Below are 55,891 nucleotides of genomic sequence, written 5' to 3'. Positions count from 1 at the left end.
TCCTGGCTCATGTACGGAGCGAGGTCCACCAGTACGCCGCCGTTGTAGTAGCGCAGGAAATCGCCGGGGGAGATGAGGAAGATGTCCGGTCCGGCCCCGGAGGCGAAGGCAGTCACCAACCGGGTGTTGGTCGGATCCGTGTAGCCGGGGATGTAGACCGGTTCGACGGGTCGGCCGCCGGCGTCCTCCCAGGTCTTCAGCACGTTCAGGAACCAGTCGTTCTGGGCGACGAGGTTCGGATCCTGTTGATCGATGGGCGCGTAGAACTGCCAGAACTGCATCGGGTCGGACGCGCCTGCACCGCCGGCGGAGCCGCAGCCGCCGATGGTCAGCGCGCCGCCGGCGCCCGCGGCCGTCGCGGCCCCGCCGCGCAGCAGGTTCCGCCGGCTGAGGAGAGGTTCTCTGCTCGCAGGGTGGGTTCTCATGGTCGCCTTCCGTGGCGTGGGGAGGTCTGCACGTGGCCTTCCTCGGAACACGTCGTCGTGGCGCAGCCGCGGTGCGGTGGCGAAGCTGCGGAGGTCTCGACTCGGCCGTCTGGAGGAGGGAGCATGGGCGTCCGCTCCGGCGTCTATGCCCGGCCGTCGTCAGTAATCGATTTATCGCTACGGTAGAGGCAGGGGCGATCGGCGTCAACCACGGCTCGTGGACCACTGTCGGGCTCCACCCCCCCGCACCCGGGCCCGGGTGGATTGACGGTGCGCGCCGCCTCTCGTATCGTGCCAGTAATCGTTTCCCACCCGCCGTCCTCTGCTCCGGTTCCTCCCTGCGATATGGCGGGGTGGGGCCCCGACGACGAATCACCGTTGATCCGACTCCCAGGGAGTACCCGCGTGACCCACCTTCCCAGCCCCGTCGCCCGCCTGCGTCCCGTGCAGACCCGCTCCATCAGTCCCGAGAACTTCGACGGCTCCCCGGGCGGCGGAGGCCGCGCCACCGACGGCACCGGCGCGGAGGCCGCGCGCGATCTCGGGCAGGGCTGGAAGGTCTCGCCGAGCGTCGACGTGAAGGCGGGGGAGACCTTCACCCTCGCCGACATCGACTCCGCCGGCGTCATCACCCACATCTGGATCACCACCCACACCGACCACTGGCGCCACCTGGTGGTGCGCGCCTACTGGGACGGCAGCGACGAGCCCGCGGTCGAAGTCCCCTACGGCGACTTCTTCTGCAACGGCTGGGGCGTGTTCTCGCAGGTCGACTCGCAGATGGTCGCCGCCAATCCGCACGGCGGCTTCAACTCGTACTGGCCGATGCCCTTCTGCGAGGGCGCGCGCCTGACCCTCGAGAACACGGCCGACGCCGACGCCCGCGTCTACTACCAGGTGACCTACGAGCTGGGCGGTGACCACAGCGAGGACGCCTACTTCCACGCCCAATGGCGGCGCTCCAACCCCCTCGATGAGGCCACCGAGCACGTGCTGCTCGAGGACGTCGAGGGTCACGGACAGTACGTGGGCACCTACATCGCCTGGGGCGTGAACTCCAACGGCTGGTGGGGCGAGGGCGAGATCAAGTTCTACATGGACGACGACCTCGCCAGCGGCCGGGACGGTGGCTTCCCGACGATCGCCGGCACCGGCACCGAGGACTACTTCGGCGGCGCCTGGAACTTCGACATCCCCGGCCAGGGGTACACCGCCTTCTCCACCCCGTACCTGGGCATGCCGCAGGTGATCCGGCCCGACGGTCTCTACATCGCCCAGCAGCGCTTCGGCATGTACCGCTGGCACATCGCCGACCCGATCCACTTCTCCACCGGCCTGCCGCGCGTGGACATCCAGGCGCTGGGGTGGAAGTCCGCCGGGCGCTACCTGCCGCTGCGCGACGACATCGCCTCCACCGCCGTGTTCTACCTCGACCGGCCCGCCACGGCCCGCCCGTCGGCCCCGACGTTCGAGGACATGGAGATCCACCTGGGATCCGGCGCCGCTCCCCACAGCCCCGCCGGTCCCGCCCGCACCGACCACAACTCGGGAGAGCGCTCATGACCACCACCACCGCCGCCCAGCGCAACTACGACCTCCCGGCGCCCCGCGAGGTCGCCCCCGCCCCGGAGAACACCGTCTACCTCATCCCCAGCGGTGACTCGCGCGAGAGCGCGAACCTCCCCGCCTGGCCGTTCCAGCAGGAGCTCGAGCGTCTCGTCTCCGACGCCGTCGGCGCCGCCGGAGGGCAGGTGCGGCGCGGCTTCGAACCGGACCCGGAGGCGGGCCACGGCTTCATCCGCTCCCAGCGCATGGGCATCGAGGTGTTCAAGCACATCCCGCCCGAGGCGCCGCTGATCGTGGCCACCGCCAACTGGCAGTACAGCCACCACGTCCTCGCCGGGCTGCGCAGCCACCGCGGCCCGATCCTGACGGTGGCGAACTTCGCGCCCGAGTGGCCGGGCCTGGTGGGCCTGCTGAACCTCAACGGCGGCCTGACCAAGATGGGCCGCGAGTACTCCACCCTCTGGACGGTCGACGGCACCGACGACTGGTTCCGCGAGGGCGTGGCCACCTGGCTCTCCACCGGCCGCCTCGAGCACGACGAGCGCCACGTGCGTCCGCTGCCGCCCCTGCCCGCCAATGCCGAGGTCGAGCTGGGCCGGGCCCTGGCCGATCAGCTCCGCGCCGACAAGGCCATCATCGGCATATTCGACGAGGGCTGCATGGGCATGTACAACGCGATCATCGACGACGAGATGCTCAACCCGCTGGGCATCTACAAGGAGCGGCTCTCGCAGTCCGCCCTGTGGGCCGAGATGCAGACGGTCACCGACGAGGAGGCCGACGCCGTCGGCGCCTGGCTGCAGGAGGCCGGGATGACGTTCCGACTCGGCACCGACGAGGCCACCGAGCTCACCGAGAACCAGCTGCGCGGGCAGTACAAGATGTACATCGCGGCGCTGCGGATCAGCGACGACTTCGGCCTGGACGCCGTGGGCATCCAGTACCAGCAGGGACTCAAGGACGTCACCCCGGCCTCGGACCTCGTCGAAGGTCTGCTCAACAACGTCCAGCGCCCCCCGGTGACCAGCCGTGACGGCTCCCGCGTGCTGTGGGAGGGCCAGGCCCTGCCGAACTTCAACGAGGTCGACGAGGGCGTGGCCGTCGATGCGCTGGTCACTAATCGCCTGTGGACCGCGATGGGCATGGACCCCGCCACCACGCTGCACGACGTCCGCTGGGGCGAGGAGTACGACGGGCAGTACGTGTGGGTCTACGAGATCTCCGGCTCCGTCCCGCCCAGTCACTTCCCTCGCGGCTACGCCGACGCGGAAGGCTGCCGGCAGGGCCCGGCGTTCTTCCCTGCCGGCGGCTCGACCATCAACGGCGTCTCCAAGCCCGGCGAGATCGTCTGGTCCCGCGTCTACATCCAGGACGGCGGCCTGCACGTCGACCTCGGCCGCGGCAGCGTCGTCGAGCTGCCCGAGGAGGAGGTGCGCCGCCGCAAGGAGCTCACCAACCCCGAGTGGCCGATCGCGAACGTGGTGCTGCACGGCGTGAGCCGTGACCAGTTCATGGGCCGGCACAAGGCCAACCATGCCCAGCTCGTCTACGCTGATGACCAGGGCGCGGCCGACCGCGCCTTGACCGCGAAGGCAGCTTTCTTCGAGCGTCTCGGGGTCATCGTGCACCTGTGCGGCGATGCCGAGATCGTCCAGGACTGAGCGACGTCCGGGACCGAGCGACGGGCACGGGCTCTCCCGTCGCCGCCCGAAGAGGGCATGAACCGACCGGACCACCGGAACGACCCAGGAGAAGCACATGGTGACGCCACGGCCGACGATCATGGACGTGGCGCGCGCAGCGGGGGTGTCCTCGGCGACGGTCTCGCGGGTGATGAACGGTGCCTCCACGGTCGACAAGGAGCTCACCCGGAGAGTGCGGGCGGCGGTCCGCTCGACCGGGTACGTGCCCAACGCCATGGGCCGGTCCCTGCGCCGCGGCGGCACCTCGCAGATCGCCGTGGTCGCGCCGGATGCGGAGAACCCCTACTTCACCCAGATCATCAGTGAGGTGGAGCGGATCGCCCGCGGCCGGAACCACTCGGTGACGGTCGCCCACACCGAGGACGACCTCGAGGTCGAGCGCGAATGCTTCGCCCAGCTGGTGGGTCGGCACGTCTCCGGGGTGCTGCTGGTCCCGGTCCACAGCACCCTGACCGATCTGACGCCGCTGGCCGATGCCGGCATCCCGGTGGTGCTCGTGGATCGCTGGATCGAGGGGGCGAACACGGACCTGGTCGCCACCGACAACCTCGACGCCGGCCGCCAGGCCGCCCGCCATCTGCACGAGCGCGGTTTCCGCCGCCCGGCCGTGATCGCAGGGCCGACGGACCTGCGCACCACCGAGGACCGCGTGGCCGGGTACCTCACGGCATGGCGCGAGGCCGGCGTCGACGTGGACGACTCCGCCGTGCTGCGCGGTGACCTCCACGTTGAATCCGGCACCGCGATGATGGAGCAGATCCTCGAGGGCGCCGCGGCGGACTGCGTCTACGTCACCAACAACCGCATGTCCGCCGGGGCCTTCGAGGCGGTGCGCGGCAAGAGCGAGGTGCCGGCGCTGCTGGCCACCGACGACGATCTGTGGACTCGCCTGGTCACCCCGTCGATCTCCGTCGTCCACCAGCCGGTGCGCGCCACCAGCCGGGCCGCGGCTCGCATGCTCGGACAGCGCATGGCCAACCCCGACGAGGACCCCTCCACCACGCTGCTGCGCTCACGGATCATCGAGCGCGAGTCCACGCAGCCGCGCAGTTGAGTCCCCGCGCTGTGAGCTGAGACATAGGATCCTCCCATGACTGCACCCACGCGCCGCATCGGATCCCTGACCGTCTCCGCCCTCGGACTGGGCGCCATGCCCGTCTCCTTCGGCCGCTCCGAGCCCGTCCCGCACGAGCAGGCGATCGCGACCATCCACGCCGCCCTCGACGCCGGGATCACCCTCATCGACACCGCGGACATCTACGCCCCCAGCTGGGACACGATGGGCCACAACGAGAAGCTGGTCGCCGAGGCCCTGGGCTCCTGGAGCGGGGACAGCTCCGCGATCACCCTTGCCACCAAGGGCGGCATCACCCGCAGCGAGGGCGAGGTCAGCGGCCGCGACGGTTCCGCCGCCTACCTCCGCTCCGCGCTGGAGAAGTCGCTGAACGCTCTGGGCACCGACAGCGTCGACCTCTACTACTGGCACCGGCCCGACCGCAGCATCCGCTACGCCGAGGGCGTCGAGGCCCTGGCCGCCCTGCGCGAGGAGGGCCTGATCCGCGAGATCGGTATCTCCAACGCCAACGTCGAGGAGATCGACGTGGCCCGCGAGGTGCTCGGCGACGGCGGTCTCGCCGCCGTGCAGAACCAGTTCTCGCCCACGTTCTTCCATACCAGCGCCGGCGAGCTGCGCCACTGCGGTGAGCACGGGATCGCCTTCGTCCCGTGGTCGCCGCTGGGCGGCACCGGCGGCGGCGCCCGCGCCGTGGGGGAGCGGTTCCCGCAGATCCAGCGCATCGCCGAGGCCCACGCCGTCAGCCCGCAGCAGGTCGTCCTCGCCTGGGAGCTCTCCCTCGGCGAGCACGTGGTCCCGATCCCTGGCGCGGGCCGCCCGGAGTCCATCGTCGATTCCGCGCGCGCCATGACGCTCGAGCTCACCGACACCGATCTCGCCGAGCTCGGCGAGATCATCGCCTGACCCCGGGCAGCGTCCGTCTGATCCCCAGGGATGCTTGCCTGATCCCGGGGGATGTCCGTCTGATCCCGGCGAGATCATCGCCTGGTCCCGGGGATTGTCCGTGTGATCCTGGCGCCGACACCGCCGTAGTGGTCGCTATGCGTACGCCATAACGACAACGACGGCGGTGTCGACCCGTGGCGGGCAGCAGCAACGGAACCTTCGGGCCCTGGCGGGGCGATGCGCGCCTCAATCGGGTTGCCGGCTGTCCACGCCGGGCGTAGCGTGTCCGCGTCCATGACGGGAGAGGAGCACAGCATGCCCACGACGCATGCAGGAAGCGGGGCGGCCCACGCGGCCTGCTCGGTGTGACCTCGGCGTGCCCGCACGCCACCACGACGCTCACCTGAACACTCTCCCGCGCGCAGGGACACCCGTCCGAGTACGGGGCGGTCCCGCGCGCCCGTCGTGAGGACACACCCATGAACCCCCTGACCGAGTCCCAGATCCGCAGCTCCTTCGTCAACGCCAGCAAGGGCGACGCCAAGCGGGCGAGCCTGCCCGACCTCGCCCAGGTCCGGTGGGACCAGCTGGACTACCTCGGCTGGCAGGACGCCAAGCGTCCCCGTCTGCACTACGTCGCCCTCGAGGTCGACGGCTTCGTGGCCTGCCTGTTGCTGCGCGGCAACGACACCTCTCCCACCCGCAAGATGCTGTGCGCGTGGTGCGAGGACGTCATCGACGGCCTCCACGCCGCGTCCTTCGTGGCCCCGCTCGCCGGGGACTCCGGCCGGCGCGGCAACTCCATCGGCACCGCGATCTGCGCGGACTTCCGCTGCTCGAAGAACGTGCGACGGGCGCCGACCCCGGTCGAGATCCGCACCGAGGACCCGGCACTGCTGGAGTACTACCGCGAGCAGAAGATCGCGGGGCTGCAGGAGCGCTCGGCAGCGTTCGTGCGCTCCGTGCGCACCCGCTGACCGGCGTCAGCCGCAGCGCACGCCGCGGAGCCATTGCCAGGGCCGGCACCGACGTGCCCCCATGCCGAGCATCCTCGTTGTGGGGCCGCTCCACGTCGAGCATCCTCGTTGTGAGGCCGCTCCACGTCGAGCACCCCCGCAGTGAGGCCGCTTTGAGGTGCCCTTAACGGCCACTCAGAGGGGGTGCTCCGGCGGGCGTGGGGAGACCGACCGGAACGTGCTGGACAACTGGCTCGGGCAGGACCGGGCTCGTGGCTCGGCGAGCGCTGGCGGGCGCTGATCGGCAGGCCCGGTCAGCCGCAGCGCACGACGGCATCGGCCCGGTCCCGCGTGGCGGCGACCAGGCGGGCATTGGCCTCGTCCGGCCCCAGCGCCCAGTCGCGGGCCCGGGCGGGGCTCTTGCCGAACCGTTCGTGGCGGGCGATCAGGCGCTCGTGACGTACCTCGTCGGGCGTCTCCACGAACCAGCGGGCATCGAGCATCGTGCGCACATGGGCGAAGGCATCGTCGGCCAGGAGGTAGTTGCCCTCGGTGATCACCAGCGGCACGTGGCCGGCAACCTCGATCGCTCCGGCCAGGGGCTGCTCGAGGTCGCGTTCGAACATCGGCGCCCACACCGGCGGATCCTGCCGACGCGCGGTGCGCAGCCGCTGCAGCAGCGCCACGTAGCCGGCGGCGTCGAAGGTGTCCGGGGCGCCCTTGCGCTCCAGCCTGCCCAGTCGCTCGAGCGCGACGTCCGCCAGATGGAAGCCGTCCATGGGGACGACGATGCAGGACCCGGCGGGCAGCTGCTCGATCAGCACATCCGTGAGCGTGGACTTCCCGGCGCCGGGTGCCCCGGCGATGCCGAGCAGACGGCGCGTCCCGGACCGCATCGCCTCATCGAGCAGGGTCAGCGCGCGGGCCGTCGCCTCCTCCATCGACAGCACGGGCGGCCCTCCGCCGCCTTCTGCTGGTCTGGCGCGGGTAGTTGGCTCGCTGCGGACGGCGGGCTTGCCACGGTCAGCGGACCTGCCGCGGTCAGCGGGCGTGCTCATGCAACATCACCTCCACGACCTCTCCGCGCAGGGGCAGGTGGATGAGGATGCGCTGGGGCCGGGTGCCGGCTGCGGTGAGGGCGCGGGAGTAGGTGGACATCTGGCCGAGGTACTGCTCGCGCACGTGGGTGACGGGGTCCGTGCCGGGGTAGCTCTTGTGGTCGACGAGGACGACGTCACCGTCGGGAAGTCGCAGCAGGGTGTCGATCCAGCCCTCCATCACCTGCGCGTCCTCGTTCCACCAGGTGATGGGCTGCTCGGTGAGCTGCACGGCGCCGGGGAACTCGGCAGCGAGGAACGAAGCCCAGGAGGCACCGGCCTCGAGCAGCACCGATGGGCCGACGGTGCGGGTCACGGACCAGCGCTCCAGCAGCCGCTCGGCGGCCGCCTCGCGCTGCTCGGCAGAGAGCGCCGCGAGCGGCAGTGCCAGGTACGCGTGGACCGCCTCGCCGACCCGTTCCCACTGCGGGCCGCCGCCGGAGACCAGAGCGGGGCCGATGGACCGGGGTGGGGCCACCTCGCCGAGGGTGTCGGCCGAGTCTGTGGCCGAGGCCTGGAAGCGCGCGGCGGAGTGCACGACACCTGCTGCGGCGGTCTGCTCGGGCCGCAGGGGCACATCGGTCGCGGCCAGCGGGTCCTCCCCGGGCGGCAGTTTCGTGGGCACGGTATCCATGAGCTCGTCGATGTCGACCCGGGTCACACGAGCGGGCAGCGGGTCCGCCGTGCCGAGGACCGTGATGGCGTCGTCGGACCAGCGCACCAGCTGCGCCGGCTCGCCGACGGTGGCTGTCCCGGCTACCCCAGCTTCCCCAGTTGCGCCGGTTGCGTCTGCGCCGGAGCCTCCTGCTGCGCCGCCGGAGGCGGCAGCAGAGGGTGAGGCTGCCGCCGCGGCCTGCGGCGGCACGAGCCCGTCCAGCACCGTCGCCGGACCGGGGACGGCCAGCACCGCGGTACGGGCGGCGCGGGTGAGGGCGACGTAGTGCAGGCGGCCCGCCTCCTCGGCCTCCGCCCTCGCGCGGCGGGTGGCGAACTCGGAGGCCGCCAGATTCTCGGCGATCTCCTGCGGAGCGGGGACCTCGGGCCAGAAGCGCAAGGTGCGGCCGGCCAGCGGGGAGGTCACGTCGATGTCGCCCGGGGTCGAGACCAGCACGCCGTGGGCGTGGTCGCGCTCCTTCTCGGAAGCGGCCAGGTAGGTGACGACGTGGTCCCATTCCAGGCCCTTCGCGCCGTGGATGGTGCCCACCCAGACCGCGTCGGGCAGCCCGGAGAGATCGGGGCCCTCCTCCCAGGCGTCCAGATCTGCCCGCAGGCCCGTCAGGGTCACCGGAGAGCCCTCGGCGCGGCGCCGGGCCGTGGTCTCCTCGGCCAGCGACCGCAGGGCATCCAGGGTGCGGCGGCGCGAGCCCTGCTCGCTCCAGCTCTTGAGTCGCTGGGGCAGGTCGAGGGCGTCGATCAGGGCGCTGATCATCTCGGCGGGAGTGAAGCCGATGCAGGCCCGCCGCACCTCGCGCAGACCGGCGAGGGAGTCGTCGTTCCACCAGGTGGCGAAGACCGCCCGGCGCGCCTCCGCGTCGGGAGCGGCCATCAGGTCGCGGAACCAGCTGTCATGGGCAGCGTGATCCTCGAGCAGGGTGACCAGCTCGGTCAGGGCGAGCGTGTCGCTGCCGTCGAGCGTGACGGCCAGGGCCGCGCGCACCAGCTGCGCCTCGCGGGTGGCCAGCAGGGGATGGGCGGCACCGGCGGTGGGCACACCGCGTCTCTGCAGGGCGGCGACGACGGCACTGCGCTGAGCGTTGCTGCGCACCAGGACAGCTGTGCTGGCGGGGGTGAAGGTGCCGTCCTCGATCCGGCGGCGGATCTGTTCGGCGATCATCGCGGCATGCTTGTCGGCCCCGAGCACACCTCGACGCTGCTTCCTGGCCTCCCACACCTCGAGGGCGCCGTCGCCGGCGCTGGCCGCGCGGGCCGGCGGGATCGACAGGGTGATGCGCGAGGTGTCCCCGCCGTCGGGTGCGAACACGGGGGTGAACACGGCGTTGGTCAGCCGCACCAGCAGCTCCTGGGAACGCCAGGAGTGGGACAGGTTCTCGACCGTGCCCTGCCCGAACACGGTGCCACCGCCCTCGAGCGCGGCGATGATGTCGCCCATCAGACGCGGGTCGGCGTCGCGGAACCCGTAGATGGCCTGCTTGGGATCACCCACCCAGATCTTCTCCTCGATCAGCTGGGAGAGCTCGAGGAACAGGGCGAGCTGGATGGGGGAGGTGTCCTGGAACTCGTCGACCGCGAGCAGGCGGAACCTCGAGGCGACGGAGGCGCGCACGCGCGGGGACTCCTGGAGCAGGCGCAGGGCGCGCACCTCCTGGTCGATGAAGTCGATCAGGCCCAGCTCGCGCTTGTAGTCCTCGTAGGCCTCCAGGGACTCCGCCGCGGTCTCCAGGATCAGCGTGATCAGATCCCGGAGGTCCTGCTGCCAGGCAGGGTTCTGGGCGAAGGTCTCCGAGATCTCGATCGACAGCGGCATCAGCGCCTGGTTCGCCGGCGCGCGGAAGGCTCCGCGGGACTTCCCCTTCGCATCGGTCTCGGCGCCGCGGGCGAGCTTCAGCCAGCTCGACCACGGGGCCCGGCCCTGATCGGCGAGCCGGCGCTGCAGCGTCCGCAGCGCCTCGAGGTCGCTGCGGGCCCCGGGGACGCTGCGCGCTGCGATGGGCCCGCCGCGCACGGGCTCGCCGTCGGGGCCGACGGAGGCGGTCAGGTCCGCCTCGAGGTCCTCCAGGCACTGCCCCAGCCGGTGCAGCCAGCGAGAGCGCAGGTCCTCGCCGGGCTCCGGCAGCCCGGCCGAGGCCCGGAACTCCTCCCACGAGGCCGGGGCGGCGGCGCGCAGCTCCTCGGCGCCGAGGAGGTTGGTGCGGGCGGCGTCGGCGACGTCCTTCACCCGGCCGCGCCAGGCCTGCTTGCGCACCCCGAACCCGGTGTCGTTCTCGTCGCCGTCGTGCTCGGTGCGCGCGAGCATCGCCGCCCAGCGGGCCCCGGCCACGGCGGCCGTGCGGGCGATGGCGGCGGAGAACGCGGCCTTCTGCGTGGTCTGGTCCAGGACCTCGACGTCCGGGGAGATCCCGGCGTCCAGCGCGTACTCCGTCACGAGGCGGCCGGCCACCGAGTTCACCGTGCCCAGCAGGGCGCTGTCGATGCCGCGCGCCGCCTCGATCTGGCCCCGGTCCAGCAGGGTGGAGCGCACGCGCTGGGCGAGCTCGTCGGCCGCCTTGACGGTGAAGGTGGTCGCGATGATCTGGGAGGGATCCAGGCCCGCGGCGATCCGCTGGGCGAGCTCGCGGGTCAGCGTGTACGTCTTGCCGGAGCCGGCGGAGGCATTGATCAGGGTGAAGCTCATGAGTCGTCGCCTCTCAGCCCGCACAGCAGGGCGAAATCGCAGAAGTCGCAGCGGGCGTCGACCACGATCCCACCGTCGGCGCGGGCCGCCTCCCGGGCCTTCTCGTAGGTCTTCTTGGCGGTCGTGCGCGCGGTGGCGAGATCCTGGCCGGCATCGAGCAGGATCTGTCCGGAGGCGGCGTCGACCTCGCCATCGCGGATCGCGTCCAGCGCCTCGGTGATGCCGGTCGTCGTCGTGGACCAGGCGGCGTCGATGTCGAGCGTCGGCCGGCCGTGGGGATCCAGCGCCGGGTTGGCGGAGACGAACTCGCCCTGCTTGAGCAGGTAGTAGCCGACCTCGGCGTCCTGGCGGTGCAGCGACCAGGCGTAGGAGGCCAGCTGCAGCGCTTCGCCGGTCTCGAACAGGTCGGGGTACTTGGTGGCGGCGGCCGTCCACTTCAGGTCGATCACCGTGGGCCGGCCCGCGGAGTCCTCGGCGACCACGTCGCGGAAGCCCGTGAACGGGACGTCCACGTCACCGCTGCGCAGATGCAGGGTGAGGGTCTCCTCGAATCTCGACTCGACCGACGTGATGGTCAGCCCCGCCTCGACCAGCCGGGCGAAGAACTCCTGCAGGGAGGTGACGGCGTTCTCGCGGGTGGTGGTCAGCTCGACCTCGCGGCCGGGCAGCAGCAGCTCCGAGGCGAGCTGGGGGACCTTGGCGTCGAATGCGGCGCCGATCTCCTCGCCGGTGGGCGGGCCCATCCGGCCCGCGGCTCGGGCGGTGTCCACGAGATCCTCGACCACCGCGTGCACCAGGGTGCCGATCATCTGGTTGCCGGTGGGCACGCTGGAGACCGAGGCGGGGCGGATCCCCAGCCCGGAGCGGTAGGTCCATTTCTGCCGGCAGCCCAGCAGGTTCTCCGCCTGGGAGTACGACAGGGAGCGCGGCAGCAGGTGCGGCGCGGGGCCGGCGTGCTTGGTCAGCGTCCCGGGCAGCTGCGGGGGCCGGGTCCGGGCGGGCATGCTGAGCTCGCGGCGCGCCCCGGCGAGTTCCCAGACCCCGTGGCCGATGGCATCGGCGGGCGCGTGGGTGTGGCGGGACAGCACCGCGGCGACATCCTCGCCGACCCCGGCCCGCTCCGCCGCGAGGTGGGCGAGGAGGGAGGCCGGGGCGGTGGCCTTCTGCGCGCGGGTACGGGTGCGCACGACGATGAGGCGGTCGGCGCCGGAGAGCCCGCGCAGGCCGGCCTCGGTCTCCAGGGCGGCCACGTGGGCCGGGTCCAGGATGCGCGCCCCCAGCTCCACCAGCGCGCCTACCTCGGCGTCGTCCCAGGTCACGCCGGTGGCGGCATCGTGGCGGTCGGCTCCCCACCACAGCACGTCCCCGCCGCGCGGGAGCAGCTGGGAGGGCCGGGTGCAGGTGCGCCACGCGGCGGTGGCCTCCGGCCGGGCGAAGGGGGAGGCGGCGCGGCCGCCGGCGGCCTCGAGGATCTGGGCGAGTTCCCGGCGGCCCAGGACGTGGCCGGCGGGGAGCGTGTCTAGCACGTCGTGGAAGACCGCGAGATGCGCCGAGGCACGCAGCAGTCCGGCATCGCCCTGGCCGAGGCTGCGCAGCCGCGTCTGAAGCCACGCAGTCGCCTCGCGCAGCCGGGCCGGGGTCAGCGTCTCGGGCTGCAGGGGCGAGGTGACCAGGTCGGAGAGCGACTGCGCGGTGGCCAGGGCGGTCTCGGCCCGGGGCCGCTCCTCGGGGCCGGCCCCCTGGACGTCGGCGGCGAGCTGCTGGAGCACGGCGTTCCAGGCGGGGCCGCCGGTGCCGGGCTCCTGGGCGATCGCGTCCAGGAAGCCGCGTCGCACGGGCCGCGGGACGAGGCCGACGGGGTCGCGATCGTCCTCGGGCGCATCGAGCACCCGCAGATCGAGGAAGGCCGCGAGCTGCTGCACGTCCACGGGGGCGATGGCGATCGAGAGGTAGAGGGGGAGGATCTGCAGCGCGGTGCGATCGGCCGACGGCTCGGCGACCCCGAGGGCCGCCTGGCCGCGACGATGCAGCTCCTGGTCCAGGAGGACGGTGTCCGCGGTGGCGAGGACCTGCAGCGACGGGGCGCTGCCGACGGGAGCGGGCTCGGCCGCGCGGCCGGCGAGGTACCGGGCGGCGGTCTCGGCGGCCGCCCACTCGTCCTCCGCCTCGACGATGACCAGCTCCGGCCGGCCCGCGTCGCCGGCACCGGAACCGGGGGCCGGCCGCACCAGGGCGACGCCCGCGGCTTCCAGCAGCATCAGCAGGCGTCCCCACAGCCCGGGCAGCCGCTGCGGATCCTCGTGGCAGCGGATGATCTCGATGCCCAGCGGCCACGGCGACCCGCTCGCCACCACGGACTCGAGCAGGTCGACGAGCTCGCGCAGATCGTCGGACGCACCGGGGGAGAGGGCGAGAGCGGGGCCCCCGCTCGCGGACCCGTCGGCCCCGCGGATCTGCTCCTCGATGCTGCGCAGGGCATCGATGCGCGCAGGCAGTTCAGAATGGCCCCGGAGCTCGGCCCCGGCCACCACGGCGGCGTCCCGCCAGGTCAGCAGGGTCGCCGAGGTCGCCCACGGGTCCGCGGCGAAGGAGGCGCGCGGCCAGGGGTGATCGGCGGCGGCGATCGCCCGGGAGTACTGCGCGATGCGCACCGCCGGGTGGACGTCCGGGCGGGTCAGCGCGAGCCGCGTCTGCAGCAGATGGACCAGTGAGCGCGGCCCCATCCGCACCGTCCCCGTCGCCGCCGAGCCGTCCGCCCAGGCGGCGTTGTCCAGGGACCAGCCGAACTCGATCTGCATCTGGGCTTCCTGCTCCTCGGCTCCTCGCACGCCCGGGCCGGCGCGTGCGGTTCCACAGTAGAGGAGCGGGCCGACGGTTCAGCGCGCGACCCGGCCGGGGCCGATCAGCGGTCGGTGCTCACCGGTTGAACGGGTCGTCCGCGCGGATGCCCCAGCTGAAGCCGCGGTCGTACAGCATCGACCCGGAGGGATCCGGGGCGAGCACGAGGTCCACGCCGTCGCCGGTGACGTGCAGCGTCCCGTCGGCCCGCTCCTCGACAGCCAGGGTGAGGGTCCGGGGCTCGGTGTCCGCATAGTCGGCCACCGACTGGCCGGCCTCCCGCAGCGGCCGCAGCTCGAGCTCGACGGCGGAGTCCCCGGTGCGCCGGTACTGACCGGTCAAAAGGTCGCCGCTGGCCAGTCGCAGCTGGGCCTGGGCGGCGTCCCCGTACAGCGTCGAGCCGAAGGCCACCCGGCTCCAGCGGTCGTCATCGGCGAGCTGGGCGGCGGGCTCGGCGGTGTCCTCCTGGACGCTCCACACCCCGGCCGGCGCGGACTCGTCGGTGGTGCGCTCGGGATACATCTGGCTCACCCCGTACCCGATCAGCGCCACCAGACCGAGAGCGGCGATCGGTCCCAAGACGTCGGTGACCCGGGCCAGGGGACGCCACGGGACCAGGGTCGGCAGGGGGCCGCGCGGGATCTCCCCACGCCCGACGAAAGCCCGGGTCAGCCGCGGCATCCAGGGGATCAGCACGATCAGCGCCATGATCAGCAGTGCCAGCGAGATCTGCTTGACCGGCACGTCGTAGCCGAGGTTCAGCACGAACACCAGGGCCATCGAACCGGCGGCGATGACGGCACCCAGCGGCACGGAGCGGCGCCACAGCAGGGCGATGGCGGCGCCGAACTCGGCGAGCCCGGCCAGGACCTGGAACAGCGGGGAGAAGGCGACCATCCGCCACAGCATCCCCATCGGGCTCATCTCGCCCTGGGCGATGAGGGCGCCGCCCGCGTCCGCGACGCCGAACTGGCCCAGGACCAGCTTCGCGAAGCCGTAGTACAGCATCGCGGCGGCCAGCAGGAAGCGCACGCCGCCGTGCGCCCACCAGCCCAGCATGATGACGGCGAGCCGGCCGATGCGCTTCTCGGCCGAGTAGTCGCCGCCGTCGGCCGGGGAGGAGTCGAGGGGAGGGGTCGTGGTCTCAGCAGCGGGAGCGGTCATGCCTGCATCTCATCGCCCCCAGGCGCGCGAGTCATCTGCCGACGGGTGCGGCGCGGACCGTCGGCAGTCGGCATCCGGCACCGGCCGGCCTCGACTTTCGACGGAGGGCCCGGACGCAGCACGGCCCGCGCAACACGGCCCGGACACAGCAGGGCCCGGGACGCATGCAGCGTCCCGGGCCCGGCCGGCGAGTGGGTCAGCCCTGGTTCGCGGACCCCGGGTGCGCCCACGGCGGCTGGTCGCCACCGGGGTAGCCGGAGTCCTGCGCCTGCTCGGCCGCGCGGCGAGCCTGGTTCTGGGCCTCGCGGGCGCGGCGCTCGGCCTCGCTGCGAGCACGTTCGGCGCGGGCCTGCTCCTGCTCGCGCAGCTGATCGGCCGAGATCCGCTCGCGGTTCGCGGCGTCGGCGACATCGGCGTCCTGATCGGCCTGCGCCGCGGCCTGGGACTGCAGCATCGCGGTGCGGATCTCCTCGCCCATGTTGCCCACCGCGCCCGGGTTCGAGGGCAGGTAGAGCACGTTGGAACGGCCGTTGCGGGCCACGTCCTGCATGGTGTCGAAGTACTGGGTCATCAGCAGCAGCTGCTCGGCCGAGTTCTCGATGCCCACCTTGCGCAGCATCTCGTACTGCTCGGCGATACCGAGGGCGATCGCCTTGCGCTGGCCGGCCACGCCCTCACCCTGGAGGCGCTTGGACTCGGCCTCGGCCTGGGCCTGGGTGACGCGCTTGATCTTGTCGGCCTCGGCCAGGGACTGCGCGGCGACCCGGTCGCGCTGGGCGGCGTTGATGGAGTTCATCGAATCGCGCACCCGCTGGTCCGGGGAGATGTCCTGGACCAGGGTGTTGATGATGTTGAAGCCGAACTCCTGCATGCGGGCCGACAGGGTCTGTTCGACGCTGTAGGCGATGTCGTCCTTCGACTCGAACGCGGCGTCCAGCTCGAGGCTGGACAGGGCCGAGCGCACGGTGTCGAACACGTAGGAGCGGATCTGCGCCTCGGGGTTGGACAGCTTGTAGTACGCGTCGACGACCTGTTCTTCCTTGATCACGTACTGCACCGCCACCGGGACGGTGACGAACACGTTGTCCTTGGTCTTGGACTCGATGTTGACCTCGAGCTGCTGGACGCGCAGCGAGATCGGCTTGGTGATGTTGTCGATGAAGGGCGCCTTGAAGTTCAGACCGGCGTGCGCGACTCGGCGGAACTTCCCGAAGCGCTCGACGATGACCGCTTCACGGGAGTGCACCGTGAACATCAACGAGGTGCGCAGGCCGCCGAACAGCAGCGCCGCGATGATGGCCAGGGCGATGATGACGCCGACGGCCAGGACGAGGAAGATGATGACGCCTTCCATGGGTTCCCCTTTCACGAGGGATGGTGTTGTGGCCCAGGTTACCAACCTGGGCGTTCGCACCGTGCCTCAGCGCAGGCCGAGCTCCATCTCGATCCGCCGGGCGATGCGCACCGGCGGCACCGGCGGGGCGTAGCGGCGCAGCACGCTGCCGTCGGGGGCGACGAGGAACTTCGTGAAGTTCCAGGCGATCCGGCCGCCCATCACGCCCGCCTTCTGCTGGCGGATCCACTGCCACAGCGGGTGCGCGTCGGGGCCGTTGACGTCGACCTTGGAGAACAGCGGGAAGCTGACGTCGTAGGTGGAGGTGCAGAACTCCCGGGTCTCCGCATCGGTGCCGGGGTCCTGGTGGAACTGGTCCGAGGGGAAGCCGAGGACCGTGAAGCCGTGCTCGCCGAAGCGGTCGTGGAGGCACTGCAGGCCCTGCAGCTGCGGGGTGAAGGCGCACTCGGTGGCGGTGTTGACCACCAGCACCAGCTGCCCGCGGTACTCGCTCATCTCACGGCATTCGCCGTCGATGGTCCGCGCCCGGAAGTCGTGGAACGTCGACGCGTCGAGGGTGCCCATCGGATCATCGTAGGCGGGCGGGGCTCAGGACAGGAACGCGTCGACCTCGTCCCGGGTGGGGGCGCTCTGCGGTCCCCTCCGGGTCACGGCGATCGCGGCGGCGGCGTTCGCGCGGGTGGCGGCGGACTCCCAGTCGGCGCCGCAGGCACGCTCGGCCAGCAGCACCCCGGTGTGGGTGTCGCCGGCGCCGTTGGTGTCGACGGGGGTGCGGGGGAAGGCGGGGATCTCGGTGCCCCGGCCGTGGTGGAAGACGATGCAGCCGCGCGCGCCGTCCCGCACCACCACGACGCACTGCGAGCCGATGCGCCGCCGCAGCGCCTCCGGGGTGTCCTCCAGGGCGTCGAGCCCGGTCAGCGCCCGGGCCTCCTCGGCGTTGGACGTCCACACAGTGGTGCGCGCGAGCACGCGCTCTTGCACCTCGCGCGGGAACGTCGAAAACGGCGCGCCGGGATCCAGCACCACCTCCACGCCCGCGGGCACGGTCTCCAGGAACTCCAGCAGCGGTTCCCGAGTGGGCTCGAACAGGCTGTACCCCGACAGGCACAGCAGGTCGCCCGGCCTTGGCGCGAGCGTCCCCAGCGACTGCGCGGTGATCTCCCGCTCCGCGCCGTAGACGGTCACGAAGGTGCGTTCGGCCGACGGTTCCAGCAGCACCAGGCAGTGGCCGGTGTCCTGGCTCCGGCGCGGCTCGTCGGACAGCGCCACCGCGTCGGCCGCCAGTGCCCGGCGGATCAGGTCGCCATGGGGGCCGACGCCGTGCGCGCCGCCGTGGACCGCCTCGGCACCGGTGCGAGCGGCGGCGACCAGCGTGGTCACCGCGCCCCCGGCGTAGTGGTGCTCGCTGCGGGCGTTGGCGTTGCCGCCGCGCGGGGGCAGCTCGTCCACCTCGACGACGACGTCGACGAGCGCCTGGGCGGTGTGCAGGACGCGGGCCATGGGGTGAGTGTAGGCGGCGCAGTGTCCGCGGCGTGGCCCGTGTGGACGGACGGCGCCGGAAGCTGGACGATACGACCATGGACGCCTCACCTGCCCGCTCCCGCCGCCGGGCGCCGCTGCTCATCGCCCTCGCCGTCGCCGTGATCGCAGCCCTCGTGCTCGCCGTCATCCTGTGGCGCGACCGCTTCGGCAGCGGCGAGGACGAGGCGCGCGCCCTGGCCGCGGCGCTGCCCGCGGGCGACTTCGCCGACGTCCCGCTGACCGGCGATGACCCGGCCGCCGCCGCGGAGGAGCACGAGCGCATCCTCGGGCCGCTGCTGGAGGCCACCGACGCCCCGCCGCAGGTCGAGCTCACCGATCCCGGCACCGCCGAGGACGGGACCCGCACCGCCACCCTGGAGTGGACCTGGACACTCCCGCACGAGGCCGGGACCTGGAGCTACACCACCGAGGCCACCCTCGAGCGCACCGGCGAGGGCTGGGCCGCGGACCTCAGCCCGGAGACGTATGCCCCGGGCCTGACCGCCACCGAGCACCTGGAGGCGAAGACCCTCCAGCCGACCATGGGCACCGTCACCGACCGCGAGGGCACCGACCTCTACGGTCCCCGCGACGTCCGCGTGCTCGGCCTGGACAAGACGCTCCTGGACGGCGCGGACCCGGAGGCCACCGCGCGGGACCTCGCCGGACTGCTCGGCATCAACGCCGACAACTACGCCCAGAAGGTCGCCGACTACGGGGACGACGCCTTCGTGCCCGCACTGACCATCCGCGCCGAGGACGAGGGGAACTACCCCCTCGGCGAGGCGGAGGACATCACCGGCTATCGCGCCCTCGAGCAGAGCCAGCCGCTGGCGGCCGAGCGCGACTACGCCCCGGGCGTGCTCGGTTCCCTGCGGGAGGCCACCAAGGAGGACATCGACGGCTCCGACGGGGAGATCGAGGCCGGCGACTACGTGGCCACCGGCGGCGTCGTCTCCGCTCGCCACGACGAACTGGTCGGCACACCCGGCGTGGACGTCGTCGCCGTCGACTCCGAGACGGGCAGCGAGCGCTCCCTGCACACGGTCGAACCGACCGACGGCACCGACGTGGCCACCACGCTGGACGATGACCTGCAGCGCCTGGCCACCGACGCCATCGCCGACGAGGACGCCCCCAGCGCGGTGATCGCGATGCAGCCCTCGACCGGGGACGTCCTCGCCTCCGCGCTGGGCCCGACGGGCCAGGAATACCCGATCGGCCTGGTGGGCCAGTACGCGCCCGGATCGACGTTCAAGACGGTCACCGCCCTGTCGCTGCTGCGCGCCGGGCTCACCCCGGACTCCACCGTCGAGTGCCCCGAGACGGCCACCGTGGAGGGCCGCAGCTTCAAGAACGCCGACTCGCTCTCGCCGGACCTGTTCGGGTCGATGCCGCTGCGCCAGGCGATCGCCCACTCCTGCAACACGGCGATGCTGCTGCAGTACGACACCGTCGACCAGAGCTCGCTGGCCGACGCCGCGACCACCCTCGGCATCGGCCAGGAGGCCCCCGACGGCCTGGAGGCGTTCATGGGCTCGATCGACCCGGAGGACACCGGCACCGAGCACGCCGCCGCGATGATGGGCCAGGGCCGCGTGCTGACCTCGCCGCTGGCGATGGCGACCGTGCTGGCCAGCGTACAGAACGGCAGTACCGTCAGCCCCCGCATCCTCGCCGACGACGACTCCGCCCCGGCCGAGGTGCCGACTCCGCTGACCGAGGACGAGACGTCCCAGATGCAGGAACTGCTGCGCGGCGTCGTCACCGACGGCAGCCTCGACGACTTCGCGGACATGCCCGGCGACCCGGTCATCGGCAAGACGGGCACGGCCGAGTACACCGACGAGAACGGTGATCTGGCGCTGCACTCGTGGGTCATCGTCGCCCAGGGCGACCTGGTCGTCGCCGCCTTCGTCGAGGACGGCAGCTACGGCTCGGTCACCGCCGGCCCGATCGCCCGCGAAGTGCTCGAGGGCGCCCAGGCGAGCTGATCGCGACCTCAGCACCCCGAGACCAGGGCGTCGGCGTCCCCGGAGCCCGAGACTTCGTGACCCCGAGACCTAGCCTCAGTACTCGGTGCGGTCCTCGAGTGCTTGCCACGCTTCGAACGGCTCGAGCGCCTGCGCGGGACGGCTCTGCTCCGTCGGCAGCAGGGCGCGGTGGCCGGGCGATTCGAAGAACTCGTAGAACGCGGCGTCATCGAAGCCCGCGCGAGCGGCGTCGGCCCGATCGGCGGCGAACACGACCCGGTCCACGCGGGCCCACAGCGCCGAGGCCAGGCACATCGGGCACGGCTCGCAGCTCGCGTAGAGCACCGCGCCGGTCAGCTCGAACGTGCCGAGCTCCTGGCAGGCGGCCCGGATCGCCATCACCTCGGCGTGCGCGGTGGGATCGAGCGTCGCGGTCACCCGGTTCGTGCCGTCGACGAGGCGGCCGTCGGCGGTGCGGACCACCGCTCCGAAGGGGCCGCCTCCGGAAGCGACGTTCGCGCTCGCCAGGTCGACGGCGCGGGCGAGCAGTTCCTCGTCGTACGGCGTGAGGGTGCTGGGAGGGTTCATGTGGCCAGTATCCCCTCAGATGCGCGATCCCCTCAGATGGCCACCGCGACCTCGACCGCCTGGCGGATGGCGCGCTCCGCGTCGAGCTCGACGGCGAGGTCGGCCCCGCCGATCACGTGGACCCGCGGCGTGCGACCCCGCCGGGCCTCGCGGACCTCGCCGGCCAACTCGTCCACGCTGATCTGCCCCGCGCAGACCACCACGGTGTCCACCTCCAGGACCTGCTCCTCGCCGTCCTCCACGAGGTGCAGCCCGTCGGCATCGATCCGCCGGTAGGAGACGCCGCGATGCTGGATCACCCCGGCCCGGCGCAGCTCGGCGCGGTGGACCCAGCCGGTCGTCCGCCCCAGGCTCGCCCCGATCCGGGTCTGCTTGCGCTGGAGCAGGTGGATCTCGCGGGCCAGCCGCCCGTCGGCCGGATCACCGTCTCCGTCGCGCCGGCGCGGCACCACCCCTCCGCGCTGCTGATCGGGATCGACGATGCCCCAATGCGCTTTCCATGCCGCAGCATCCAGCGTCGGCGACGGGCGCGGGGAGGAGAGGAACTCCGCGACGTCCACGCCGATACCGCCGGCACCGATGATCGCGACCCGCTCGCCGGCCTCGGCGCGGCCCTCGAGCAGATCGGCGTAGCTGACCACGTCCGGCCCGCCCTCGGAGCTGCCCGGGGCGAAGCCGGGCAGGTCCACCACGCGCGGCTCGACCCCGGTGGCGACGACGACATCGTGGAAGCCCGTCAGGTCCCGGGCCGACGGCCGGGTCCCGAGCCGGATCCCCACGCCGGCCGCGGCCAGCCGCATCCGCCAGGACTGCAGGGCCTGGGCGTAGTCCTCCTTGCCGGGGATGCGGGCGGCCAGTCGCAGCTGCCCGCCGATCTCCTCGGTGGCCTCGAACAGGGTGACCACATGGCCGCGCTGGGCGGCGGTCACGGCCGCCTCGAGCCCGGCGGGCCCGGCGCCGACGACGGCCACCTTGCGGGCGCGGCGCTGGATCACCGGAGTCAGCTCCAGCTCGGTCTCGTGGCCGGCGCGCGGGTTGACCAGGCAGCTGGCCCGCTTGCCCTCGAACACCTTGTCCAGGCAGGCCTGGTTGCAGGAGATGCAGGCGACCACCTGCGAGGCGCGGCCGTCGGCCAGCTTCGCCGGCAGCTGCGGATCGGCGAGCAGCGGCCGCGCCATGGAGATCAGGTCCGCCCGGCCCTCGGCCAGCACGCGCTCGGCGACCGCCGGGTCGTGGATCCGGTTCGAGGCGATCACGGGCGCGTCGACCGCCTCGCGCAGCATCCCGGTCTGCTCGGCGAAGGCGGCCCGCGGGACCGAGGTGACGACGGTGGGCACGCGGGCCTCGTGCCAGCCGATGCCGGTCGAGAGCACATCCACGCCGCGCTCGGTCAGGCCACGGGCCAGGGCGACGGTCTCCTCCCACGTCTGCCCGTCCGGCACCAGGTCCAGCAGCGAGATGCGGTAGCTGAGCAGGGCGTCGTCCCCGATCGCCTCGCGCACCGCGGCCGCGATCGCCAGCGGCAGTGCCCGTCGGCCCTCGGGCCCACGGCCCCAGCGGTCGCGGCGCCGATTCGTGGCGGGGACCAGGAACTGGTTCAGCAGGTATCCCTCCGAGCCCATGATCTCGACCCCGTCGTACCCGGCCTCGACCGCCCGGTGGGCGGCGGCGGCGAAGTGCTCCACGGTGCGGCCGACGCCGCGGCGGGTCAGGCGGCGCGAGCGGAACGGGGAGATGGGGGAGCGGCCGGCGTGGGCGGAGGCCGCCAGCGGATGGAAGGCGTACCGGCCCGCGTGTAGCAGCTGCAGGATGATCCGCCCGTCGGCCTCATGGACCTCGCGGGTGATGACATCGTGGGCCCGCAGCGTGCGGGCGTCGGCCTGGGCGCCGCGCGGCGTGAGCCGGCCGGTGCGGTCCGGGGAGTAGCCGCCGGTGACGATCAGTCCCGCTCCGCCCCGGGCGCGCTCGCCGAGGTAGGCCGCAAGCTTCTTCGCCTCCCGCGGCTGATCCTCGAGGCCGACGTGCATGGACCCCATGACGATCCGGTTGCGCACCTCGAAACGCCCCAGGTCCAGCGGCGAGAGCAGCCTCGACAGCGCGGTGGGCGAGGGAGGGCCGACGGTCGGGCGGGGAAGCGGCGCGGACATGCGGCGATTGTGCCAGGCTGGGCCGCATGAGCCGGAGACTGCTGATCATCGTCGACGTCCAGAACGACTTCTGCGAGGGCGGCGCGCTCGCCGTGGACGGCGGCTCGGCCGTCGCGGCCCGGACTGCCGAGTTCGTGCGCGAGCACGCCGCCGACTACGACCGGATCCTCGCCACCCAGGACTGGCACCGCGGCGACACCGACAACGGCGGCCACTTCGCGACCCCGCCGGCCGAGCCCGACTTCTCCGAGACCTGGCCCGTGCACTGCGTGGCCGGCACCCGCGGTGCCGAGTTCCATCCCGAGATCGAGGCACTGGTCGCTGACGTGGGCCGCATCGAGATCGCCCGCAAGGGGTACGGCATCCCCTCCTACAGCGCCCTCGAGGGCGCCACCGTCGGGACCGAGGAGAGTGTGCAGCAGCTGATCGGATCCGGCGACTGGGATCAGGTCGACGTGGTGGGCCTGGCCTACGACTTCTGCGTGCGCGCCACCGCCCTCGGTGCGGTCGCCACCGGCGCCCCGGTGCGGGTCCTGCGCCGTCTCACCGCCGCCGTGCACCCCGCCGGCAACGAGCAGCTCGAGGCGGAGCTCGCGGAGGCCGGGGTGCAGCTCGCGTGACGTCCCCGCGGCCGGCACGGACCGAGGCCGCCGGGGCGGCAGTGCGGGTCCTGCGCGGCGTCGCACTGCTGATCACCGCGGCATTGACCGGCTGGGTCCTGGTCCGTTATCCCTCCCTCCCGGATACGGTCCCGACGCACTTCGGGGCCCAGGGCAACCCTGATGAGCACGGCAGCAAGGTGAGCGTGCTGGTGCTCGCCGGCGTGATGATCGTGCTGTCCGCGCTCATCGCCTGGCTCTCGACGCGGCCTCGGCTGCTGAACTATCCGATAGCGGTGACCGAGCAGAACGCTCAGCGCCTCTATCGCGAGGGTGAACGGCTTCTCGTCGTGATCCTTCTGGGACTCCAGTCGATCTACCTCGGCATCATTCTGTCCGTCACCGGAGGTGCCGGCCGGCCGGCGCTCGTGGTCGGTCTGGTGGTGACGGTGATCGCCGTGGTGACGGGCATCATCCGGATGGTCCGCGTCCGCTGAGAATTTACGTCGACCTGCACGGATCGCGTGTGGTCCACTTTTCTCCATGCGCTTCTCGATCCGGCCCCTGGAGGCTCTCTCCCACGTCGACCTCGTCCAGTACAACGCTCTGGACGAAGCGCTGGACGAGGCCAACTACGGCGGCAGCGAGGCGTTCACGGTCCAGCAGCGCAGGGCCTCGCTGCAGGACTCCCCGTACTACCGCACCCGGCGCTGGGTCGCCGTGACCGAGCTGATGGAGGGTGGCGAGACGATCGTCGGCCGTGCCTCGGTCTACCTGCCGCAGCAGGAGAACCTCGAGACGATCTCCGTCGCCGTCGCCGTGCACCCCGCCTTCCGCGGTCACGGCGTCGCCACGGCCCTGCTCGAGGAGGCGCTGATCCCCGCGATCCGGGAGTCCGGGCGCAGCCTGGTGGAGGCCTACGGGGAGATCCCGGCCGACGGGGATGTCGACGACCCCGCCCAGCCGGTCAACCGCCTGGCCGCGCGGTTGGGCATCACGCGCAAGAACGTCGCCGTCTGCCGCACCCTCGCCCTGCCCCTGGAGGAGCAGCTGTTGGACCGGCTGCAGGCGGAGGCCGAGGAGAAACTGGGCGACTACGGGGTCGAGCTGTGGGACGAGGGCGTGCCCGAGCAACACCTCGAGGCCTACGGGGTGCTGCTGCGGCAGCTCGAGCTCGACGAGCCGGACGAGGACGTCGAGCATGAGGCGCCGGAGTACACACCGGAGCGGATCCGCATCATCGAGAAACGGCTGCGCGAGATCGGGGTGCGGCCGATCCTGGCGGTCGCCGTCGCCCCGGACGGCAGCTTCGTCGGCAACTCCGAGATCCACGTCCAACGGTCCCCGCGCACCACCGTGGCATGGCAGGAGAACACCCTGGTGATGCCCGAGCATCGCGGGCACCGACTGGGACTGGCGCTCAAGGTCGCCACCCACCGTCAGCTGCGCGAGCGCGCCCCGCAGGTGCGGGCGCTGGTCACGTGGAACTCGCACGTGAACCCGTGGATGATCGCCATCAACGAGAAGCTCGGGTACCAGGTCGCCTACCGCGAGATCGCCCTGCAGGGACGCCCGCAGCTCTGAGGTGGCACGATAGGGACATGACCCAGGGCAGGGCAGAGGCAGACCGCGTCGTCAGCGTCTCACGCGTGATCGCGGCGCCCGCGAGCGTGCTCTTCGAGCTGATCGCCGATCCGGCCCAGCAGCCCCGCTGGGACGCCAACGACAACCTCGCCGAGGCCGCGGACGGCCAGCGCGTGCGCGGCGTCGGCGACGTGTTCCGCACCAGACTGACGATCGACTCCGTGCGCGAGAACCACGTCGTCGCCTTCGAGCAAGGCCGCGAGATCGCATGGAAGCCGGCCGAGGAGGGCACACATCCACCAGGGCATATCTGGGCCCTGTCCCTCGAGCCGGTGGATGAGCATCGCACGCGCGTCATCCACACCTACGACTGGACGGACATGCGCGATCCGCACCGCGTGTCCACGGCGCAGGGCGTCACCGCGGACTCGTTGCGCGCCTCCCTCGACCGTCTGGCCTCGCTGGTCGAGGAGGGCGAGGGATGACGAGCGAGACCGACGGACCCCGCCGGCCGCCGATGGCCCCAGACGTCGCCCGCGTCGAATCCGCGCTCGAACAGGCGCGTGCCCGTGGGGATTTCGACGACCTGCCCGGCGCCGGCAAGCCGCTGAACCTGCCGGACACCCACGACCCGGACTGGTGGATCAGGCAGCGCGTCCAGGACGGGGACATCGACCGCGACGCACTGCTGCCGGTGGTCATGCTGCTGCGCCGAGAGTTCGAACGACGCGAGGAGACCCTCGCCGAGCTCCCCACCGAGGAGGCCGCCCGCGAGTACGCCGAGGACTACACGCGCCGCGTCCACGACGACCGGCGCGCGAATCCCCTGCAGCGCACCATCGCGCCCGAGATGTACCCGGAGGACGCCGCGAAGCGCTGGCGGGAGCTGCGCGAGGCCGCGGCCGCGGCCCGACCGGCCCCGGAGCCGACGGAGACCGAGGAGAAGCCGCGGCCCCGCCGGCGCTGGTGGCCCTTCGGCCGGAGCTGACCGAGGGCCTCAGGCCGACACGGCCAGCGTCTCGCGCGTGTCGGAGACCAGCGCGGACACGTCGCGGACCGCCGCTGCGAGCCCGTCGGCCGAGAGATCCGCGCCGATCGCAGCCAACGCGGCACTGGCCTTCTCCGCGAAGCCGCCCGTGTCCAGTGGGAGCCAGGCGACGGCCGGGATCAGACCCTTCTCGTTGGTGACCCACACGTCGGCCTCTCCGTGCCAGGACAGAGCGCACCACATCAGTGCGGTGGCGCAGCACAGCTGGACGTATCCGACGTCGCCGCGCGAGGTCGCCTTTGCGACACCGCCCATGAGGAACTTCGCACTGCTCAGGTTCTCTCGCAGCGCTTTCCGCAGCGGCGCAGGATACGGGTCCAGGCCCGCCCGCAGTTGCGGCACAAGGCGCCGGGGGTCGGCCAACGGGCGGCAGGTGGCGATCTCCGCCGCATAGGTGACGTCGAGGAAACCCAGGGGATGGCCGAGCTGCCAGTGGAATCCGATCTCGCCGCGGATCGCCCGGTCACGCTGCTCGCGCACCCGTTCCACGTCACGCAGGATCAGGTCGACGGCCGTCCCATCGACCTCGAGCCACGCGCCGCCGTCCACCCACGGCCCCCAGCCACCGGGCCCCGCGACCTGGACCGGTGCGCCGACGACCCCACGGGCCGCCCTGGTCAGCGCCGCGACATCGAGGGTCGCCGCCTCGTAATAGAGCCCGAGGTCCACGTCGGAGCCGGCATGGTGGGTGCCGCGGGCGCGGCTGCCACCGAGCACGACCGCCTCGATCCCGGGCACTCCTGTCACCTCGTCGGCGACCCGTCGCAGGCGGTCCTCATTGATCATCGTCGCCCTCCTCGGCGCTGTGCGGCCTCGAACCACTCCTGCGGGTCAGCGGCCGATGCCGGCGCTCCGTGCGCTCGCAGCCAGGTGCACATGTTCTCGCAGTCCCGCCGCAGGAACTCGTTCCCGTGCGGGTTGGCGACGAGGTCGATGACCTGCGGAACGTCGATCACCACCGGATCCGGCTCGGCGAGACGGGTGTCGGCGAGGACGTTGTAGGGGGAGAGGTCGCCGTGGACCAGCCCCAGCTCGGCCAGGTCGATCACGACGTCTCGCAGCCGACGCGCCCAGCGTTCGGCTTCCTCGAGGGTGGGCCGGCACTCCTGCAACCGTGGGGCGGCGACCGCGCCGTGCTCGTCATCGGTGCCGATGAACTCCATGCACACCTCCGTGCCGACGATCTGGACGGGAAAGGGCACCGGGAGGCCGGCGGACCACAGCCGGGCGAGCACGTCGAACTCCGTGCGGGCCCATTGCGCGGCCGCGACCTGGCGGCCGAACGCGGTGCCCTTGGCGATGGCGCGGGCCTCGCGGGAATCCTTGGTGCGACGGCCCTCGGTGTACTGGTGGGAACGGTGGAATGTGGTGTGTTCGGGGGAGCGGTAGCGCTTGGCGACCATGAGGGTCGTCTCGCCGGCGGCGCCGGTGCGGTGCTCCTCGGGCAGGGCGCGCTCGAGCAGGAAGGCGTCGGCCTCCTTGCCGGATTTGAGGATGCCCAGCTCGGTGTCGATCGCACCGTCGTGCTGGACGACCCACTCGGGGAAGGGCTGCGGGCCGCGATCCAGCGTATGAGCGGTCTCCGGCCACGTGGACCAGCGCTGATCCTCGTCGAGGTCAGCGATGTAGGCGGTCAGAAGGGACTTGGCGAAGAAGTCGTCCCGGTCGAAGGACGGGGTCATGGCAGATCTCCTGGAGGGTAGGAAGGACGGCAGGGGTCAGCACGGCGACAACCATCAGTTCCTCCTTCCCTCAGGGCTCCGGGCCGGAGCTGGGGCCACGGTATTGCGGACACCCATGAGGGGCGAGTGATTTTCCGTCGGGCTAACGTCCAGGTGATTGTGGACAGTTGCCCAATCTGTGAGGTCGGCGATGATTGGATGGCAGCGTGCCTGCGTTCTCAGCCCCGCTCCGCCCCACCCGTCGTTCCCTCCTCCTCTCCAGTGCCCTGCTCGCCCCGTTCGCGCTCGCCGGGTGCGACGCGGATATGAGCTGGCTCCCCTTCGTCGAGAAACCTCGGGCGAGCGTCACCCTCGCGCCACTGACGACCTCCTCGGAGCTCGTCGCCGAGGAGCCCGTCCGGATCAATGAATGGGGGCTCGCGCCGACCGCCGACCGTCCGCTGGCCATGCTGGTCCACCGCGAGAAGTCGCTCGAAGCTCAGGTGAGCGTCGTGACCATTGCCGAGCCGCAAGGAATCGAGGTTCCCGTGGAGCCCGCGGCCACCGGGATTCGGGTCGATGGATCCGGCGAACGCGTGAGGGTCTACTCGCGTCGGATCATCGAGGACGTCTATGCCTATTCCATGTGCACCTCCACCGACCTCTCCGACTGGGAGACGGTCGAGCTCGCCGACGGCATCGATGCCGATTTCACCGTCGTCGGCGGCGGGCTGGTCATGGCCCTGCCTCGCGATCACAGGATTCGGATCTGGGAGGTAGCCGCGGACGGGGGAGTCACGGAGCTGGAGTCCCTCGCTGTTCCCGATGGTGAGACCTGGCAGCCCGAAGCAGTCCGGCGAATCGAGGAGACCGTCGTCGTCCTGGTGATGCGCGAGGTGGGAACAGAGGCGTGGGAACCGGCCGTCGTCACCTCGACAGATGGCGGTGCGACCTGGAGCGAGCCTGTGGCTCTGCCTGATAAGGCGCAGCGTCCGGGCGCCGAGGACCTGCAGGTTCAGGGCGACGCGTTCGTGGTGATGGGTGACCATCTCATTCCCGCCGACTGGGCGGAGGGGGAGAGGTACCGTCGCCCGATCGCCTGGTCGAGCACAGACGGATCGTCCTTCGCGCAGGAGGAGATTCCCCTTCCGACGTGGGGCATCGACGGATTCGAGCACGACACTCGAGGCGATCTCGACCCCGAGACTCCGATGGACTTCTCGGACCTGGAACTCGGATCCTCCGTCGTCGCAGCAGACGATGCGTCGATCTCGCTGGCCGTCTACTTCGCTGACGACTGTCGCACGGCTCGACGTGGGGCGGACGGGGCCTGGTCGATCAGCGACGTCGACGCATACTCGCCGGAGAGAATCTTCAGCTGTGTCGCCGACGAGGAGGGCACTATCGCGCGCACCGAAGCGTGCGTGTACGTGAAGAAGCGCGACGACCCGAGCTACACAGCGGGCCTCGCGTACGCCCCGACGCGCGAGCTCCAGCTCTCGGCCGGCAGCTCCGCCGACGGAATCGTTGCCATGTCCACCTGGGATACCGGGTACTTGCGTCGCGACGACCGCAGAATCGCGTGGGGGGACCGCGAGGGTCGGCTCCCCGTCGGTGTCGAGGGCGACGAGGTCGTTCGCCCGCACGACCCGGACGTCGGCCTGCAGGATCCCAGTGAGGCATACATCCATCACCTCGGCGGCGGCATCACGCTCTACACCGGCGTTCCTCCGTCTTCCGACGACGCCGCATCGCTCTACGTACGCGTGAGCACCGATGGCACCACGTGGCAGGAACCTACGGGCATCGAGATTCCCGAAGGTAACGTCGAGATCGGCGACGCCGTCAGTGTGGACGGGATCCACTACTTCCCCTTGTCGTCGTGGGTGCCGCGGGACGGATCCGCGTCGAAGATCGAGCCGGTCGTCTACCGCTCCGAGGACGGCCTCACATGGGAGAGAGTCGGGGCGTTCGACGCAGCGTTCCCTGTACCGGACCTGGCCGCCAACGGTGCGCGGGTCCAGTTCGTCACCGTCGTCGACGGTCAGATCATTGGGGTCGGTACCTCGTACGACGCATCCGATGCCCAGCGGCTCTGCACCTTCCTTCTGCAGGGACAGAGCTGGACGCCCATCCCTGTGGACGGGGCGCCGGCCGGCTCGACGTTCTACGGCAGCTCCGTGGTCGCGGGGAACGCGATGGTTCGTAGCCGCTGGGGAAGCCGATGGTCAGTGGCCACGGTGGCAGCCGATGGCTCGATCTCCGAGAACTATCGGTCCACCGATATCGAGGACAGGGGACTTCCTCTCGACCTCGGCGGTAGTGCAATGCTCTCGGGCGGGTGGATAGATCGGCCCGCCGCCGAGAACGAGAAGGCCCCGGAGGTCGGCGTCGGGGCGTGCGTGTGGGCGAGCTTGGACGCGGGGGAGACGTGGAACGCCACGATGCTTCCTGCGGAGGAAGGCAGGTATCCCGATGTCAGTCTGATTCCTGACGGCGAAGACGTCCTCGTCCTGCTCGAGGACCCCGACATCCCCCGTGGCTACCGCATCGTCGGCGCTCGCGCGGACGTGCTCGGTGAAAACGAGTAGCCGAGCGGTCCGCGCCGGGCGAAACTGAATCCATGTTTCTGGAGAACATCGGCATCGACGCCACGGATCCGGTACGACTCGGGCGCTTCTGGGAAGCGGCGCTCGGCACGACGGCGCTGACCGTCGAGGACGACGTCTACGAGACGCGCCTGCCCCTCACCGAGGAGGCGTACCTGGACTTGTGCTTCGTCCGCGTCCCCGAGCCCCCGGTCTCTCCTGTGAGGCTGCACGTCGATCTCGCGGGCGGCGCCGAACAGTCCGAGGTCGCTGAGAGACTTCGCGAACTCGGAGCGAGGGATCTCGACATCGGTCAAGGTGACGTGCCGTGGATCGTGCTCGGCGACGTCGAAGGCAACCCCTTCTGCGTGATGGAGCACCGCGACGTCTATGTCGAGACGGGCCCCATCGCGGCTCTGCCGTTGGACTCAGCGGACCCGCAGCGGGACGCCGACTTCTGGTCCTGGCTGAGCGGGTGGGGCGACGCGCCGGGCGTCGCACCTCGCAGCCTGCGGCACCCCTCGCGGCGCGGGCCGTTGCTGGAGCTGTGCCACGAGTCCGCACCGAAGGGCGAGGGGAAGAATCGGATGCACCTGGACATCCGCCTCGAGCCGACCGACGACGCCGACGAGGTCGCTGCGGGGATCGCTGAGCGCGGGGGTCGGGAGCTCCATCCCGACTGGGGCGAACTCCCATGGCGCGTATACGCCGACCCGTCGGGCAACGAGTTCTGCGTGCTGCCCGCGCCCGGCTTCCCCTGAGCGGCTCCCGTCTTCACCCGACGTCGGCAAGGAGCGCTCGGAGCCGAGTCCCGGCGATGGAGCGTGCCGTATCAGGCGACACGCTCCGAGGTTCGGCCAGCACGCTCACGGTCAGGCCGTCCAGGAGAGCGAGCAGCTCAGTGGCGGCCGACTCCGCCTGCGCCCAGGATGCGTGCGGGCGCGCCTCGGCGAGGAGCTCGGTCAGCCCTCGACGGGTGCGGTGCCAGATGTCTTGGTAGCGCTCGGCGACAGTAGGGTCGACGGCAGCCTGCGCGGCGAAGGCCAGCCAGACGCGGGCGACGGTGGTCCGGTCCGGCGAGGGCAGCATCAGATCGATCAGAGTATGAAGCTGGCTCTCTGTCGTCTTGTCGGGCGATCTCCCGTGCTCCAGCCCTGTGGTCGCGATGATGTTCTCCATCGCGGCGAGGAGCATGTCGGTGCGGCTGCGGTAGTGATGCTGCACTGTTCCGATGGCGACGTCAGCACGGGAGGCGACGGCGCGGACGCTGAGCCCGGCGATGCCCCCCTCGGCGATCGTGTCGATGATGGCGCGCTGGATGAGTTCTCGGGACATCTTCCGATGTTAGGACTATGAACGCAGGAGGCTCCGGCGTAGCCGCCACAGCGAGCCGGCGATGCGCCGGGCCAGGGCCAGGGGCTCATCCCGGCCATCCTTGGCGGGCCGCGAGGCGACCACCGCAAGACACATGAGGATCATCCCGATGCCGATCAGTCCGAACTGCAACGCCTCACTGACCATCAGTGCGAGGAACGTCAGCCCCTCGTGCTCGGGGCCGAGATCGATAGGGACAAAGCGCAGCGCCGCTCCGGCCGCCGAGGAGACGCCGCCGGTCAGGAGCAGAGGAATCCAGGTGGGGGAGACATGGGGTCCGAGGCCCGCTGCCGTCATGAGAAGTACGACGGTCAGAGCGATGACGGACAGACGCACCATGCCCCACATTTCGAGGTGATGCGTCATCCCCTCGAGGTCTCTGCCCAGGAAGACGGACTTCTCGCTGAGGAGGCCGATGATCGATGCAGCGATGCCCGCTGCGCAGGCGAGGAGCCCGACGGTGACCGGGCCGGGAGCGCGCTGCCGGAACAGGACGAGGAATGCGGCTCCGATGATCGGAGCGGCGAGCCCGACGAGTTGAATCATTCGCAACACGGCACCCTCCAGCCATACGTCTGTATGGGTTCAAGCATACATATGTATGGATGCGCGCTCAATGGTGGCATTCTCGATGATCCACTCGGCCTCGGAGCGGTGGGCTTCGCGCTCGGGCAACCGGTAGGTCTCCCGCGGACGGCCCAGCACCGGCTCCTCCGTCTCCCGGGACGCGAATCGGCACCTGCCCGGCACGCTCTCATGGAGCGCACCGCCAGGTGCCGATGTGGGGACAGCCGAGCCCCCGATCGCCGCACTCGGGCGCGCGAGCCCCGGTCGCGGGACCCGCTACGCCCGACTCACTCCGTGCGGTCCAGCAGAAAAGTACGCGCCAGGTCGCAGACGTCCTTGACGGGGGAGTCGTTGTGGTCCTCGCGCTGCAGGGTCCGCACCGTGCGCTCACGCACCGCGTCCCGCAGGATCAGCGCCAGCATGGCGCGGCTGGCGAATTCCGGATCCACGCAGCTGCGCAGCTGGCCGTTCTTCTCGAGCGCGACGAAGCAGTGCTCGAGCACGTGCTCGTGCACGCGGCGCAGCCGAGCCATCCGGAATCGGCCGGGATGGTCGTCGCTGATGGCGTCGGCGTCGAGGGTCGCCAAGAGCTGGATGAGGTGCGAGCCCGGGTTCCACATCTCTGTCAGGCCCCGCAGGAGCGCGTCACCGTCGGAGCAGAACTCGTCCTTGCGATCGAGCGCTTGCTGAGCATGCGCCTCGAGCCGGTCGATCACGCCTCCGAGCAGCTCATCCTTCGAGGAGAAATGATGGAGCATCCCGGGATGGGAGAGCCCGACCCGGCGGGAGATGTCGCGCAGGCTGGCCCCGTAGTAGCCGTACTCCGCGAACAGCTCGGACGCGCCGTCCAGAATGGATTCACGCCGGGACCCGTGCTCGATCTTCGCCGGTGCCTGGGCCGGCGCATCGCCGACGACGTTGAGATCGGGCCGTCCCGACCGGGCGCCGGCCGGGGTCGCCGAGCGCGGGGACGCGATCCCGGTCGCCGGGGTGGCCGTGGTCGCGGTGGTTCGGCCGGAGGTGACCAGGCGACCTTCATCGGTGGAGGGTGCGCGCGTCATGACTGCACCTCCACCGCGTCGGCCGGGCCATGCTGGGCCGGCCGGATTCGCGCGGTCGCGGGGCCCGGGGTGGAACTCATCCCGGTGGGCGACGGCGTATGGGGTCTCCACCCGCCGCTGGCGGGGAGATCGACGAGGAGCAGATGGTTCATGGCAAGCCTCGATTCGCGCAGGACGAACATTTGTGGCCACTTGCCGGACCTATTGGTGAAACTACTTCGCTTCGCGATGGTGCGCAAGCCGCAGCGGGCCGGACCGCGCACCGGCCGGGAGTTGCGCCTCCGGGCGGGGTCTGGCTTAGCCTGCCCGCGAACGAGAGGACTGCACCATGACCGGTTCGGGCGATCACGCCGATCCGAGGCGGCGCACGGGCGATCAGCGGATCGTCCGCGAGGGCTTCGAGGACCTCCCGCATGCCGTCGCGATCGTGCAGGGCCCTGCCTGTCAGGTGGCAGCGGCGAACGCCGCCTACCGGCACTTCGCGGGACGGCAGGACCTGGTCGGCGTCCCGCTGGGCGAGGTGCTCGTGTCCCCGGGAGCACAGCAGCAGCTCGACGCGGCGCACCAGGTCATGGCCACCGGGGACGAACTCACGGTGAGGGAATGGCACGTGCCCGGAGACGCCTCCGCCGGCACGGGGGAGCGCTTCGCCGATCTGCTCCTGCGGCCGCGACGAGGCGAGGGGGGAGAGGTCGACGGCGTCGTCATCGTCCAGATCGACGTGACGGACCGGGTGCGCCGGCGCCGGGAGGCCGATGCCGCGCTCGACCAGGCGCTGCTGCCCATCGACCTGCCGGTGCTCCCACTGGTCGACATCGCCGTGCAGTACACGGCCGGGGGCGATGGTGAATCCGGCGAGCACGACCGCGGGGGCGACTGGTTCGATGCTGTGCCCATCGCCGGCGGCCGTGTCGCGCTGATGGTCGGCAACAGTGCGGGGCTGGGTGCGGGAGCCGCGGTCGCGGCGAGCCACCTCCGTCTGATGCTCGCCGAGACGCTGCTCGCCACCGGCGATGTGCAGCAGGTGATGAGGAAGGTCGATTCCCTCGCCGCCCGGGTGCGCACGATGCGCAACGCCACCGTGTGCCTCGCCGTCCTGGACCCGGCCGGTGGCGAGCTGAGCTATTGCAGCAGCGGCCATCCGCCCCCGCTGGTCGTCTCGGCCGACGGGTCGCGGCGTGCTCTGCCGACGACCGGGTCGACGCCGCTGGGCACCGGAAGTCCGCCGCTGGTGACGACGGTGCGGCTGGAGCCGGGCGCGACGGTGATGCTCTACACCGGGAGCCTCCACGAACGGCCGGGCGACGCGGCGACCCCGCAGCGGACGGCAGCGGCCGGGAGGGTCGAAGGGCCCGGTCCGGCCGCGGAGCAGGTGTGCCGCGAGGTCACCGATCGGCTCGCCGGGCCCGGTCCTGACGGAGATCTCGTCGTCCTCGCTGCGCGTCGGATGCAGGACGCGGTCCCGCCGCTGCGCTGCGACGTCGTCGCCACGGCCGCCGGCCTGAGTGAGGTGCGCACCGCACTCGCGGATTGGCTCGCACAGCTGGGATGCTCGGATGCGGACAGGCAGGACGTGGACATGGCCGCCGTCGAGCTGGTCACCAATGCGATCGAGCACGCGTACCGCGACCGTGCCGCGGGCACCGTGAGCGTCGAGGGGACGCTCGAGGCCGACGGGGTGCTCACGCTGGTCGTCGGCGATCACGGACGGTGGCAGGTTCCCGCTGCGCCCGGAGCCGCCGGTGGCCGCGGCCTGTGGATCGCCCGGACCTTCGCCGACGGCCTCGACATCCGGCCCGGCGACCCGGGAGAGGACGGCACCGTCGTGATCCTGCATCGACGCCTGCGCCGGTCGCCGCGGTCCTCACCGCGCCCCGTGCGCGCACACGCTGACGTGCCCGAACTGCGGCTGCGCGTCGACGGGATGCCGCCGACGGTCACTGCCTCCGGCGAGGTCGATACCACGAACTCGCAGCGGCTCGCCGACCATCTGGACGGTGCCTGCCGGGGCGGATTGCACCCCCTGACCGTAGACTTGACCGCTGTCGAGTTCCTGGCCAGGGCAGGAGTCCGGGTGCTGCTCGAGATGCGGGAACGGCTCGTCGCCTATGGGCACGAGCTCGATCTGCTCGCGAGCGAGGACACGCCTGTCCAGGAGGTGCTGGACCTCGCCGGCCTCGCATGGCGGCCGAACGGGAGCTCGACGAACGCAGGTACGTGACTGTGGGAGCACAACCGGAAGGAAGGCGCGCGGATGCCTGGCAGGACTGTTCACGAGCTGGCACTCGAATTCCGTCGCCTGAGCACGTACCTCACCTCCGGGGGCTCGCCGGCCGTCGCTCGCCAGCGTCTGATCGATCTCGCGCCCACGTCCATCCCCGGCTGTGACTGGGCCGGCATCACGGCCCGTCCCGAGAACGGCCAGGCGCGCCTGGTCGCCTGCAGCGATGACATCGCCCGCCGGCTCGACGAGCTCCAGGACCGCACCGGCCAGGGACCGTGCCTGGAGGCCGCCGCCGGATCGGAGTCCGTGCGCAGCGGTGACCTCTCGACGGAGGCCCGCTGGCCGGAGTTCACGGCTCTCGCCCTGGAGGACACACCGGTGCGGGGTGTGCTCGCCTTCCACCTGATGGAGACTCCCTCACCCACCGCGCTGAACCTCTATGCGGGCACCGGCGAGGCCTTCGACGACGACGCCGTCACGCTCGGTGCCCTGTTCGCGACCCACGCCTCCGTGCTGATGGCCCTCGCGGACAGCACGCATGAGGCAGCGACGCTGGGTGCGGCGCTGAGCACCAGCCGGCAGATCGGGGCCGCTGTGGGAATCCTGATGTCGGTCCATCGGGTCACCGAGCCGGAGGCGTTCGAGCTGCTCAAGCACGCCAGCAACCACCTGAATCGGAAGCTGCGGGACATCGCCCGCGACGTCACCGAGACCGGGCAGCTCCCGGAGTCCGACGCGCGCTGACCGGCCCGGCCGGCTCGGTCAGCTCGTGCCGATCGTCCCGCCGACGACGGTCGCCAGGACCTCCGCGGCCCGCAGCTTCTCCGCCGCCTCGCGCGCCGCGGTGTCGACCATGAGCCCGTCGGGCCCGAGCGGCACGTCGGCGAAGGGATCCTCGGCCAGCAGCACCACGTCTCCGGGGCCGCCCGCGCGCAGGGCCGTGATCCCGTCGGTCGAGGCGGCAAGAGCCTCGAGCGGCTGCAGCTGCTGCTCAGGGTGCCAGCCCTCGCGCTCGTCGGCGCTGCGGTGGACGGCGGCGGCCATCGCCAGCCACGGATCCAGCGGCGCCACGGGGGCGTCGGACCCCAGCGCCAGCGGGACGCCGGCCTCCAGCAGGTCCCGCAGCCGGAAGGCCTCGCCACCGCGTCCGGGCCACAGGTTCTCGGTGACGTCCCGGTCCTCGAGCAGGTGCGCGGGCTGGACCGAGGCCGTCACTCCCAGGGCCGCCATCCGCGCCACGTCGCGGTCGGTGAGCATCTGCGCGTGCTCGATGCGGGCGGCGATGCCGACCTGCTCGACGGCGTCGAGGGCGACCGCGGCGGCGGCGTCCCCGATCGCGTGGATCGCGGCCGTCAGCCCCAGCGCCTTCGCCCGGGCCAGTGCCGCGGTGAGCTGCTCGGGGCCGACGCTGAGCACGCCGCGGCCGGCGTACCCGTGCCCGTCGGTATAGGCCTCGCGGGTGTAGGCGGAATGGGAGCCCAGCGCGCCGTCGACGATCACCTTCAGCGGGCCCATCCTCACCAGTCCGGTCTCGTCGAGCACGGTGCCCGTCGGCCCCGGAGCGTTCTCGAGCTCGGCGATGTACACGGCGGTGCGCACCCGCAACCGGGGAGAGCGGGCTGGCCACTCGAGCCAGGGCCGCCCCCATTCCATGTCGACCAGGCCGACGACGCCGCGCTGGAGCGCCTGCCGCTGCATCATCGCCGCGCCGGTGGCGAAGGACTCGGCGACGCCGGGCAGCGCTGTCAGCTGCGGGGCGAGGTCGAACCACTCGTCCTCGGCGACGATTCCGTCCCGCGCCGGGAGCCCCAGCAGCTCCAGCGCCGCGGAGTTCAGCCAGGCGTGGTGGGCGTCGCCGCCGATCAGCACGGTCGGCACAGGGCCGGTGGCCTCGTCCAGCGCCGGCACCGTCGGCGGCACCGCGAAGTCGATCAGCCGGTGGCCGAATCCGATCAGCGCCTGTCGAGGATCGGTGCCGGTCTCGCGGCGGCGCCCGAGCTCGCGCCGGACCAGCTCGAGGATCACGCCGACGCTCCCGGCACCGCTGGTGTCGAGGCGGGAGTGCGCCTGGGCGAGCTGACCTGTGTGGACATGCTGGTCCCACAGGCCGGGGATCGCCGGCGCCCCGCCGCCCTCGAGGACCTCCTCCCCGGGGGAGCGGGTCAGCTCGGCGGCCACCTCGGTGATCACGCCGTCACGAACGCGCAGGTCCACCGGCCGGGCCGGGACCTCGCCGGAGGCGGCATCCAGGGGCCGCACCTGTCTGATCAGCACCGATCCAGCGTAGCTCCCCGCGCCATGACGACTGTCATGGGTCGAGGATGATCGCAGGGTCTGGGACCGGGGGCCGAGGCTCGCAAGACTCGCTGCCATGAACACCACGACCGCTCCCGGCCCCACTGCTCCCGCCCCCGGCCGTGCACCGCACGAGCCCCCTCCCGCCGCCGCCATCAGCCTGCGCGGCGTCACCAAGCACTACGGCCAGGTCCGCGCCGTCCAGGACCTCGACCTCGAGATCGGTCACGGCGAGATCGTCGCGCTGCTGGGCCCCAACGGCGCCGGCAAGTCCACCGCCATGGAGATGATGGTGGGCCTGGCCGGTCCCGACACCGGGGCGGTCAGGGTCCTCGGCGCCGACCCCGTCACCGCCACCCGCACCGGGCTGATCGGCGCCATGCTCCAGGCCGGGGCGCTGCTGCCGGACCAGAAGGTGCGGGCGATGCTGCAGATGCTGCACGCCCTCCAGGCCCACCCCATGCCGCTGGCCGACGCGGTCGAGCAGGCCGCCGTCGGCGATCTCCTCACGCGCCGCATCGGCGCCCTCTCCGGCGGCGAGGCGCAGCGGGTCCGTTTCGCGATCGCGCTGCTCGGCGACCCGCAGGTGCTGCTGCTGGACGAGCCCACCGTGGGCATGGACGTCGGCGCCCGCCGCGCCTTCTGGGACCAGATGCGCGCCGTCGCCGCCACCGGCCGCACCATCGTCTTCGCCACCCATCACCTCGAGGAGGCCGAGCGGGAAGCCGCCCGCGTGGTCGTCATGGACCGCGGACACGTCGTCGCCGACGGCACCGGAGCCGAGATCAGCGCGATCGTCGCCGGCCGCGTGATCACCCTCCGCGGCGCCGGGCCCGAGCAGCTCGCGCAGCTGCCCGGCGTCGAGAGCGCGGGGGTCGACGAGACCGACCCCGGGCGGGTCCGCGCGGTCTGCTCGGATTCCGACGCGGCACTGGCCGCCCTGTTCACGGGCCCCCTCGCCGAGGACGTCCACGAGGTGCTGGTCTCCGCGCCCGGCCTCGAGGAGGCGTTCCTGCACATCACCGACCACACGGACCCCGATGATCCCGAAGGAGCCCAGCGATGAGCACCGCAGCCCCCACGCTCCCCGTCCGCGCCTCGGCCGTCCCGTCGGCGGCCACCCGCACCGTGCGCTACGCGCTGCACACCACCCGCATGACCGTCAGCAACGTCATCTTCATGGTCTTCACCATCGCCCTGCCGGTCGGCATGTACCTGCTGTTCTCGATGATGCTCGGGGACATGGACGGCGGCCAGGCCCGCGGCATGGTCATGATCAACATGGCCGCCTACGGCGGGCTCGGCGCCGCCGTCACCGCCGGCACCCAGATCCAGGAGGACCAGCGCAACGGATTCCTGCGCCAGCTGATCGTGGCCGGGCTGTCTCCGCGCTCGTTCCTGGTCGGCTCCGTGATGGCCGCCAGCGCCGTGATCGTCCCTGCGCTGATCGCCGTGGGCCTGGTCGGGGCCGTCACCGGCGTCGAGACGGCCGTCGGCCCGCTCCTGGCGACCCTGGCCGTGCTGTGGCTGGGACTGCTGCCCACCATCCTGATCGGACTGGTGCTGGGCATGGTCCTCAAGGGCGGCGCTGCGATGGCCGGCGGCGTGGTCACCATGATGGCGATGGCGATCTTCGGCGGGCTGTGGATGCCGCTGGAGATGTTCCCGCAGTGGATGCAGGACTTCGGTCGCGCACTGCCGACCTACTGGATTTCCAGCCTCGGCGAATGGACCCTGTACGGAGGCGACCTGCCGGTGACCGGGCTGCTGGTGATCGGCGCCTGGACCGTGGTGCTGGCGGTGCTGTGCGCGGTGAGCATGACCCGGGCCGTGGGCCTGACCCGCCGCTGAGGTGGCCGCTGACACAATGGCCCGCATGGAGACCACCGAGGCGCCGAGCTGGGGATCCTGGGCGCGCGGCAGCGAGAGCGAGGCCGCCGCCCGGCCCCTGACGCCGCGCGCGATACACCGGGCGGCCGTCGACTCCGGTGGGCTGCCCTTCGCGCTGCCTCCGGTGATGTTCACCGCCGTCCCCATCGTCATGGCCTGGATCGACGGCCCCGGGCCGCGCGCCGCGGCCGTGACGCTGCTGCTCATGGTCTACGCAGCGCTGTTCATGTACGCCACCGGCGTCGGCCTCTACCCCCAGCGGGTGCGGCTGGCGTGGTTCGCGGTGTGCACGGGGCTGCTGCTGGTGCTCGTGCCGATCCTCGGCGTGTACGTGCTGTACATGGTGATGTTCCAGGCGATGACGCACGTGCTGCTGCTGCCGTGGCGGTGGGCCGTGCCCTCCATGGTGGTGATGTGCATTCTGGTCGGCTCCACCGCGATCGCCGTGGGGGAGTACGTCGCGGCGGGGCTCGCGATCATGGGGATGGTGATGGCCTGGGGGATCGGCTACGGCATCCGCCAGCAGATGCTGCAGGAAGAGCTCGAGGCGGCCCAGCAGCGCAACGCCGTGCTCGCCGTCGCCGCGGAGCGCGAGCGCATCGGCCGCGACCTCCACGACCTGCTCGGCCACTCCCTGACCTCGCTGACCATCTCCGCCCAGCTGGCGCGCCGGCTGCTGGAGAGCGACCCCGAGGCCGCCCGCGAGCAACTGGTGCACATCGAGGACACCGTCCGTCAGGCGCTGTCCGACGTCCGCGCCACCGCCAGCGGGATGCAGGCCGTGCGCGCCGCCTCCGAGATCGCCTCGGCCCGTTCCGTGCTCGCCACCGTCGGCATCCAGGCCGAGGTCCCGACGGCGCTGCCGCCGCTGCCTGACGAGCGCGCCGAACTGTTCGGCTACGTCATCCGCGAGGGCGTGACCAACATCGTGCGCCACTCCGGCGCCACCCGCGCCACGATCGCGGTGGACGAGAACTCGGTGAGCGTCAGCGACAACGGCACCGGCTTCCCGGAGACCGCCCGCCGCTCCGGGCTGCAGGGCCTCGAGGCCCGTGTCGCCATCGCCGGCGGGCACCTGGACGTCGACTCCGGAGAGGGCGGCACCCGGCTGACCGCGACCATGGGGGCAGTGACCATGGGGGAGGCGGCATGATCCGGCTCGTGGTTGCCGACGACCAGTCGATCCTGCGCTCGGGCCTGGTCGCTCTGCTGCGCCTGGAACCGGACCTGGAGGTGGTCGGTGAAGCGGCCGACGGGGCGAGCACCCTCGCGGCCGTGGCCGAGCACCGCCCCGACGTGCTGCTGCTGGATGTGCAGATGCCTGCCGGCGCCTCGGCCGACGGTACGCCCGGCCCCGAGGACGGCATCGCCGTCGCCGAGGCGCTGCGGGAAGCACCTGGCACCGGCCCCCGCATCATCGTGCTGACCACGTTCGGTCGCGCCGGGTACCTGCGCCGCACCATGGAGGCCGGGGCCCAGGGCTTCATGGTCAAGGACACCCCCGTCGAGCGGCTGGTGGACGCGATCCGCCGCGTCGACCAGGGGCTGCGGGTGGTCGACCCCGAACTGGCCGCGCAGTCCCTCGCCGTCGGCCCCAGCCCGCTGACCCCGAAGGAGACCGAGGTGCTGCAGTCCGCCGCCACCGGCGCCGGCACCGCGCAGATCGCCGCCACCCTGTTCCTCAGCGAGGGCACCGTGCGCAACCACGTCTCCGCCGCGATCGGCAAGCTCGGGGTCAGCAGCCGCGCCGAGGCCGTGAGGACCGCCTCGGACAATGGCTGGATCTGACCATCACGCGCCGTGCGCGCGTAACCTTTCGTGGTGCACACGATCGGATCCCTGCTGAGTCTGCTGATCGACGTCAGCGTCCCCGCATTCGCGATCGCGTCGATGCTGTCCATGGGTCTGCGCACGCCGCTGCGCGCCTTCGCCCTCCAGATGCGGGACCGGCGCACCGTCTTCTCCGTGCTCGGCGCCAACTTCGTGGTGATCCCGGCGGTGGGCACGCTGATCGTCTGGCTGCTGAACGGGCTGCTGCCCCACCACACCGGCGAGGGCTTCGTGATCGCCCTGTGCGCGGCGGGCGCGCCGTTCGTCCTGCAGCTGGGAGCGATGGCCCGCATCCCCTACGGCGAGACCGCCGGGCCGATGGCGGTGCTGCTGCTCGGCTCGATCGTCTTCATGCCGCTGGTGGTGCCGCTGCTCCTGCAGGACATCGAGGTCGACGGCTGGGCCGTGGCGCGGCTGCTGCTGGGCACGATGCTCTCCCCGATGATCGCCGGTATCGCCATCGCTGCGGTCTTCCCGCACCACGCCGACAGATTCGCGCGCACCGCAGGCACGGTCGCCGCCGTCGCCGCGGTGCTGATGTTCCTCTCCGGTTTCGGCTCCAACTCCGCCCTGGTGCTGCGGCTGATCCTCTCCCCGGTGCTTCTGGTCGCCGCGGGCCTGGTGGCGCTGGCCTTCGTCGCCGGCCGGGTCGCCGGCGATCTCGCCGGGGACGTGCTGACGGTGCCCGACGGGCCCGCGATCCTCTCCAGCCAGCGCAACATCGCCGCCGCCCTGCTGGTGGCCCGCTCCGACGGCGTCACCGATTCGGTGACCATCGCGATCCTCCTGCTCAGCGCCGTGGGCTTCGTGATGCTCGTGCCCTATGCCCTGGTCACCGGCCTGGCCCGGCGGCGCCGGGCGGGGGAGAAGAGCTCGGTCGGGGTGCTGCTGGGCGTCGTCGGCCCCAAGACGGACTGAGGCGCGGCCACGTCGCACGTTCCGGGCCGTCCCCGCTCGCACGTGGCAGCCGCCTCCTCACGCCGGAGCGCCCCGGGATCCGTGAGTCGGTTGGATCCGGGCACCCATACCAACAACCTCGCGGATCCCGCGGTCGCGTTCTGCTCAGCTCGGGGCGGAATCCAGTGGGCTCGTCGGGGTCGGCGACATAGGCTGGAAGGGTGTCGTCCCTCCTGCGCATCATCCGTTTCACCCGCTCCCTCGCCCCTCTGTACGCCGCGGTCATCCTCGCCTCGGTCCTCACCGCGGTCGCCGGACTGGTGGTGCCGTTCCTGATCGGGAACGCGACCGACACCGTCGCCTCCGCCGTCAACGGGGAGACGCCCACCGGCACCGCTGTGCGCACCGTCCTGCTGATCGCCGGCGCGGTGCTGCTGGCCGAGCTGGCCAACACCGTGGTCTCCAACGTCGGCGGCTGGTTCGGCGACGTGATGAGCAACCGGATGCGCACCATCCTCTCGGTGCGCTACTACGACAAGCTGCTCCACCTGCCCCAGCGCTGGTTCGACGGCGAGGTGACCGGCACCATCGTGGCTCGGCTGAACAGGTCGATCACCGAGATCACGAACTTCGTGAAGATGATGTCGAACAACTTCGCGTCGATGCTGATCACGACCTTCGCCGTCCTCGTGATCAGCGCCTGGTACGCCTGGCCGCTGGCGCTGCTGCTGCTGATCGTCTTCCCGGTCTACGTGTGGCTGACCTCGCTGACGTCGGTGAAATGGCAGCGTCTCGAGGGGGAGAAGAACGAGCAGGTCGATATCGCCTCCGGCCGTTTCGCGGAGGTGGTCGGGCAGATCCGCGTGGTGAAGTCGTTCGTGCGCGAGCGCGGGGAACTGGCGGACTTCTCCCGTCGCTTCCGCTCCACCGACGCCACCACCCGGGAGCAGTCCTCGCACTGGCACCGGATGGACATCATCCGCCGTGCGTTCCTGAACCTCATCTTCTTCGGCATCTACGCGATCATCTTCGTGCGCACCGTCCAGGGTCAGTTCTCCCTCGGTGAGATGGTGCTGCTGGTCCAGCTGATGACCATGGCCAAAGCACCGGTGGAGTCGATGAGCTTCGTGATCGACTCCGCGCAGCGCGCGATCGCGGGCTCCAAGGACTACTTCCGGGTGATGGAGACCCCCGTCGATCCGCGCACCGCCGCCGTGATGGCTGCACGCCCGGCCGATGCCCCGGACGCCGGTTCGGCCGACGGGCGGGCGGCCGAGGCCCCGATGCTCGTCGGTGCCGGCGCATCGGGTTCCAGCTCTGCTCCCGCCGACGGGTCCGCCTCGGGTTCCAGCTCTGCTCCCGCGGCCGGTTCCGCCTCGGGTTCCAGCTCTGCTCCCGCGGCCGGTTCCGCCTCTGGTCCCAGCTCTGCTCCCGCGGCCGGTTCCGCCGTCGCCACGCTCACCGAGTCCCCGCTGATCGAGCCGGTGCCCGGCGCGCCCGTGGTCGCCTTCGAGGACGTCAGCTTCGCCTACGAGGACGGCGAGGACGTGCTGCACGGGATCGGCTTCCACATCGAGCCCGGCGAGAAGATCGCGCTGGTCAGCGAATCCGGAGGCGGCAAGTCCACCATCGTGAACCTGTTGCTGGGACTGTACGAGCCGCGCACCGGCAGCATCGAGGTGATCGGCCACCCCAGCGCCGACCTGCCCCTGGACCAGCTGCGCGCCCACATCGGCGTCGTCTTCCAGGACGCCTCCCTCTTCTCCGGCACGATCCAGGAGAACATCGCCTACGGTCGCCCCGAGGCGAGCGAGGAGGAGGTCCGCGAGGCCGCCCGCCGCGCCAACGCCGACGCCTTCATCCGTCGCTTCCCCGAGGGCTACCAGCAGGTGATCGGCGAACGCGGCCTGAAGCTCTCCGGCGGTCAGCGCCAGCGCATCGCCGTGGCCCGCGCGATCCTCAAGGACGCCCCCGTGCTGGTCCTCGACGAGGCCACCTCGGCGCTGGACACGAAGGCGGAGATCCAGGTGCAGAAGGGCCTGGACGAACTGATGGCCGGCCGCACCTCGCTGATCATCGCCCACCGCCTGTCCACGATCGCCGAGGTGGATCGCATCATCACCCTGCGCGAAGGCGTCATCGACGAGATCGGCTCCCCGTCCGAGCTCGCCGAGACCGGGGGCATCTACGCCCAGCTGCTGGAACTCCAGAGCTCCGGCGACACCCGGCGCCTCGCCAAGTACGACATCACGGGCTGAGCCGAGAGACGGATTCGGCCTCGCGGGGCGAGATTTCAGACCGGTCTCACGCCGGCGAGGACAGCTTCTCCGCGAGGCCGTCGAGGGCGGTTGCCCAGTGCCGCCGGCGATCTCCGGCCGGTTCATCGCCGGTCCAGGGGCCGCAGTGGCGGATGCTGAGCAGCGTCGCGTTCGGCCCGGCGGGCTCCAGACGCAGGTCCACGGCCTCGTCACTGCTCTCGCCCCCGTGCCCCGCCCGGGTCCACGAGAAGGCGAGGCGCTCGGGCGCCTCCACCTCGAGATAGGTGCCCTCCAGGGCGAACCCGGCCGACGGGGCGGTGATGCGGTAGCCGCCCCCACGGCGGACGTCGGCCTCGACGTGCAGGTCGGGGCATCGTCGTCGCAACCACGTGCGCATCTCGTGCGCCGAGGCGAACGCCTCCCAGACTCGATGGACAGGTGCCGGCACTCGCTCCCGGAACTCCAGCGGTGCGGCACGCAGCAGTTCCCACCGCTGAATCGCCTCGCGCTCGATCACCTCGTCGGCGGGTGCATCTGCCGTCGACGCTGCGACCGAACGGGACAGCGACTCCAGCATCTGCTCCCATCCGCCGCCGTATCCGGCCACGTGCTCCGACTCGCGCAGAGCGTGGTCGACGCGCAGTTCGGTGTCGTTCTCCGCGAGGCGGATGATCTGCGCGGTGATCACGCTCTCGGGTTCCCCCTGCCACCTCCAGCTCACGCGCACCAGATCGCGTTCGCAGGCGAGGACCTTGCCGCCGGCAGGGTCGGATCCGTCGCCGGAGAGATCGGCCGTGAAGGAGTCCCCGACTCCGGACGGTTCGCCCTCGATGCGGCCGAACCAGCGGGCGAGGCGTTCGGGGGTCGAGAGAGCGCCGCGCAGGTTCTCGGCGCTGGTCCGATACCTGCGTCTGAAGGTCAGCTGCGGGCGATCGCGGGTGCCGGTCAGAGCGCGGGACGTCGATCGGTGCACGGGGTCTCCTGTGAGTCGCGGAGGCTGTGGTGCTTCGCGCGGGCAAGCTCGGTCTCGAGCGCATCCAGGCGTCGGGACCAGAGCCGTGAATAGCGGTCGACCCAGGCGACGATGTCGTCGAAGGCGTCCGGCGAGAGCGTGTAGAGGCGGCGGGATCCGGCAGCGGCGACCTGTACGGCGTCGGCCTCGCGCAGCACCCTCAGCTGATTGGAGACTGCCGGCTGGCCGATGTCGAACTCCGCCGAGATGATTTCCCCGATCTCGCCCGCCGATCGTTCACCGTCGCTGAGGATCTCGACGATCCGACGGCGGACGGGATCGGCGAGCAGGCCGAAGGACGTCATGACGCAATGATATTGACGAGCGGTGAAATATGCCAGAGGTCGGGAGAGGGGAGGAGAAGATGGAGCCATGGCATGGGACGGCGTGGCAGAGGCGTACCGGTGGTCGTTCGCGACCCTCTGCAGGGGCGCCGTGCCCGCTCTGCTGGAGGCCACGGCACCGGCCGTCTCGCATCTCGACGTCGGCTGCGGGACCGGTGATCTCGCGCTCGCCGCGGCCCGGGCCGGGCGGCGGGTGGTCGCGGCGGACCCGGAGCCCGACATGGTGGCGCTGACCCGTCGGACGGTCGAGGCCGACGGCGCGGGCGTGAGCGTCGTGGGGGCCGGGGCCCCGGGACTGCCGTTGCCGGACGCGGTATTCGACGCGGTCACCGCCAACTTCGTCGTCAACCACGTACCGGAGCCCCGAGCCACCATCGCGGAGCTCGCGCGGGTCGCGACACCCGGAGGACGGCTCGCCATGACCATCTGGCCGGCCGAGCCCGGGCCCCATCTCGCGGCGTATGGGCAGGCCGCCCGGAACGCGGGTGCCGTGCCCGTCGCGAGCACGCGCCTTCCTCCGGAGCTCGACTTCCCGCGCACGCCGCACGGCCTGGCAGACCTGGCGCGTGGTGCCGGGCTGCGCGTCGAGAGCGCCGAGGAGATCACCTGGACCTGGCACATCACCGCCGACGACCTCATGGCCGGGATCGCGGGAGGCGTCGCCACCCCTGGCCAAACTCACCGCGCCCAGAAGCCAGAGGTCCGCGCCGCCATCGAGCGGCGAGCGCGGGAGCTGTGGAGCGCGTACGCCACGGATGGCGGAGGTGGCGTGGCCGACGCACCAGGCATCTCCTGCGCCACGCTCGCCTTCCCCGTCTCCGCCGTGCTCGTGTCCGCCGTCGTCCCCGTCGAGACCGCCTGAGTTGTCGCTGACCGAGGGTCATAGCGACCACTGAGAGGGTCTCGACGGGACAGAAGCTCCCATCGCGAGCCGACTCACCCCTTCAGCAGTCGCGGCAGCACCCGCACCAGCACCACCATGCCCACGAGCTCCACGACCGTCTGCGTGACCACCGCCGCCGGGACCAGCGCCAGCTGCGCAGGCATCGCCAGGGCCAGCGGGAGGACCACCAGCGAATTGCGAGTGGCACCGGAGAAGGTGAGCGCCCGCGCCGCGCGCACCTCGAGGCGGGCCACGCGCGAGAGGAGCAGGCCCGCTGCCGTGGCGAGGACGAGGAAGGCCGCATAGACGGGCACCAGCGCCAGCAGCTGCACCCCACCGGTGCGGATCAAGGGGACCTGGGAGCCGACCGCCGTGACGAGGACCAGCACCATCAGCGGCACCATCGTCGCCGAGAGATCCCAGCGCGGTGCGACGCGCTGGATCAGCATCGCGGCTGCCAGCGGCAGCAGGATCAGCAGGACGAGAGCGCGTATGAACGGGCCGACGTCGATCAGATCCGCGACACCGCTCGCGCCGCCGCCGAGCAGCGGCACCAGCACCGGCAGCGCGAGCATCTGGGCGAGCATCAGCACCGGAGTCGCGGCGAGCAGACGCTCCCGGTCGCCGCCGGCCAGGGCGGTGAAGACGATGACGTAGTCGATGCACGGGGCCAGCAGCACCAGCAGAGCACCGATCAGCAGAGCCGGGGAGGCGGCCAGCGGACGCGTGATCGCCCAGACCACCACGGGGACGACGACGAAGTTCAGGACCAGGAGCGCCGCGAGGAAGCGGCCGTCGGCCACAGAGACCCGGAAGCGTGTCAGCGGCACCCCGAGGAAAGTGACCAGCAGCAGGGCCGCGATGGACGGCTCGACCGCGGTCTCCATCGCTCCAGCGGCGCGGGGCAGCAGGGCGCCGAGGACGGCGCCGACCGCGATCGCCGCGAGATAGATCGGCACCTGGCGACGCTCGAGACGGCCGGCCCAGGCCGCGAGCGTGCTCGTCGCACCGCGCGCGTTCCGCTCGCGGGGCTCGACACCTCGGCTCCCGTCCATGGGTCGCTACGGTAGTGCGAGCGGCTCAGGGGGCGTTCGGGGGCACGGGATAGCATGTCTCCCGTCACACGTCCGGGGGCGACGAAGGAGCTCACATGGGATTCATCCAGGCATTCAAAGGCGCGATCGGCGGGATGTTCGCCGACCAATGGCAGGACTTCCTCACCGTCCCGAACGGGCTGCCGCAGACCGCGGCGCTGTTCCCGGCCGTGCCGCGCGGCACCAATGCCGGTCGCGGCTCCAACGTCCGCGGCTCGGAGAACGTCATCACCAATGGCTCACGGATCCTCGTGCCCCAGGGCTACGGTCTGATCACCGTGGTCGACGGGCGGGCCACGGGCCTGATCACCGAGGCCGGCGGCTACGAGTTCAATGATCAGTCCCCGGACTCGCGGTCCGTGTTCGCCGACGACGGCATCCTCGCCTCCACCGTCGGCATGTCCTGGGAGCGCTTCAAGTTCGGCGGCCGGCCCACTTCGCAGCAGCTCGGCTTCTACGTCAGCCTCAAGGAGATCCCGGACAACAAGTTCGGCACCCAGTCGGAGATCTACTGGGACGACGCCTACCTCAACGCCCAGGTGGGCGCTGTCGCGCGCGGCTCTTACACGATGCGGATCATCGACCCGCTGCTGTTCGTGCACAACTTCGTGCCTGCCACCTTCATCGGCCCGAACGCCCCCGTCTTCGACTTCTCCGATCCGGACAACGCCGCCGGCAACCAGCTGTTCCGCGAGGTCGTCGGCTCCCTCGCCCAGGCGTTCTCGCGCTACACGAACGATCCGGACAAGGGCAACCGCATCTCCCGCATCCAGGGTGACTCGGTGGGCTTCGCCCAGTCCCTCTCCGCCGCCGTCGAGGAGGGTTACCGCTGGTCCACGGACCGCGGCCTGGCCATCGTCAAGACCGCCATCGCCTCGATCGAGTACGACCAGCGCACCCGTGAGCTGCTCACCGACGTGCAGAAGGCCGACGCCCTCTCCGGTGCCCGCTCGCAGTCCTTCCTCAATCAGTCCGTGGCCCGCGGCGTGGAGAACGCCGGCGAGAACGGCGGCGGCGCCGGGCTGGCCATGTTCGGTGCCGGCATGGGAGCCACCGGCGGCCTGGTGAACCCGGCACAGCCCTGGGCGCCGCCCGGGCAGCAGGGCGGCCCGGCGCAGGGTGCGCCCCAGGGCGGCGCCCCGCAGCAGGGCGGCCAGCAGGCGCCTCAGGGCGGCCAGCAGGCAGCGCCGCAGCAGGAGGATCCGGTGGCCAAGCTCGCCCAGTACAAGGAGATGCTGGATCAGGGCCTGATCACTCAGGAGGACTACGACGCGGCGAAGAAGGCCGCCCTCGGTCTCTGAGATGTCCGTACCTCCCGAGCACCCGGAGTGGGCGCGCCCGGACCAGCCCGCCCGGCCACCCGCCGAGAGCGGGCGGGAGCCGGCCGTGCAGGGGCCGCCGCAGCAGGCCGGGCCGCCGCACCAGTCCGGCTCCCCCCAGCAGTCCGGGCCGCCGCAGCAGGGGAAGTCCCCTGCGCAGATGCTCGGTGACGATCAGATCGCCGGAGCGACGGAGGCCGCGCGCCAGCACGCCGCACACCGGATCATCGACACCAGCTCGGGCCGCAGCGACGGACTGAGCAAGTGCCCCCGCTGCGGCAGCACGGACATCAAGTATTCACTGAGCGCCAAGGCGCTGGTCTGCGCGTACTGCCGCCATCAGTGGAACGAGGACAACGCCGAGCAGGCCTTTGGCCTGGATTCCTCGATCGCGGAGCTGCAGGGCCACACCATGGCCTCGGGCACGGCGGACATCCGTGAGGACGTCTCTGTGGTCACCCTGAAATGCCAGGGCTGCGGCGCGGAAGTCGTCATCAACGTCGACCAGGAGCTGCAGGCCCGCTGCCACTGGTGCCGTCAGACTCTGTCCGTCAACACCCAGATCCCCAACGGCGCGGTCCCCGACGCGGTGCTGCCCTTCGAGCTCACCCGCGAGCAGGCCATCGAGCGGATCGACGAGTTCGCCGGCAAGCGCAAGGCCTTCGCGCACGGCCGCTTCAAGCAGGAGTTCGTGCCCGACAACGTGATGGGCGTGTACATCCCGTACATGGTCGTCGACGGGAACATGCACGCCGTCCTCGGCGGCACCGGCGAGGTCACGACGCGCCAGTACACGGTGCGCCGCCGGGTCGGCAAGGACAACTACGTCACCGAGACCTACTACGACGCCGACGTCTACAACGTCCAGCGTGCCTTCGACTTGCTCGTGGACGACCTGACGGTGGAATCCGCCCAGCGCTTCAACGCTCGCGACAACTCCCAGGCGACCAACAACATCCTCAACGCCGTCCAGCCGTACGACACGGAGAACGCGGTCGCCTACAACTCGAACTACCTCAAGGGGTTCACCTCCGAGCGCCGCGACCTCGACGTGCAGGACGTCGATGACGCGGTGGAGGACAAGTTCCTGGCCATCGCGCGGGCGAAGGCGCTGCCGACCATCGGCCGGTACGACCGCGGCGTGCGCTGGGAGCAGGAGGGCGTCGCCGTGCACGGGACCCGCTGGGTGGCGGTGTACGTGCCGGTGTGGCTGTACAGCTACGCGGACTCCGCCAAGGGCGAGAACTCGCTGACCCACTACATCGCCGTCAATGCGCGCAACGGCAACACCATGGGGTCGGTGCCGGTCTCGCATCCGAAGATCTTCGCGGTCGCGTGCCTGGCCGGCAGCGTCGCCGCGGCGGTCGGCGCCGTCGTCGGCTTCGGCTGGTTCTTCGCAGGATGAGGGTGTCGAGAATGGATGAGGAAAGGAGCCGAGACGATGCTGCCACTGCTCGCTGAGCTGGCCGGGGATCCGGCGACCACGATGCTGCTGGCCGACGGGGACTCCCGGGTCATCGGCCTGTCCTTCCCGTTCCTGGCGGGGCCGGCCGTGTTCGCCGCGGTCTACGGCGGCATCTACCGCTACTACCGCAACACCGACAAGCGCCACCACTTCGAGAAGGAGACCGAGGTCTCCGTCGGCAACCTCAAGCAGCGCGACGCGAAGGTCGGCACCAACAACCGCCAGAAGTCCCGCACCATGAGCGGGAACAACTCCACCGACCACCTCAAGAGGGTCCGCCGGATCACGGTGGACTGAGATGGGCTCTCCCTCGGCGCGCGCCCTGCTGATCACCGGTGCCGTCGGCGTCGGCAAGACCACGGTGACCGACGCCGTCGGCAGCGAACTCGCCCGCCGCGGCGTGCCCGGGGCGGGAATCGACCTGGACGGGCTGCGGCGCTGCTGGCCCGCTCCCGACGGCGACCGCTTCCACGGCCGGCTCGAGCTGGCGAACCTGCGCGCCGTCTCCGTGAACTACCGGGACGCCGGGGCGCGAGTGCTGGTCGCCGCCGGCGTGCTCGAGCGTCACGCGGACCGGACGCACTACGAGGACGCGATGGGGTGCCCGTTGACGGTGGTGCGGCTGCAGGCGCCGCGTGACCTGGTCCGTGCCCGGCTGCACCGGCGCCACGAGCTCGACCCGGACGGCCTGGACTGGCATCTGGAGCGTTTCGACGAGCTCACCGAGATCCTCGACGCCGCCCACGTGGAGGACGTCTCCGTTCCCGTCGCCGCGACTCCCGAGCAGACAGCGCGGGCGGTGCTGAGCGCCGTCGGTCTCTGAGCCGGCGGCCCGAAGCCGTCACTGCCCGGTGGGCTCGGCCCTCGGCAGCAGCATCGTCGAGAAGTCGTGCTCGCCGTGGTCGGCGGCGATCTCCGCCTCCAGGGAGGCCAGCGCCCCGCGCAGTGCGGGCAGATCGGAGCCGGGTCGTGCGGGCCCGTCGGCCGACGCGGAGGTGACCGTGTCGATCATGAGCCGGGTGTCCTTGGCGATCGCATTCGCGGAGAAGTCTCCACCCTCGGTGCTGCGTTCCCCGCGCACGAACGGGCCCTTCATCCCGGCGATGACCGCGAGCCCGGTCGAGCCGAGCATCTCGAGGGTCTCCTCGTCCGTGGCGCCCGCCGCCTCTCCCAGGGCCAGTGCTTCGCGCAGTCCCTGCGCTGTCACCGCGAGCGCCAGGTTCGCCAGCAGCTTGCCGGTGGCGGCCCGGCGACCGGACTCGACGCCGTGCAGGCGCTCCGGGTCCGCCCACGGCGCCACCAGCTCCGTGACCTGCGCGCGCAGCGCGTCGTCCGGGGTGCCGACGTAGACGCCGAGGGTGCCGTTGCGGGCGGGGCCCAGGGTGCCCAGGATCGGCACGGCCACGTAGGTGGGGACGGCCGCGGCGAACTCGTCGGCGTCAGCGGGGGAGACGGTGGTGGTGTCCACCCAGGGGACGCCCGCCGGGATCAGACCGGGGCCGGTCACGGTCTCGCGGACGGTGTCGGGACCGAACAGCGCGGTGATCACGACCTCGGCTCCGTCGACCGCCTCCGACGGGCTCTCGGCCACCGCGGCCCCGGCGTCGGCGAGGCGGGCGGTCTTCTCCCGCGTGCGGTTCCAGACGGTGAGCTGATGATCGGGGATCAGGTGGAGGGCCAGTTCGGTGCCCATACGGCCGGTGCCCAGGAACGCGATTCTCATGCGTCCAGTCTGGCACTGCGATCCCGGCGCTGTCAGGGGCGGCTGCGTCTCTCGCCGGTGGGCGGATGGCCGACCGGAGGGTCACGGCAGGAGGCCGGTCGAAGGCCGCAGGGGGAGGGTCGTCGCCGTCCTCGGTCCGGAAGTCCGGCGGGATCCGCGCGGGCCCGTCGGAGACCCGCCGGGACACGCGCATGTCTGTCTGACACGAAGCCGCGACCTGAAGACGGGGAAAACGCCCTGTCCAGGGGCGTTTCCGTCCGAGCGGGAGACTGGATGGGGAGGAGTGATCGTCCACATCAGGTGTCGCTCGCGCGGACCAGCATGCACAATGGAGACCATGACACCGCGCATGAGCCGACGCCGAGCGATCGCCGTAGCCGCCGCGGCAGGCCTCAGCCTGCCGGCAGCTACTGCCTACGCCGGGCAGCAGCCGGCCCGTCGCGGTGAGCGCATCGAGCAGCTGCGGGTGGCCACCTACAACGCTTCGCTGAACCGGGCTGCCGCCGGAGAGCTCCTGGCGGACCTGGAGACCGGCGAGGACGAGCAGATCCGCGCGGTCGCCGAGGTCATCCAGACCAACAATCCCGATGTGCTGCTGATCAACGAGTTCGATCATGACGATCAGCAGCAGGGAATCGATCTCTTCCGCAGCAACTATCTCGAGGTCGGCCAGAACGGGCGCACCCCGGTCTACTACCCCTACGCCTTCACCGCTCCGGTCAACACCGGGGTCGCCAGCGGGTACGACCTCAACGCCGACGGCACCGTCGGCGGCCCGGACGACGCATGGGGCTTCGGTGAGTTCCCCGGCCAGTACGGGATGGTCATCCTCTCCCGGCACCCGATCCTCACCGACCAGGTGCGCACCTTCCAGAATCTCCGCTGGGCCGACATGCCGAGCAACCTGCTGCCCACCGAGTTCTACGGCGAAGAGGTCGCCGCCGAGCTGCGTCTGAGCTCCAAGTCCCATTGGGACGTGCCGGTGCGGGTCGGCAACTCGACGCTCCACGTGCTCGCGGCGCACCCGACGCCGCCGAGCTTCGACGGTCCGGAGAAGCGCAATCAGCGCCGCAACAGCGATGAGATCCGCCTGTGGGCCGACTATCTCAGCCCCGGCAGCCGTTCGCAGTGGATCGTGGACGATGAGGGCAAGCGCGGAGGCCTCGCCCCGCAGGAGAAGTTCGTGATCCTGGGCGACTACAACTCCGATCCGGCCGACGGCGATTCCTGGCCGGGCGCGATCGACCAGCTGCTCTCGCATCCCCGCATCCAGGATCCGAAGCCGCGCAGCAGCGGGGCGGTCGAGGCCGCCGAGCTGCAGGGTGGGGCGAATGCTGGCCACTCCAGTGACCCTCAGTTCGACACCGCCGACTTCTCGGACGACCCGAGCCCGGGCAACCTGCGCGTCGACTACGTCCTGCCGGAGAAGAACCTCCAGGTCGTCTCCTCCGCCGTGTTCTGGCCCGAGCAGGGTGCGCCCGGCAGCGAGCTGACCGGTGAATACCCCTTCCCCACCTCGGACCACCGCCTGGTGCGCCTCGACATCCAGGTGCGTTCCTGAGCTGACACACCACGGGCCGCCGCTCCATGGCTCGGCCCGCGCACGGAGGATCGGCGGCATGGCACCTGCGCTCGACCCGATCATCGACGTCGCCCAGCTCCACGAGCTCCTCGACCGGGGCGCGGACCAGGGCCCTCCCGTCCATCTGCTCGACGTGCGGTGGGCACTCGACGGTTCCAAGGGCCACCACACCTACCTCGAGGGGCATCTGCCCGGGGCCGTGTACATCGACCTCGATACCGAGCTGTCGGCACCTCCCCGGCCCGACGCCGGCCGCCATCCGCTGCCCGACCCGGAGGAGTTCGCGGCCTCGCTGCGCCGCGCCGGCGTGACGGCGGACTCCGTGGTGATCGGCTACGACGACTCCGGCGGCGCCCCCGCCGGACGCCTGGTGTGGATGCTGCGCGCCCTGGGCCATGAGGCGGCCATGCTCGACGGCGGCCTGGCCGCCTGGGACGGCGAGCTGAGCACCGCCGACGAGCACCCTGCGCCCGGCGACGTGCCGGCACGCCCGTGGCCGGCCGACGCGATCGCCACCGCCGACGAGGTCGCTGCCGGAGGCGCCGTGGTCATCGACGCGCGGCCCGCCGAGCGCTACCGCGGCGACAGCGAGCCCATCGACCCCCGCGCCGGGCACATCCCGGGCGCGGTGAACCTGCCCTTCACCGGGAACCTCGGGGAGGACGGGCGCTTCCTGCCGCCCGAGGACCTCGCCGAGCGGTACACCGCGGCGGGAGTGCGGCCCGAGGGTGAGGCCATCGTCTACTGCGGCTCCGGCGTGAACGCCACCCACGACGTCCTGGCCCTGCAGCGCGCCGGATTCGGGAAGGTGCGGATGTTCCCCGGCTCCTGGTCGCAGTGGAGCGCCGACGACTCTCGCCCGGTCGCCACGGGGCCGAATCCCTGACCCGCGGATGTGCTCCGAGCTTTCAGGCTCCTCTGCGCGCGAAGACCATCGCTCCCGGTATCTCGTCGTCCGGTCGCAGGAGCAGCTCGGCCTCGACCGTGAACCCGGCGTCCCGCAACCACCCAGAGACGCGGCTCAGCGGGCGGTGGTGGCTGTCCACGGAGATCTGACGGCCCGTGTAGCCCTGTGAGGAGTGGTGCGTCCCCTCGCCCACGTGGAAGCCGACCAGCAGCGGGCCGGCCGGGCGCAGCACTCGGCGGAACTGCGCGAACACGCCGGGGACAGCGTGATCGGGGATATGGATCACGGACCAGAACGCCACGAGACCGGCCATGGATTCCTCGCTCAGCGCCAGATCGGTCATCGAACCCACCTCGAATCGCAGATGCGGGTATCGGTGCCGGGCGATATCGACCATCGCGGGGGAGAGATCGATGCCGACGGTGTCGATCCCGAGGCGGTGAAGATGGTCGGTGACGTAGCCCGGTCCGCAACCGATGTCGGCCACGGTCCCGCTCCCGCTCTCGCGCACCGATTCGGCGAACATCGCCAGGCCGCCGCGCAGATGGGGCCGTCGCTGCAGCAGACCGTCGACAGTGCGCGCATAACCGGTCGCATCGGCGTCGTAGGAGGCGCGGGTCTCGGACAGCCAGCTCTCGGGCATGAGCGTCACAGTAGCCGCCCGCGCCAGGCACTGAACGAGTAGGGCGTTCTCCGGGACGGCTTGCGGGCGAGCCAGGCGCTCACGTGCCCGGGTGGATCTCCCGGATCGCCTCGATGATGGCGAGGTGGCGGCGGCGCCGGGCCGTACGGTCCGCCGAGCTCGCGTCCTCCCCGAGCGCCGCGGCCCAGATGGGCACCATCTCCTCGTGGTAGGAGTGGCCGTGGCCGCCGGTGACCTTGATCGACAGCGGCATGTCGGCGGCGATCTGCCAGAACGTGATCCACGGGAACCAGCGCATGGCGGGGGTGACGTCGTGGCCCACGCGCTCCTGCAGCCAGGCCGGTTCCTCCCACAGCAGGGACGGCCGCCAGGCGACCACCGGATCCGACGGGTGCTGGG

The 55,891-nt window shown here is 71.5% G+C and carries 51 protein-coding genes (2 of these 51 only partly in view); 28 read left to right on the top strand and 23 right to left on the bottom strand.

Annotated features, from left to right (window positions below; genetic code table 11):
• Window positions 1–425, bottom strand: partial view of an ABC transporter substrate-binding protein gene (locus tag ACFQS2_RS02995; protein ID WP_377792694.1) — the beginning only. It extends 949 nt beyond the left edge of the window; only the first 425 of its 1,374 coding nucleotides appear in the window; it begins with the start codon at window positions 423–425; its stop codon lies off the left edge, out of view.
• A 405-nt stretch (window positions 426–830) separates the two neighbouring features.
• On the opposite strand from ACFQS2_RS02995, the gene ACFQS2_RS02990 reads away from it, so the two are divergent.
• From ACFQS2_RS02990 to ACFQS2_RS02970, 5 genes are all read left to right on the top strand, one after another.
• Entirely contained in the window at window positions 831–1,988 is a 1,158-nt protein-coding gene (locus ACFQS2_RS02990; protein WP_377015819.1) for a glycoside hydrolase family 172 protein, read from the top strand.
• Window positions 1,985–3,652, top strand: coding sequence for a fucose isomerase (locus ACFQS2_RS02985; RefSeq protein ID WP_377015822.1), 1,668 nt, complete (start codon window positions 1,985–1,987; stop codon window positions 3,650–3,652). The genes ACFQS2_RS02990 and ACFQS2_RS02985 overlap by 4 nt, the downstream gene beginning before the upstream one ends.
• 97 nt (window positions 3,653–3,749) lie before the next feature.
• A complete protein-coding gene (locus ACFQS2_RS02980; RefSeq protein ID WP_377015825.1) occupies window positions 3,750–4,748 on the top strand; it encodes a LacI family DNA-binding transcriptional regulator in 999 nt (332 codons plus the stop codon).
• A gap of 36 nt (window positions 4,749–4,784) precedes the next feature.
• On the top strand, window positions 4,785–5,672 hold the full coding sequence (locus tag ACFQS2_RS02975) for an aldo/keto reductase (protein WP_377015828.1): 888 nt from the start codon (window positions 4,785–4,787) through the stop codon (window positions 5,670–5,672).
• A 461-nt stretch (window positions 5,673–6,133) separates the two neighbouring features.
• Window positions 6,134–6,631 carry an FBP domain-containing protein gene (locus tag ACFQS2_RS02970; RefSeq protein WP_377015830.1) on the top strand — a complete coding sequence of 166 codons (498 nt, stop codon included), beginning with the start codon at window positions 6,134–6,136 and terminating at the stop codon, window positions 6,629–6,631.
• Between the two features lie 293 nt (window positions 6,632–6,924).
• On the opposite strand, the gene ACFQS2_RS02965 is transcribed toward ACFQS2_RS02970, so the two are convergent.
• From ACFQS2_RS02965 to ACFQS2_RS02935, 7 genes are all read right to left on the bottom strand, one after another.
• Window positions 6,925–7,551 carry a nucleoside/nucleotide kinase family protein gene (locus ACFQS2_RS02965; RefSeq protein ID WP_377016369.1) on the bottom strand — a complete coding sequence of 209 codons (627 nt, stop codon included), beginning with the start codon at window positions 7,549–7,551 and terminating at the stop codon, window positions 6,925–6,927.
• A 100-nt stretch (window positions 7,552–7,651) separates the two neighbouring features.
• Window positions 7,652–11,059 (bottom strand): UvrD-helicase domain-containing protein, encoded by a 3,408-nt coding sequence (locus ACFQS2_RS02960; RefSeq protein WP_377792693.1) that lies wholly within the window; start codon window positions 11,057–11,059, stop codon window positions 7,652–7,654.
• Window positions 11,056–13,857 (bottom strand): PD-(D/E)XK nuclease family protein, encoded by a 2,802-nt coding sequence (locus ACFQS2_RS02955; RefSeq protein WP_377792692.1) that lies wholly within the window; start codon window positions 13,855–13,857, stop codon window positions 11,056–11,058. The genes ACFQS2_RS02960 and ACFQS2_RS02955 overlap by 4 nt, the downstream gene beginning before the upstream one ends.
• 118 nt (window positions 13,858–13,975) lie before the next feature.
• Window positions 13,976–15,061, bottom strand: a complete 1,086-nt coding sequence (locus ACFQS2_RS02950) for a hypothetical protein (protein WP_377792691.1) — start codon at window positions 15,059–15,061, stop codon at window positions 13,976–13,978.
• 196 nt (window positions 15,062–15,257) lie between these two features.
• Window positions 15,258–16,415: an SPFH domain-containing protein gene (locus ACFQS2_RS02945; RefSeq protein WP_377015840.1), complete on the bottom strand. Its 1,158-nt coding sequence runs from the start codon at window positions 16,413–16,415 to the stop codon at window positions 15,258–15,260.
• 66 nt (window positions 16,416–16,481) lie between these two features.
• Window positions 16,482–16,979, bottom strand: a complete 498-nt coding sequence (locus tag ACFQS2_RS02940) for a glutathione peroxidase (protein WP_377015842.1) — start codon at window positions 16,977–16,979, stop codon at window positions 16,482–16,484.
• Between the two features lie 24 nt (window positions 16,980–17,003).
• A complete protein-coding gene (locus ACFQS2_RS02935; protein ID WP_377015844.1) occupies window positions 17,004–17,915 on the bottom strand; it encodes a PfkB family carbohydrate kinase in 912 nt (303 codons plus the stop codon).
• A 77-nt stretch (window positions 17,916–17,992) separates the two neighbouring features.
• On the opposite strand from ACFQS2_RS02935, the gene ACFQS2_RS02930 reads away from it, so the two are divergent.
• Window positions 17,993–19,930, top strand: a complete 1,938-nt coding sequence (locus tag ACFQS2_RS02930) for a penicillin-binding transpeptidase domain-containing protein (protein ID WP_377792690.1) — start codon at window positions 17,993–17,995, stop codon at window positions 19,928–19,930.
• A 75-nt stretch (window positions 19,931–20,005) separates the two neighbouring features.
• Here ACFQS2_RS02930 and ACFQS2_RS02925 read toward each other — a convergent pair whose 3' ends face one another.
• Window positions 20,006–20,497, bottom strand: coding sequence for a nucleoside deaminase (locus tag ACFQS2_RS02925; protein WP_377015848.1), 492 nt, complete (start codon window positions 20,495–20,497; stop codon window positions 20,006–20,008).
• Window positions 20,498–20,529: 32 nt separating this feature from the next.
• Window positions 20,530–22,644 (bottom strand): FAD-dependent oxidoreductase, encoded by a 2,115-nt coding sequence (locus tag ACFQS2_RS02920; protein WP_377015850.1) that lies wholly within the window; start codon window positions 22,642–22,644, stop codon window positions 20,530–20,532.
• 26 nt (window positions 22,645–22,670) lie between these two features.
• On the opposite strand from ACFQS2_RS02920, the gene ACFQS2_RS02915 reads away from it, so the two are divergent.
• The 5 genes from ACFQS2_RS02915 to ACFQS2_RS02895 are packed head-to-tail and all read left to right on the top strand — an operon-like array spanning window position 22,671 to window position 25,815.
• Window positions 22,671–23,264 carry an isochorismatase family protein gene (locus ACFQS2_RS02915; RefSeq protein WP_377015852.1) on the top strand — a complete coding sequence of 198 codons (594 nt, stop codon included), beginning with the start codon at window positions 22,671–22,673 and terminating at the stop codon, window positions 23,262–23,264.
• Window positions 23,261–23,740, top strand: coding sequence for a DUF1648 domain-containing protein (locus ACFQS2_RS02910; protein ID WP_377015854.1), 480 nt, complete (start codon window positions 23,261–23,263; stop codon window positions 23,738–23,740). Before ACFQS2_RS02915 ends, ACFQS2_RS02910 begins: the two co-directional genes overlap by 4 nt.
• Before the next feature lie 46 nt (window positions 23,741–23,786).
• A complete protein-coding gene (locus ACFQS2_RS02905) occupies window positions 23,787–24,827 on the top strand; it encodes a GNAT family N-acetyltransferase (RefSeq protein ID WP_377015856.1) in 1,041 nt (346 codons plus the stop codon).
• Window positions 24,828–24,844: 17 nt separating this feature from the next.
• Window positions 24,845–25,312, top strand: a complete 468-nt coding sequence (locus ACFQS2_RS02900; RefSeq protein ID WP_377792689.1) for an SRPBCC family protein — start codon at window positions 24,845–24,847, stop codon at window positions 25,310–25,312.
• Window positions 25,309–25,815 carry a DUF1992 domain-containing protein gene (locus tag ACFQS2_RS02895; protein ID WP_377792688.1) on the top strand — a complete coding sequence of 169 codons (507 nt, stop codon included), beginning with the start codon at window positions 25,309–25,311 and terminating at the stop codon, window positions 25,813–25,815. The genes ACFQS2_RS02900 and ACFQS2_RS02895 overlap by 4 nt, the downstream gene beginning before the upstream one ends.
• Window positions 25,816–25,824: 9 nt before the next feature.
• Here the strand turns inward: ACFQS2_RS02895 and ACFQS2_RS02890 are convergent, their stop codons facing one another.
• From ACFQS2_RS02890 to ACFQS2_RS02880, 3 genes are all read right to left on the bottom strand, one after another.
• Window positions 25,825–26,661 carry a nucleotidyltransferase domain-containing protein gene (locus ACFQS2_RS02890; protein WP_377792687.1) on the bottom strand — a complete coding sequence of 279 codons (837 nt, stop codon included), beginning with the start codon at window positions 26,659–26,661 and terminating at the stop codon, window positions 25,825–25,827.
• Complete coding sequence (locus ACFQS2_RS02885) at window positions 26,658–27,557, bottom strand: serine protein kinase RIO (protein ID WP_377015864.1); 900 nt, start codon at window positions 27,555–27,557, stop codon at window positions 26,658–26,660. Before ACFQS2_RS02885 ends, ACFQS2_RS02890 begins: the two co-directional genes overlap by 4 nt.
• Before the next feature lie 218 nt (window positions 27,558–27,775).
• A complete protein-coding gene (locus ACFQS2_RS02880; RefSeq protein WP_377792686.1) occupies window positions 27,776–28,294 on the bottom strand; it encodes a hypothetical protein in 519 nt (172 codons plus the stop codon).
• Between ACFQS2_RS02880 and ACFQS2_RS02875 the strand changes: the two genes are divergently transcribed.
• Both ACFQS2_RS02875 and ACFQS2_RS02870 read left to right on the top strand, forming a co-directional pair.
• Window positions 28,274–30,127: a hypothetical protein gene (locus tag ACFQS2_RS02875; protein WP_377792685.1), complete on the top strand. Its 1,854-nt coding sequence runs from the start codon at window positions 28,274–28,276 to the stop codon at window positions 30,125–30,127. The genes ACFQS2_RS02880 and ACFQS2_RS02875 overlap by 21 nt on opposite strands.
• A 32-nt stretch (window positions 30,128–30,159) precedes the next feature.
• Complete coding sequence (locus ACFQS2_RS02870) at window positions 30,160–30,885, top strand: VOC family protein (RefSeq protein WP_377792684.1); 726 nt, start codon at window positions 30,160–30,162, stop codon at window positions 30,883–30,885.
• Between the two features lie 13 nt (window positions 30,886–30,898).
• Here the strand turns inward: ACFQS2_RS02870 and ACFQS2_RS02865 are convergent, their stop codons facing one another.
• From ACFQS2_RS02865 to ACFQS2_RS02855, 3 genes are all read right to left on the bottom strand, one after another.
• A complete protein-coding gene (locus ACFQS2_RS02865; RefSeq protein WP_377015872.1) occupies window positions 30,899–31,459 on the bottom strand; it encodes a TetR/AcrR family transcriptional regulator in 561 nt (186 codons plus the stop codon).
• 15 nt (window positions 31,460–31,474) lie between these two features.
• Window positions 31,475–32,044, bottom strand: coding sequence for a hypothetical protein (locus ACFQS2_RS02860; protein WP_377792683.1), 570 nt, complete (start codon window positions 32,042–32,044; stop codon window positions 31,475–31,477).
• Between the two features lie 308 nt (window positions 32,045–32,352).
• A complete protein-coding gene (locus tag ACFQS2_RS02855; protein WP_377792682.1) occupies window positions 32,353–33,126 on the bottom strand; it encodes a TetR/AcrR family transcriptional regulator in 774 nt (257 codons plus the stop codon).
• A gap of 328 nt (window positions 33,127–33,454) precedes the next feature.
• On the opposite strand from ACFQS2_RS02855, the gene ACFQS2_RS02850 reads away from it, so the two are divergent.
• Window positions 33,455–35,347, top strand: coding sequence for a SpoIIE family protein phosphatase (locus tag ACFQS2_RS02850; protein ID WP_377792681.1), 1,893 nt, complete (start codon window positions 33,455–33,457; stop codon window positions 35,345–35,347).
• A gap of 33 nt (window positions 35,348–35,380) precedes the next feature.
• Window positions 35,381–36,094 carry a GAF and ANTAR domain-containing protein gene (locus ACFQS2_RS02845; protein WP_377792680.1) on the top strand — a complete coding sequence of 238 codons (714 nt, stop codon included), beginning with the start codon at window positions 35,381–35,383 and terminating at the stop codon, window positions 36,092–36,094.
• A gap of 18 nt (window positions 36,095–36,112) precedes the next feature.
• On the opposite strand, the gene ACFQS2_RS02840 is transcribed toward ACFQS2_RS02845, so the two are convergent.
• Window positions 36,113–37,624, bottom strand: coding sequence for an amidohydrolase (locus ACFQS2_RS02840; RefSeq protein ID WP_377792679.1), 1,512 nt, complete (start codon window positions 37,622–37,624; stop codon window positions 36,113–36,115).
• Between the two features lie 97 nt (window positions 37,625–37,721).
• On the opposite strand from ACFQS2_RS02840, the gene ACFQS2_RS02835 reads away from it, so the two are divergent.
• The 6 genes from ACFQS2_RS02835 (at window position 37,722) to ACFQS2_RS02810 (ending at window position 44,520) form a co-directional block, all read left to right on the top strand.
• Window positions 37,722–38,711, top strand: a complete 990-nt coding sequence (locus ACFQS2_RS02835; protein ID WP_377792678.1) for an ABC transporter ATP-binding protein — start codon at window positions 37,722–37,724, stop codon at window positions 38,709–38,711.
• On the top strand, window positions 38,708–39,496 hold the full coding sequence (locus tag ACFQS2_RS02830) for an ABC transporter permease (RefSeq protein WP_377015886.1): 789 nt from the start codon (window positions 38,708–38,710) through the stop codon (window positions 39,494–39,496). Before ACFQS2_RS02835 ends, ACFQS2_RS02830 begins: the two co-directional genes overlap by 4 nt.
• Before the next feature lie 25 nt (window positions 39,497–39,521).
• Window positions 39,522–40,688, top strand: coding sequence for a sensor histidine kinase (locus ACFQS2_RS02825; RefSeq protein WP_377792677.1), 1,167 nt, complete (start codon window positions 39,522–39,524; stop codon window positions 40,686–40,688).
• Complete coding sequence (locus tag ACFQS2_RS02820) at window positions 40,685–41,323, top strand: response regulator (protein ID WP_377792676.1); 639 nt, start codon at window positions 40,685–40,687, stop codon at window positions 41,321–41,323. Before ACFQS2_RS02825 ends, ACFQS2_RS02820 begins: the two co-directional genes overlap by 4 nt.
• Window positions 41,324–41,356: 33 nt before the next feature.
• On the top strand, window positions 41,357–42,283 hold the full coding sequence (locus ACFQS2_RS02815; protein ID WP_377792675.1) for a Na+-dependent transporter: 927 nt from the start codon (window positions 41,357–41,359) through the stop codon (window positions 42,281–42,283).
• Between the two features lie 200 nt (window positions 42,284–42,483).
• Entirely contained in the window at window positions 42,484–44,520 is a 2,037-nt protein-coding gene (locus tag ACFQS2_RS02810; protein WP_377792674.1) for an ABC transporter ATP-binding protein, read from the top strand.
• 46 nt (window positions 44,521–44,566) lie between these two features.
• On the opposite strand, the gene ACFQS2_RS02805 is transcribed toward ACFQS2_RS02810, so the two are convergent.
• On the bottom strand, window positions 44,567–45,493 hold the full coding sequence (locus tag ACFQS2_RS02805; protein WP_377015896.1) for an SRPBCC family protein: 927 nt from the start codon (window positions 45,491–45,493) through the stop codon (window positions 44,567–44,569).
• The gene (locus tag ACFQS2_RS02800) at window positions 45,466–45,837 is read right to left on the bottom strand and encodes an ArsR/SmtB family transcription factor (protein WP_377015898.1); all 372 of its coding nucleotides are present in this window, start codon (window positions 45,835–45,837) and stop codon (window positions 45,466–45,468) included. The genes ACFQS2_RS02805 and ACFQS2_RS02800 overlap by 28 nt, the downstream gene beginning before the upstream one ends.
• A gap of 67 nt (window positions 45,838–45,904) precedes the next feature.
• Here ACFQS2_RS02800 and ACFQS2_RS02795 point away from each other — a divergent pair, with 67 nt between their 5' ends.
• The gene (locus tag ACFQS2_RS02795) at window positions 45,905–46,738 is read left to right on the top strand and encodes a class I SAM-dependent methyltransferase (protein ID WP_377015900.1); all 834 of its coding nucleotides are present in this window, start codon (window positions 45,905–45,907) and stop codon (window positions 46,736–46,738) included.
• A gap of 74 nt (window positions 46,739–46,812) precedes the next feature.
• On the opposite strand, the gene ACFQS2_RS02790 is transcribed toward ACFQS2_RS02795, so the two are convergent.
• On the bottom strand, window positions 46,813–47,814 hold the full coding sequence (locus tag ACFQS2_RS02790) for a bile acid:sodium symporter (protein ID WP_377015902.1): 1,002 nt from the start codon (window positions 47,812–47,814) through the stop codon (window positions 46,813–46,815).
• A gap of 95 nt (window positions 47,815–47,909) precedes the next feature.
• On the opposite strand from ACFQS2_RS02790, the gene ACFQS2_RS02785 reads away from it, so the two are divergent.
• Genes ACFQS2_RS02785 through ACFQS2_RS02770 form a run of 4 tightly spaced genes read left to right on the top strand, consistent with a single transcriptional unit; the run spans window position 47,910 to window position 51,460 of the window.
• Complete coding sequence (locus ACFQS2_RS02785) at window positions 47,910–49,154, top strand: SHOCT domain-containing protein (RefSeq protein WP_377015904.1); 1,245 nt, start codon at window positions 47,910–47,912, stop codon at window positions 49,152–49,154.
• 1 nt (window position 49,155) lies between these two features.
• Window positions 49,156–50,577, top strand: a complete 1,422-nt coding sequence (locus tag ACFQS2_RS02780; protein ID WP_377792673.1) for a proline-rich domain-containing protein — start codon at window positions 49,156–49,158, stop codon at window positions 50,575–50,577.
• 36 nt (window positions 50,578–50,613) lie between these two features.
• Window positions 50,614–50,934, top strand: coding sequence for a hypothetical protein (locus ACFQS2_RS02775; RefSeq protein WP_377015908.1), 321 nt, complete (start codon window positions 50,614–50,616; stop codon window positions 50,932–50,934).
• Between the two features lies 1 nt (window position 50,935).
• Window positions 50,936–51,460 carry a hypothetical protein gene (locus ACFQS2_RS02770; protein WP_377792672.1) on the top strand — a complete coding sequence of 175 codons (525 nt, stop codon included), beginning with the start codon at window positions 50,936–50,938 and terminating at the stop codon, window positions 51,458–51,460.
• Window positions 51,461–51,478: 18 nt separating this feature from the next.
• Here ACFQS2_RS02770 and ACFQS2_RS02765 read toward each other — a convergent pair whose 3' ends face one another.
• Window positions 51,479–52,360: an NAD(P)-dependent oxidoreductase gene (locus tag ACFQS2_RS02765; RefSeq protein WP_377015911.1), complete on the bottom strand. Its 882-nt coding sequence runs from the start codon at window positions 52,358–52,360 to the stop codon at window positions 51,479–51,481.
• A 349-nt stretch (window positions 52,361–52,709) separates the two neighbouring features.
• Between ACFQS2_RS02765 and ACFQS2_RS02760 the strand changes: the two genes are divergently transcribed.
• Both ACFQS2_RS02760 and ACFQS2_RS02755 read left to right on the top strand, forming a co-directional pair.
• Window positions 52,710–53,921, top strand: coding sequence for an endonuclease/exonuclease/phosphatase family protein (locus tag ACFQS2_RS02760; protein WP_377792671.1), 1,212 nt, complete (start codon window positions 52,710–52,712; stop codon window positions 53,919–53,921).
• Window positions 53,922–53,979: 58 nt separating this feature from the next.
• Entirely contained in the window at window positions 53,980–54,828 is an 849-nt protein-coding gene (locus tag ACFQS2_RS02755) for a sulfurtransferase (protein ID WP_377792670.1), read from the top strand.
• A gap of 22 nt (window positions 54,829–54,850) precedes the next feature.
• On the opposite strand, the gene ACFQS2_RS02750 is transcribed toward ACFQS2_RS02755, so the two are convergent.
• Together ACFQS2_RS02750 and ACFQS2_RS02745 are read right to left on the bottom strand one after the other, a co-directional pair.
• A complete protein-coding gene (locus ACFQS2_RS02750; RefSeq protein WP_377792669.1) occupies window positions 54,851–55,492 on the bottom strand; it encodes a class I SAM-dependent DNA methyltransferase in 642 nt (213 codons plus the stop codon).
• A gap of 79 nt (window positions 55,493–55,571) precedes the next feature.
• Window positions 55,572–55,891 carry the end of an alpha/beta hydrolase gene (locus tag ACFQS2_RS02745; protein WP_377792668.1) on the bottom strand. It continues 1,360 nt past the right edge of the window, so only the last 320 of its 1,680 coding nucleotides appear in the window; its start codon lies beyond the right edge, outside the window; the stop codon is at window positions 55,572–55,574.

It is taken from the genome of Brachybacterium sp. GCM10030267 (assembly GCF_042666875.1).
Classification (GTDB): domain Bacteria; phylum Actinomycetota; class Actinomycetes; order Actinomycetales; family Dermabacteraceae; genus Brachybacterium.
The sequence above is the reverse complement of the archived record's forward strand: the minus strand, read 5'-3'. Positions and strand labels throughout refer to the sequence as shown.

What these genes read in the sequence shown, in the direction of transcription:
- ACFQS2_RS02985 (WP_377015822.1), top strand. Translation starts at nt 1,985, where the DNA reads ATGACCACCACCACCGCCGCCCAGCGCAACTACGACCTCCCGGCGCCC.
- ACFQS2_RS02980 (WP_377015825.1), top strand. Translation starts at nt 3,750, where the DNA reads ATGGTGACGCCACGGCCGACGATCATGGACGTGGCGCGCGCAGCGGGG.
- ACFQS2_RS02975 (WP_377015828.1), top strand. Translation starts at nt 4,785, where the DNA reads ATGACTGCACCCACGCGCCGCATCGGATCCCTGACCGTCTCCGCCCTC.
- ACFQS2_RS02970 (WP_377015830.1), top strand. Translation starts at nt 6,134, where the DNA reads ATGAACCCCCTGACCGAGTCCCAGATCCGCAGCTCCTTCGTCAACGCC.
- ACFQS2_RS02965 (WP_377016369.1), bottom strand. Translation starts at nt 7,551, where the DNA reads ATGGAGGAGGCGACGGCCCGCGCGCTGACCCTGCTCGATGAGGCGATG.
- ACFQS2_RS02960 (WP_377792693.1), bottom strand. Translation starts at nt 11,059, where the DNA reads ATGAGCTTCACCCTGATCAATGCCTCCGCCGGCTCCGGCAAGACGTAC.
- ACFQS2_RS02955 (WP_377792692.1), bottom strand. Translation starts at nt 13,857, where the DNA reads ATGCAGATCGAGTTCGGCTGGTCCCTGGACAACGCCGCCTGGGCGGAC.
- ACFQS2_RS02950 (WP_377792691.1), bottom strand. Translation starts at nt 15,061, where the DNA reads ATGACCGCTCCCGCTGCTGAGACCACGACCCCTCCCCTCGACTCCTCC.
- ACFQS2_RS02945 (WP_377015840.1), bottom strand. Translation starts at nt 16,415, where the DNA reads ATGGAAGGCGTCATCATCTTCCTCGTCCTGGCCGTCGGCGTCATCATC.
- ACFQS2_RS02940 (WP_377015842.1), bottom strand. Translation starts at nt 16,979, where the DNA reads ATGGGCACCCTCGACGCGTCGACGTTCCACGACTTCCGGGCGCGGACC.
- ACFQS2_RS02935 (WP_377015844.1), bottom strand. Translation starts at nt 17,915, where the DNA reads ATGGCCCGCGTCCTGCACACCGCCCAGGCGCTCGTCGACGTCGTCGTC.
- ACFQS2_RS02930 (WP_377792690.1), top strand. Translation starts at nt 17,993, where the DNA reads ATGGACGCCTCACCTGCCCGCTCCCGCCGCCGGGCGCCGCTGCTCATC.
- ACFQS2_RS02925 (WP_377015848.1), bottom strand. Translation starts at nt 20,497, where the DNA reads ATGAACCCTCCCAGCACCCTCACGCCGTACGACGAGGAACTGCTCGCC.
- ACFQS2_RS02920 (WP_377015850.1), bottom strand. Translation starts at nt 22,644, where the DNA reads ATGTCCGCGCCGCTTCCCCGCCCGACCGTCGGCCCTCCCTCGCCCACC.
- ACFQS2_RS02915 (WP_377015852.1), top strand. Translation starts at nt 22,671, where the DNA reads ATGAGCCGGAGACTGCTGATCATCGTCGACGTCCAGAACGACTTCTGC.
- ACFQS2_RS02905 (WP_377015856.1), top strand. Translation starts at nt 23,787, where the DNA reads ATGCGCTTCTCGATCCGGCCCCTGGAGGCTCTCTCCCACGTCGACCTC.
- ACFQS2_RS02900 (WP_377792689.1), top strand. Translation starts at nt 24,845, where the DNA reads ATGACCCAGGGCAGGGCAGAGGCAGACCGCGTCGTCAGCGTCTCACGC.
- ACFQS2_RS02895 (WP_377792688.1), top strand. Translation starts at nt 25,309, where the DNA reads ATGACGAGCGAGACCGACGGACCCCGCCGGCCGCCGATGGCCCCAGAC.
- ACFQS2_RS02890 (WP_377792687.1), bottom strand. Translation starts at nt 26,661, where the DNA reads ATGATCAATGAGGACCGCCTGCGACGGGTCGCCGACGAGGTGACAGGA.
- ACFQS2_RS02885 (WP_377015864.1), bottom strand. Translation starts at nt 27,557, where the DNA reads ATGACCCCGTCCTTCGACCGGGACGACTTCTTCGCCAAGTCCCTTCTG.
- ACFQS2_RS02875 (WP_377792685.1), top strand. Translation starts at nt 28,274, where the DNA reads ATGGCCCTGCCTCGCGATCACAGGATTCGGATCTGGGAGGTAGCCGCG.
- ACFQS2_RS02870 (WP_377792684.1), top strand. Translation starts at nt 30,160, where the DNA reads ATGTTTCTGGAGAACATCGGCATCGACGCCACGGATCCGGTACGACTC.
- ACFQS2_RS02865 (WP_377015872.1), bottom strand. Translation starts at nt 31,459, where the DNA reads ATGTCCCGAGAACTCATCCAGCGCGCCATCATCGACACGATCGCCGAG.
- ACFQS2_RS02860 (WP_377792683.1), bottom strand. Translation starts at nt 32,044, where the DNA reads ATGATTCAACTCGTCGGGCTCGCCGCTCCGATCATCGGAGCCGCATTC.
- ACFQS2_RS02855 (WP_377792682.1), bottom strand. Translation starts at nt 33,126, where the DNA reads ATGACGCGCGCACCCTCCACCGATGAAGGTCGCCTGGTCACCTCCGGC.
- ACFQS2_RS02850 (WP_377792681.1), top strand. Translation starts at nt 33,455, where the DNA reads ATGACCGGTTCGGGCGATCACGCCGATCCGAGGCGGCGCACGGGCGAT.
- ACFQS2_RS02845 (WP_377792680.1), top strand. Translation starts at nt 35,381, where the DNA reads ATGCCTGGCAGGACTGTTCACGAGCTGGCACTCGAATTCCGTCGCCTG.
- ACFQS2_RS02835 (WP_377792678.1), top strand. Translation starts at nt 37,722, where the DNA reads ATGAACACCACGACCGCTCCCGGCCCCACTGCTCCCGCCCCCGGCCGT.
- ACFQS2_RS02830 (WP_377015886.1), top strand. Translation starts at nt 38,708, where the DNA reads ATGAGCACCGCAGCCCCCACGCTCCCCGTCCGCGCCTCGGCCGTCCCG.
- ACFQS2_RS02825 (WP_377792677.1), top strand. Translation starts at nt 39,522, where the DNA reads ATGGAGACCACCGAGGCGCCGAGCTGGGGATCCTGGGCGCGCGGCAGC.
- ACFQS2_RS02820 (WP_377792676.1), top strand. Translation starts at nt 40,685, where the DNA reads ATGATCCGGCTCGTGGTTGCCGACGACCAGTCGATCCTGCGCTCGGGC.
- ACFQS2_RS02800 (WP_377015898.1), bottom strand. Translation starts at nt 45,837, where the DNA reads ATGACGTCCTTCGGCCTGCTCGCCGATCCCGTCCGCCGTCGGATCGTC.
- ACFQS2_RS02795 (WP_377015900.1), top strand. Translation starts at nt 45,905, where the DNA reads ATGGCATGGGACGGCGTGGCAGAGGCGTACCGGTGGTCGTTCGCGACC.
- ACFQS2_RS02790 (WP_377015902.1), bottom strand. Translation starts at nt 47,814, where the DNA reads ATGGACGGGAGCCGAGGTGTCGAGCCCCGCGAGCGGAACGCGCGCGGT.
- ACFQS2_RS02785 (WP_377015904.1), top strand. Translation starts at nt 47,910, where the DNA reads ATGGGATTCATCCAGGCATTCAAAGGCGCGATCGGCGGGATGTTCGCC.
- ACFQS2_RS02780 (WP_377792673.1), top strand. Translation starts at nt 49,156, where the DNA reads ATGTCCGTACCTCCCGAGCACCCGGAGTGGGCGCGCCCGGACCAGCCC.
- ACFQS2_RS02775 (WP_377015908.1), top strand. Translation starts at nt 50,614, where the DNA reads ATGCTGCCACTGCTCGCTGAGCTGGCCGGGGATCCGGCGACCACGATG.
- ACFQS2_RS02770 (WP_377792672.1), top strand. Translation starts at nt 50,936, where the DNA reads ATGGGCTCTCCCTCGGCGCGCGCCCTGCTGATCACCGGTGCCGTCGGC.
- ACFQS2_RS02765 (WP_377015911.1), bottom strand. Translation starts at nt 52,360, where the DNA reads ATGAGAATCGCGTTCCTGGGCACCGGCCGTATGGGCACCGAACTGGCC.
- ACFQS2_RS02760 (WP_377792671.1), top strand. Translation starts at nt 52,710, where the DNA reads ATGAGCCGACGCCGAGCGATCGCCGTAGCCGCCGCGGCAGGCCTCAGC.
- ACFQS2_RS02755 (WP_377792670.1), top strand. Translation starts at nt 53,980, where the DNA reads ATGGCACCTGCGCTCGACCCGATCATCGACGTCGCCCAGCTCCACGAG.
- ACFQS2_RS02750 (WP_377792669.1), bottom strand. Translation starts at nt 55,492, where the DNA reads ATGCCCGAGAGCTGGCTGTCCGAGACCCGCGCCTCCTACGACGCCGAT.